Consider the following 54,639-nt stretch of genomic DNA (forward strand, 5'->3'; position numbering starts at 1 on the left):
TGCGCCGTCGCCGTGCTGCTCGACAAGCGCATGCGCCGCCAGACAGCGCTCAACGCCGACTATGTCGGCTTCGACTGCCCCGACTATTTCGTCGTCGGCTATGGCATGGATGTCGCCCACGCCTTTCGCGAACTGCCCTTCGTCGGCATCGTCAAGGGCGACGCCTAGATTTATCTTCGATGCCGTTGGCGGTTCAGGAAAAGTCAACTTTTCCCCGCCAAACATTCTTCTATGGCAAAGCTCCTGATCGTCGAGGACGATGAGTCCGTCCGCACCCTCGCCGCCCGCGCGCTCGAACGCGCCGGGCATCTGATCGACATCGCCGCCGACGGCGCGCAAGGGCTTGCCCTGATCCGCGCGGCGCAAGGCGGCTACGACCTTGTCGTCTCCGATATTCGCATGCCGGAAATGGACGGCATCGAGATGGCCAAGGCGGCGGTACGCCTTTTCCCGGCGACGAAGATATTGCTGATGACCGGCTACGCCGACCAGCGCGAGCGCGCCGAGGAATTGAACGGCGTCATTCTGGACGTCGTGCAGAAACCGTTCACGCTGGCCGAAATCCGTGCGCGCGTCGAACGGGCGCTCGCCTGTTTCGCGTGAAGAAGGCCTGACCGCGGTCAGGCGGGATCGCAGGTCGCTTGGATTGCCGGACCGCTGCTCCGGCGCCGGCTGCTGTTGAGCGCGAACAGACCGGCACCGACGATAAGAGCCGCGCCGATGACGGTGGTCGATCGCGGCACTTCGGCAAAGAACAGGAAACCCCATAGCGGCGACCAGATGATGCCGGTGTATTCGAAGGTGGCGACGCTGTTGGCGGGCGCCAGCCGATAGGCCTGCGACAACAGTACCATTCCGGCCGAAGCGACGAAGCCGCAGGCTGCCATCTTCAGGAAATCGATCGGCGTCGGCCAGATCCACGGCCTGACCAGGAACTCCAGGCTCGGATGTGTGGCGTGAGCTATTCCCGCCAGCCAGAACAGGCCGGCGACCACTGCCGCGCCGAAGAGGTAGACGCCGTTTTGATAGAACGCCATGACCGTGGACGATTCAGTGTCACCAATCTTGCGGGCCATCAATTGCGAAAAACCGTAGAGCACCGCCGAGGCCAGCGACAGCAGCGCCGCCCAGTCGAACAGCCCGGCACCAGGCCGCAGCATCACCAGCACGCCGAGCATCCCGACCATGACGGTGACCAGCGTCTGCCACGCCACCCGTTCGCCGAGATAAGGACCGGCAAGCGCCATGATGAATAGCGGCGCCATGAAATAGAGCGCCACCGCGTCGGCAAGCGGCAGGGCGGCGATCGCCAGATAGTAGACCGTGTAGGAGGTGAACAGGATGAAGGCGCGCATCGTCAGCATGCGAAATCGCCTCGAGAAGATCGCCCTGAGCCCGACATCGGCATGAACGAGCACGAGAAGAATAGGCAGGGCGACGATGGAGCGGATCGCCATCACCTCGGTCACCGGATAAGTGCCCGATACGGCCTTGATCAGCGGATCCTGGAGCGAGAACACCAGAACGCCGAGGCAAAGGCTTGCCATGCCGAGGACGATCCGGTTCTGCATGTCGTTGAACGGGCTCCCTGCGTATACGGCCCGAACCGGGTCCGCGTTTAATTTTGCTTTGTGCATGTCGTTGTCCCAAAACCGCTGCGCACTTTTGGGCGACATGCATCAAAAAGAACCCGCCACCGTTTCGGGCAGCGGGTACGAGTGAGGACTTTTGATTGGTCCGCGGCCGATTTCGCAGCCGCATATCCAATGGGTGAAGCAACTATTATCCGCCGTTTGACATGTTGCAAACGAATTGGAATGATACCAGCAATCAGATTTCCTTATGGCGGATACATGAAGCCCACGCTCGACAGCGACCTGCTGCGCACCTTCGTCGCGGTTGCCGACGCCGGCAATTTCACCAAGGCTGCGATGCAGGCCGGCCGGACCCAGTCGGCGGTTTCGATGCAAATGAAGAAGCTCGAAGATGTGGTCGGCGACAGCCTGTTCGAACGCGGCTCGCGCGGCGTGGCGCTGACGCGTCGCGGCGGCGAACTCATCGTCAACGCCCGCCGGATCGTTTCGCTGCTGGACGAGACGGCGGCATCGATGGTCGCGGCGCCGCTTGGCGGGCCGGTTCGCATCGGCATTCCGGAGGAATATGGCCATGCGATCCTGTCGCGCGCACTCGGCGCCTTCGCCAAGCGCCATCCTCAGGTCGACATCACCGTCCGCTACGCGCATTCCGGTGCACAGATCGCGGCGCTCGCTGCCGACGCGCTCGACCTGGCGGTGGTGTTCGAATGGCAGGACCTGTCCGGCGGTGAAGTGCTGATGCATGACCCGACCGTATGGGTGACGTCGGAACTGCACCACATGCATGAGGAGCGGCCGGTGCCGATCGCGCTCTACAATCGTGCCGGCTGGTGCAAGGATTTCGCGATCAAGTCGCTGGAACAGCGCGGTCTCGCCTATCGCGTCGCCTATACCAGCGACACCAATGGCGGCCTGCGGCTCGCCGTCACCTCCGGGCTGGCGATCGCGCCGATCTCGCGCAGCAACATCCCGGCTGGCTGCCGCGAACTTACGGCCGCCGACGGGTTCGGCGACATCGATTCCTCGAACGTGGTGCTGCGCCGCAATCCGAACGCTTCCGGCGAGGCCATCGACGGCATGGAAGAGGCGATCCGCGAGGCGTTCATGGTCACCAGGCAGGCCAACGCCGCGCCCGACATGTGATTGTCGACTGCGCCCAAGCATGTGCGCCATTTAAGTTCTTGTCTTATGGATGTCGTTATCCCAAAACGCCGCGCACTTTTGGGCGACATGCATCAATCCGGCGGGCCGCTTTCCATCTGCTTCAGCCAGCGTATGGCGTCATCCAGGCGGTCGTCGCCCCAGAACAGTTCGCCGTCGACGACGAAACTCGGCGAGCCGAAAATGCCCAGCGCCTTCGCCTGTTCGGTTGCTGCGGCAAGATCGGCATTCGCTGCGTCGGAATCGGCTTTCCGCAGGACGCGTCTTGGCTGCTGACCGGCCTCTTCGATGCTGGCTGAAAGATTGGGTTCGCTGCCCGCCGGCTCGCCCTGTTCGAACCATCGCCTGTAGCTTCCCCGGGCATAGGCCTCGCACCAGCCTTCGGCCGCGGCAATGACCGCTACACGATTGGCGCGTTCGAGCTCAGCCAGCGGGTAGGGCGTCGGCAGTTTCGGGACCATCTTGTACATCGCCGCGCGCCGTTCGATGTCGCGCCACATATAGGCGGCCTTCGCCGGTTTTTTGGCAAACGGGATATTGTCCATCTCGATCATGATGGCGCGAACATTGAAGGGGCGCCATCGGAAGTGCACACCGGTTTGCGCCCCGACCTCAGCCAGGCGCATCACAGAGAGATAGCTATAGGTGCTGCCGATAGAAAACCAGAAGTCGATCATGACAACGCTGCCCTCTCCGCAAAGGATATCGCAACCGTTTGACTGATCTTGGGCGATGTTTCGTCCCTTGGAGGACGAACTACTTCAGCTCCAGGAGCCGTTCCAGATAGCTGCGCTCGATTTCGGGGCTGAGCGCATTGCCGAGCCGCTTGCGGATCGCATCGAGTATCTGGCGCGCGCGCTGCACGTCGATCTCATCCGGGACCTTCACCGAACTTCCATCATCGGGACCCTCGGTGGCGCGCGGCCGGCCGAGCGGATCGCGGTCGGCGTTCTGCTGGCGGCCGCCCTGCTCGCTGCCGCCCTCGTCGCCCTGCATGGCCTGCAATTGCTTCATCATGTCCTTGGCGCCCCTGCGCAACGCCTCCAGCGCGCGACCCTGATGACCGACGGCCTGGTCGCCGTCGCTCTCACCAAGCGCCTGTTCGGCACTGCCCATGGATTTGCCGGCGTCGCCAAATCCCTCATTGGGCTCGAGCCCCATGCCTTCGAGACCTTTTCTCAACTGGTCGAGGTCGCCTTGCAGCTTGCCCTGGCCTTCCTGCAGCCGCTTCAGCGCATCGGCGAATTCCTGCGGCGTCATCGGCTTCTGCCGGCCGAGCGGATCGCGGTCTTCTCCGGGGCCGGGCTTGCCTTGCTCGTCCATTGGGCCCGGCTCGCCGTTCTCGCCGAGCTGCTCGTCGCGATTCTCTCCGCGCTGGCGCTGGCCGCGCTGCCTCTGGTCCATGCGGAAGGTTTCGTTCATCATCTCCTGCTGGCGACGCATGATTTCGCCGAGCTTGTCCATCTGCTGGCGCATCTCGCTGTTCTGCTGGCCGCCCTGCTGCTGGCGTCCGGCCTGCAGATTGTTCATCATGTCCTGCAGTTGCGAAAGCAATTGCTGCGCGCTGTCGCGATCGCCGGACTTCGCCAGATCCTCGATCTGGTCCATCATGCGTTCGATGTCGCTCTGGCGCAGTTCCTGGCCGTTCTGCTGCATCTGCGGCGCGTTCGGATTCTGCTGCGCGCGCTGGGCGAATTCCTGCAGGAACTGGTTCATCGCCTCGCGCAGTTCCTTCATCGCCTTGTCGATTTCCTCGTCGCTGGCGCCGTTCCTGATCGCGTCCTGCAGCGCCTGCTGGGCCTGGCGCAGCCGCCGCTCGGCCGCCGAAAGATTGCCTTCCTCGATGCCGAGGGCGATTTCCCACAGATAGGCGATCTCGTCGCGCAACTGGTCGTCGTTGTCGGCTATCTTCAACCGGCTGCGGGCGCTCATGATGGCGAGGTAGTGCGCCATGTTGTCGAAGGTGTCTTCGGGCCTGAGCGTGATCGCGTCCATCAGGTCGAGCACGCGGTTCTTGGCGTTGGCGTCGAGCGCCAGCACACGGCGCTGCTCGATCACGGCCCTGGCCAGCGGATTGGAGAAAGGCCGCTCCGGCATCACCAGCGTTTTGGTTTCGCTGGTTGCCGTATGTCCGGCATCGTCGGTGGCGACAAGCGTGAGCTTGATGTTGCCGCCGGCCCAGACATGTTCGGTCAGGTCCTTCGTGGTCTTGGCTGCATTCCCCTTGGCGCCGCGGCGCGGCAGCGACAGCGCCATTTCGGGCGGGCCATAGAGCGGATGCGCATCCGGCGCCGGTGGCTCGGCCAATGCGAAATCGGTCTTCGCGGCCGCCGCGCCATAGTCGTCATCGATCTGGTAGTTGAGTTCGAATGTGCCGTTGGCGGCGCGTTTCGGCTCGCCGACGAAGCGGATCTGCGGCGGCTTGTCCTGGATCACCGCGAAGGCCCATCGGCCGAGTTCGTCACCGCCCGCTTCCAGCGTCAGCGTGCCGTTGGCCGTCAGCTTTCCGGTGAACTGGCGCACCGCGGAAGGCGCTGTCGAGGTTGCCGCCGGCTTGGTCGCGCCGGCCTGCTGCCCAGTCGGCTCGATAATGCGGGCGTTGCCGCCGGCGTCCGTGTAGCTCAGCGTTTCCTCGCCCGAACCGCCGGTGACGCGCAGCGATACATCGCTGCCTTCCGGAACGGTGAAGGCGGACGCCGCCTGATTGCGATTGTTGGCGAGGGCTGGGCTGGCGACGGCCGGGGCTGTGAGGAAGACCGGCGGCCTGCCGGTGTAAGCCGGCGGCGTCACCCAGGCGTCGATACGCGGCGGCACGGCGTCACGCGCCGCTTGGGCACTGAACCCGTCTGCGATGCGGCCGCCCGACGGTCCGAAGGAGAAGGCAAAGGCGGTGATCAACAAAAGCGCCGCCACCGCGCGCAGCCCCCACGGGTCGCGCTCCGGGACCCGCGTGCGCGGCAGGTCGCCACCGAGGTTGCCGAGTTTTTCGGCCATGCGTTTCTGGTGCTCGCGCCACAGCGCTTGCGAAAAAATGCTTTCCCGGCCGCTCGGCCGGTCGGTCTGCACCAGCACCGGGCTGTGCAGCAATTGGTTGGCCGCCTCGATGCGCCGGTCGATCTCGGCGCTGGACGGCAGCCGGAAGAAACGCAGGGGATAGAGCGCGGCAAGGGCTGCGATGCCGAACACTGCCAAAAGGCCGATGCGCGCTATATCGGGCAGCAGAAGGAAGAGGCCGAGCCACGAGACGCTGAGGAACAGGCTGGCGACAATGACCAGCGGAAGCAGCAGCGGCCAGCCACGCTCGACCGTCATCGAGACCCGCGTCGCCAGCCGGCTCAGGGCAAGGCGCCCGGCCAGGCTGCGATCGCTGATGAAGGTGGGTCGTTGCGTCATCGGCCCTTCCCCGGTCGGGCGGGATAGCCCGAACCTCACGACTCGAAACATACCAACAAACACGGCGAAGGCGAGGCGGTTCCCGAAAACGTGAACAGGACTGCTCGCGTTATCGTCAGAATTTAGCCGGATTGGCGTTTGCACCGCAGACCAGCACGGCGACGCGCTCGCCCGCGGCCGGCGCGTAGCGGCCGGAAAGGATCGCAGCGAAGGCCGCGGCGCCGCCCGGCTCGGAAATGATACGCGCCCGGTCCCAAAGCGCCGCTTGTGCGGCGACGATCTCGTCGTCGCCGACCAATATGGAACGCTCGACGAAGGCCTCGGCGATCGGAAACATCAATTCACCGACGCGCTTGGGCGCCAGCGAATCGGCGGCGATGCCCTCGGCCGGCGCATCGACGGGCCGACCGGCCTCAAAGGCGCGATAGAGCGTCGGCGCACCCTCAGGCTCGACAGCGATGATCCTGATGCGGCCGGCAAACCAGGCGGCGATGCCGCCGATCAAGCCGCCGCCACCGACGGCGACCAGCAGAGTGTCGAGTTCAGGCAGGTCGGCCTCGATCTCTAGGCCAAGCGTGCCTTGCCCGACCAGCGTTTCCTCCTGGTTGAAGGCGTGGATCTGCAGCGCGCCGGACTTTTCGGCAAAGTCTTCGCTAGCAGCCAGCGCCTCGGCATAGCGCCCACCGCCGACGACCAGATCGGCGCCGTAGCCGCGGATGCGTTCCAGCTTGGCCGGCGGGCTCACTTCGGGAACGAAGATGGTCGCCTTGTGGCCGAGCCGCATGGCGGCATAGGCGACCGCGGCACCGTGATTGCCGCCCGATGCAGCGACGACTCCGGCCTTGGGAACCGGCCGTTCGAGGAGATTGGTGAAAGCGCCGCGCGCCTTGAACGAGCCGGAATGCTGCAGGCATTCGAGCTTCAGGTCGACGCCAAGAGGCGGGCGGCCGAAATCGGCCATGTCGACACGCAGCACCGGCGTGTGGCGCACGAATGGCCGGATGCGCGGCTCCATCGAAGCGATGCGCTCGCGTGTGATCATATTGCCGTTCAGCATGGCCTGCTCCCAAGGGTTGACATTACTTAGTAACTTAGCAAAATGGCTAAATGCAAGAGGTCGATGTCTTCAAGGCGATCGCCAACGAGCGCAGGCTGCAAATCCTCGACTGGCTGAAGAACCCGCGCGCGCATTTTTCGCCACAGGCGGATGGCGACCTGGTCGAGGACGGCGTCTGCGCGCTGTTGATCGCGGAAAAGCTGGGGATCACCCAGGCAACGCTCAGCGAGCATATGCGGGTGCTCACCCAGGCGGGCCTTCTGCGCAGCAAACGCATCAAGCAGTGGACGTTTTATCGCCGCGACGAAGACAGGATCGCCGAGACCCGGGCGCTTATTCAGCACCGGCTGTAGCGCTGCAGGCGGTCTATTCTTGTTTGACCATGATCGCTTCCGAAAACCGGTTCCCGCTTTTTCGCTGACGCGGACCTTCGGTTCGGTCTATTCCAGCCAATCAGGCACCGAATCCAGTCCGATCAGCTCGTCATAGGTCTGGCGTGGGCGCACGACATGGAAACGGTCGCCGTCGACCAGCACTTCGGGCACCAGCGGCCTGGTGTTGTAGGTGCCGGCCTGCACCGCGCCATAGGCGCCGGCGGTGGCGACAGCGATCAGGTCGCCGGCCTTCAGCCGCGGCAGGTCGCGGTCGAGGCCGAGATAGTCGCCGGTCTCGCAGACCGGCCCGACGACGTCGACCGTCATGCGCGGCGCCGCAGCCGGCTGCTGCACCACCGGCTTGATGTCATGGAAGGCGTCGTAGAGCGTCGGCCGGATCAGATCGTTCATCGCGGCGTCGACGACCAAGAAATTCCGGGCATCGCCCTCCTTCACGAAGATCACTTGCGAAACGAGGATGCCGGCATTGCCTGATATCAGCCGGCCCGGCTCGAACATCACCTTCAATCCAAGCTTGGCGACATGCCTCTTGACGATCTGGGCATAAGCGTCCGGCAAGGGAGGCGGGCTGTTGTCGACGCGGTAGGGAATGCCGAGGCCGCCGCCGAGATCGACATGCTCGATGGCGTGCCCGTCGGCGCGCAGCGCGCCGACCAGTTCCACCAGCAGCGCGAAGGCGTCGTCGAAGGGCTGCAACTCGGTGATCTGGCTGCCGATATGGGTGTCGATGCCGGTAACCTTGATGCCCGGCAGTTCAGCCGCGCGGGCATAGACCTGGCGCGCCTTCTGCCAGGGAATGCCGAACTTGTTCTCGGCCTTGCCGGTGGAGATCTTCTTGTGGGTCTTGGCATCCACATCCGGGTTGATGCGCAGCGAGATCGCCGCCATCTTGCCCTGCGCCATGGCGCGGGCCGACAGCATTTCCAGTTCCGGCTCGGATTCGACATTGAAACAGAGAATGCCGGCGGAGAGCGCAAAATCCATTTCGCGCGCGGTCTTGCCGACGCCCGAAAACAGGATCTTGCTGGCCGGAACGCCGGCGGCCAGCGCACGGCGCAATTCGCCTTCGGAGACAACGTCGGCGCCGGCACCGAGCTTGGCCAGGATCTTCAGCACCGCCTGATTGGAATTCGCCTTCATGGCGTAGCAGACCAGCGCGTCGAGCCCGGCAAAGGCCTGCGCAAACACGCGGAAATGCCTGGTCAGCGTCGCCGTCGAATAGCAATAGAACGGCGTGCCGACACCTGCGGCGATATCCGGTATCGCCACGTCCTCGGCATGCAGCACGCCGTCGCGGTAATCGAAATGGTTCACAAGAGTGGTTCCGGAAGTTGGAGCACAATGAGATCGGATGATCTCATCGGCTCTAGATCAGCGGGTCGAGAACGAACTTCCTGTCCTCGACCGGTTTTTCCGGCTCCGGCGGCACAGGCTGCTTGGCCTTCTCGGCGTCCTTGCGTGCCTGCACGGCCGCTTCATAGGGCGTGTCGAGCCCGGACTTCCTGCCGCAGGCCGTAACGGCCGTCATCGCCGCCAGCAGCGTCAGTGTCACCAAAATCCTGCTTGCGGTCATCCGTGCCATCCGTCCGAAACTTTCGCCCGCCGCTTTTAGCCGAGTTTTGCTGGCATTGCACCCTGGCATCACGCCTTGGCGATGCGCTTTTTCCAGTACCGGATCTGCTTCCTCACTTCCGACGGAGCGGTGCCGCCGAAGCTCGTCCGGCTCTTCACCGAATTCTGTACGGCCAGCACGGAAAACACGTCCGCCGTGATGCCGGGGTGAATGGATTGCAGATCTTCCAGCGGTAGCCTGTCGAGTCCGAGCTTCTTCTCTTCGGCCAGCGCCACCGCGCGGCCGGTGACGTGATGCGCCTCGCGGAACGGCAGGCCGAGCGTGCGCACCAGCCAGTCGGCAAGGTCGGTCGCCGTCGAATAGCCTGACCCGGCAGCCTTCTTCATGGCGGCGGCGTTCACCGTCATGTCGCGCACCATGCCGGTCATCGCCGCCAGCATCAGGTCGAGCGTCTCGGCGGCGTCGAACACGGATTCCTTGTCTTCCTGCATGTCCTTGCCGTACGTCAGCGGCATCCCCTTCATCACCGTCAGGAGGCCGACCAGATGGCCGGTGACGCGGCCGGTCTTGCCGCGCACCAGTTCGGCCGCGTCGGGGTTCTTCTTCTGCGGCATGATCGAAGAGCCGGTGGAGAATGAGTCCGATAGCCTGACGAAGCCGAATTGCGGTGTCGACCAGATGATGATCTCTTCGGCCAGCCGCGACAGGTGCGTTGCGCAGATTGCCGCCAGCCCCAGAAACTCCATCGCGAAATCGCGGTCCGAAACGCTGTCCAGGGAGTTGCGCATCGGCCCGCGGAAGCCGAGCGCCTTGGCTGTCCGGTGCCGGTCGATCGGGAAGCTGGTGCCGGCAAGGGCGGCGGCACCGAGCGGGCTTTCGTCCATCCGTTCGATGGCGTCGCGAACACGCGACAGGTCGCGCGAAAACATCTCGACATAGGCCATGCAGTGGTGGCCGAAGGTCACCGGCTGCGCTGCCTGCATGTGGGTGAAGCCAGGCATCACCGTTGCTGCGTGCTCTTCGGCGCGTTCCAGGAACGCCGTGATCAGGCCCTTCAGCGCCTCGGCGACGCGAAAGCACTCGTCCTTGACCCATAGCCTGAGATCGACCGCCACCTGGTCGTTGCGCGAGCGGGCGGTGTGCAGGCGGCCGGCGGCCGGACCGATCAACTCGGCAAGGCGAGCCTCGACATTCATGTGGATGTCTTCCAGCCTTGTCGAGAACTCGAAACTGCCGGCTTCGATCTCTGCCAGGATCGTGTTCAGCCCGTGAGCGATTTTTTCTTGATCGGCCGCCGAAATAATGCCCGTTTGCGCCAGCATCTCGCTGTGGGCGATCGAGCCTCTGATATCCTGCGCGTAGAGTTTGCGGTCGAAGGAGATCGACGCGTTGATCGCCTCCATGATCGCGGCCGGACCCGAGGCAAAACGTCCGCCCCACATCTGGTTGCTGGCCTTCTTGTCGCTCATCGCTATAACCCGTGCTCCGGAGCAGTTCTAAAAAAATGGCAGACGGCAATAAATTTTTCCCGGCCCCGCGCCTCATCCTCGCCGCCTTGGTGGCGGGCGTGCTTGCCGGCGCGGTCGCGGTATATGTCAGCGAGAGCGGTTCTGGCAACAACGCGCCCGCTGAAGTCGCGGTTGGCGACGGCAAGGACGATACCGCCTGCACCGCCAAGGCCGATCGCGCCAAGACGATCGCGGCTGCTGCCACCGGCCAGGTCGCCGCGCTTTTGCCGGCCGATCCGCCGCAATCGCTGAAAAGCCTTGCCTTCAACGACCCTGGCGGCAAGCCTATGACGCTCGCCGATCACGCCGGCAAGACGGTGCTGCTCAATCTGTGGGCGACATGGTGCGCGCCCTGCCGCGCCGAAATGCCGGCGCTCGACGCGCTGCAGAAAGAGATGGGCAGCGACGCCTTCGAGGTCGTCGCGGTCAACGTCGATGCCGGCGATGATACCAAGCCGAAGAAGTTCCTCGAGGAAACCGGCGTCGAAACGCTCGGCTACTACCGCGATTCGACGATGGCGCTGTTCAACGATCTCAAGACGAGAGGCTTGGCGCTCGGCCTGCCGGTCACCATGCTGATCGACGGTGAAGGCTGCCTGATCGCTCATATGAACGGCCCGGCCGAATGGTCGGGACCGGACGCCAGGCGGCTGATCGAGGCGGCACTCGGCGGGACGGACTGAGCGGGCGATTGTGCCGGTTTCCGTCGCCGCTGTTCGAATGGTAAGCCGGCTTGGCAAATCCTTTCCATCGGCTCCCATTTGGAGGCATGTACAACTTTGATCGGAGATCGAGTTCATCGATCCGCAATAAAACCGTTGTCCAATTGTCACGAGCGGCACATATTGCCTTTGCGAGCGTGCCCCTTTCGCCAATGACAAACGGGAGATGAAACATGAAGTTCTTCGGCTTCGCGGCCGGTGTTGCCGCCACCTTGACCCTGCTTTCCACAACCTCCGCCTTTGCAGTCACGCAGATCAGCTGGTGGCACGCCATGACCGGCGCCAACGCCGAGGTTGTCGACAAGATCTCCAAGGATTTCAATGCCAGCCAGAGCGATTATGAGCTCGTTCCGGTGTTCAAGGGCACCTATCCGGAGACGCTGAATGCCGGCATCGCTGCCTTCCGCGCCGGACAGGCGCCCGATATCCTGCAGGTGTTCGACGTCGGTACCGGCGTGATGATGGCGGCCGAGGGCGCGATCAAACCGGTAGCCGATGTGATGACCGGTGCTGGCATGACCTTCGACAAAAGCCAATACCTGCCCGGCATCGTCGGTTATTATTCGAAGCCGGACGGCACCATGCTGTCCTTCCCCTACAACTCCTCCTCGCCGATCCTCTACTACAACAAGGACATCTTCCAGAAGGCGGGGCTCGATGTAGACAACCCGCCCAAGACCTGGAACGAGGTGTGGGAAGCCGCCAAGAAGATCAAGGCGAGCGGCGCCGCCTCTTGCGGTTATACCTCTACCTGGCTGACCTGGATCCATCTGGAGAATTTCGCGGCATGGAACGATGTGTCGTGGGCCACCCAGCAGAACGGCCTGGCCGGCGGCGATGTCGAACTCAAGATCAACGCACCGATTTTCGTCAACCACTTCCAGGCGCTCGCGGACCTCGCCAAGGACGGTACCTTCAAATATGGCGGGCGCACCTCCGAAGCCAAGCAGATCTTCCTTGCCGGCGAATGCGGCATCTTCACCGAATCGTCGGGCGGCCTCGGCGACATCGTCAAGTCAGGCATGAACTACGGCATCGGCCAGCTTCCCTACGATACCGACGCCAAGGGCGCACCGCAGAACACCACGCCGGGCGGTGCCAGCCTATGGGTGTTCGGCAGCAAGTCGGACGAGCAATACAAGGGCGTCGCGGCCTTCTTCGCGTATCTGTCCAAGACCGATGTGCAGGAATATCTGCACCAGAAGTCGGGATACCTGCCAGTGACGCTCGCCGCCTACGAGGCGACCAAGAAATCGGGCTTCTATGACAAGAATCCCGGCCGCGAGACACCCATCCTGCAGATGACGGGCAAGGCGCCGACCGACAACTCGAAGGGCGTACGCCTGCCGAATCTGCCGCAGGTGCGCGATATCCAGAACGAGGAGCTCGAGAAGATGCTGGCTGGCCAGCAAACCGCGCAGCAGGCGCTCGACAATGCGGTCACGCGCGGCAACGCCGCGATCAAGGAAGCGCTAGAGAACTGACGAGGTCTATCTCGGTTGATGTCGGTTTGAATCGCCCACGCGAGCTCGCGTGGGCGGCTCCTGGATAGCGAGGGAAATCAGCCTGTCTCCACGCGTCGTCTTTCCCAACAAGATCCTGCCCTACCTTCTGGTGGCGCCACAACTCGCCATAACACTGGTTTTCTTCTACTGGCCGGCCGGTCAGGCGCTTTACCAGTCGATGCTCAGGCAAGACCCGTTCGGGTTGAGAACCAAGTTCGTCTGGTTCGCCAATTTCCGGAAGGTGCTGGCCGATCCGGCCTACCTCAATTCGATCAAGGTCACAGTGGTGTTCTCGCTTGCTACCGCGATCGTCGCCATGGGCGTGGCGCTCCTGCTTGCGGTCATGGCCGAGAAGGCGGTGCGCGGCAAAGGCCTCTACCGCACTCTGTTGATATGGCCTTATGCCGTGGCGCCGGCGATTGCCGGCATGCTGTGGCTGTTTCTGTTCAATCCTTCGATCGGCTCGTTGGCGTACTTGCTGAGAAGCCTCGGCATCGCATGGGATCCGCTTCTCAACGGCACCCACGCCATGATCCTGCTGGTGTCGGCGGCTGCCTGGAAGCAGATCAGCTACAATTTCCTGTTCTTCGTCGCCGGTCTGCAGGCGGTGCCGAAAACGCTGATCGAGGCAGCGGCCATGGACGGCGCCGGCGAGACCAAGCGCTTCTGGACCATCGTTTTCCCGCTGCTTGCCCCGACGACCTTTTTCCTGCTGGTGGTCAACACCGTCTATGCCCTGTTCGATACATTCGGGATCGTTCATGCCGTCACCGGCGGCGGGCCTGGCAAGACGACCGAGACGCTGGTCTACAAGGTCTACAATGACGGCTTCGTCAATCTGATCCTAGGCGACTCGGCGGCGCAGTCGGTCATCCTGATGGCAATCGTCATCGCGCTCACGGCCATCCAGTTCCGCTACGTGGAACGCAAAGTCCACTACGGTTGAGGGCAGTGATGATCGGCCAGTCCCCGCTCCGCACCTTCGTCGCCCATGCCGTGCTGATCCTTGGCATATTGATCGTGGCTTTTCCGATCTATTACACGTTCGTTGCCTCGACACACACGCTGCAAACGATCCTCAGGCCGCCTCTGCCGCTCCTGCCCGGCGGCCAGCTCTGGAACAATTACAGGGAGGCGCTGTTCGGCGGCATTGGTCGCATCGGCGGCGTCAGCGTCGGGCAACTACTCCTCAACACCACGATCATGGCGCTCGGCGTTGCGGTGGGAAAGATTTTCATCTCGATCCTGTCGGCTTACGCCATCGTGTTCTTCCGCTTTCCCCTGCGCATGACCTTCTTCTGGCTGATCTTCATCACCTTGATGCTTCCCGTGGAAGTGCGCATCCTGCCGACCTACAAGGTGATGGTCGATCTCGGCATGATCGACACCTATGCCGGTCTGATCATCCCGCTGATCGCCTCGGCCACCGCGACGCTGCTGTTTCGCCAGTTCTTCATGACCATACCGGGCGAATTGGTCGAGGCGGCGCGTGTCGACGGCGCCGGGCCATGGCGCTTCTTCTTCGATATCCTCTTGCCGCTGTCACGCACCAACATCGCGGCGCTGTTCGTGATCCTCTTCATCTATGGCTGGACGCAGTATCTTTGGCCGCTGCTCGTCACCAACAGCAACGATATGAACACCATCGTCATCGCGCTGAGAAAGATGGTCTCTTTCGCCGATGCCGACACCGAATGGCACCTGGTCATGGTCACAGCGATGCTGGCCATCGTGCCGCCGATCCTGGTGGTCGTGCTGATGCAACGCTGGTTCGTGCGTGGCCTGGTCGAATCCGAAAAGTGAGAAGCCGATGGCGACTGTCGATCTGAAGGACGTGAAGAAGGTCTATCCCGGTGGCGTCGAAGCCGTGAAGGGGGTTTCCATCGCCATTCCCGACAAGGAGCTTTGCGTGCTGGTCGGCCCTTCCGGCTGCGGCAAGTCCACGCTGCTGAGGATGATCGCCGGGTTGGAGACCATTTCTGCCGGTACTGTCGCCATCGACGGCAAGGTGGTCAACGCCATCGGCCCGACCGAGCGCGACATCGCCATGGTGTTCCAGAACTATGCACTTTACCCGCATATGAAGGTCTATGACAACATGGCCTATGGCCTGCGCAATCGCGGCGCGCCGAAGGACGAGATTGACAGCAGGGTGCGCTCGACCGCCAAGGTGCTGGAGCTTTCGGCGCTGCTCGACCGGCGCCCGCGCGAGCTTTCCGGCGGCCAGCGCCAGCGCGTCGCCATGGGCCGCGCCATCGTGCGCAACCCGAAAGTCTTCCTGTTCGACGAGCCGCTCAGCAATCTCGATGCCAAACTGCGCGGCCAGATGCGGGTCGAGATCAAGAATTTGCAGCGCACGCTTGGCGTCACCTCGGTCTATGTCACCCATGACCAGCTCGAGGCGATGACGCTGGCCGACATCCTCGTCGTCATGAACGCCGGACTGGTCGAGCAAACGGGCGCGCCGCTCGACATCTACGAGAAGCCGGCCTCGATCTTCGTCGCCTCCTTCATCGGCGCGCCGCCGATGAACCTTTTGGCGCTGACCGGAAGTTCCTCAGGCATGGCACTGGCCGATGGCACGGCGATCGGCTTCGCACCTCCCGAAACACAAGCCGCGACACTCGGGTTTCGCCCGGAAGATGCCGACGTCACCTTCAACACGGAGGCGCCGCCCAGAGCGCTCGTGCTGCCGGCGACGGTCGAGGCGGTCGAACCGGTCGGTGCCGAAAGCTTTCTTCACTGCGCGGCAGGCGGCAGCCGCATCGTCGTGCGCATCTCAGGTCGCGCCACCGCCAAGCCCGGCGACCGGTTGCGCGTCGTGGCCAAGTCCGAAAAACTGCATTGGTTCGATCAGGCCGGTAATCGGGCCGATTGAAGCCAGCCTGTCGTCCTGACCAGCGAGCATCGAGAGACGCAAGTGCGTTCAGGCAAACACATGCGCCTTGCCGGAAACGGTCAGTCGGACAATCTCGCCGACCACCGGTGTGTCTATGCCCGGCTTGCGCAGGATCAATGGCGTGTTGCCGATCGCTGCTGCATCAGGCGGATCGGGACTGTTCAAGAGCCGCACCGCGATGGTGCACATCGATCCGGCGAATTCGGATTCCGTCACCTCGCCGAACAGCATCTCCGGCGTGCCCGACATGCCTTCACGCGACGTCCGTTTCAGCAGCACCTGTTCCGGCCGCAGCATGATGCGGGCGACATCGCGCCGCTCGGTGCTGTCGACGGCGATGCGGCCGAGCGGCGAGCTAGCGAAGCCGTCCGCGATCTTGGCCGGCAGGATGATGGCATCGCCGAGGAATTCGGCGACCATCCTGTCCTTCGGCTTGAGATAGAGCTCGCGCGGCGTGCCGATCTGCGAGAACTTGCCGTCGCGCATCACCGCGACCTGACCGGCAAAGGACAGCGCCTCGGCCTGGTCGTGCGTGACCAGGATCGTGGTGATGCCGGCGGCCTCCAGAAGCTCGGCCACCGCCTTGCGCATTGACGCGCGCAGGCCCGTGTCGAGCGCCGAGAACGGCTCGTCGAGCAGCATCAGGCGCGGCTTCATGGCCATGGCGCGGGCCAGCGCCACACGCTGCTGCTGGCCGCCGGAGAGCTCGTGCGGCCGCCGTTTCAGGATCGCCTTGTCCAGCCCGACGATATAGGCGAGCTCGACGATGCGCTCGGTGGGCCTGTCCTCGCCGCGCGCCATGCCGAAGCCGATATTGTCGGCGATGCTCAGATGCGGGAACAGGGCGCCGTCCTGCGCCACCACGCCGATGCCGCGCTGATATGCTGGCACGGCACTGCCGCCATTGGCCAGCACCTTGCCGTCGAGCACGATGCGGCCCTGGTCCGGCGCCTCGAAGCCAGCGATCAGCCGCAGCAAGGTCGTCTTGCCGCAGCCGGACGGCCCGACGATCGCGGTGCGGCTGCCGCTGGCCACGCTGAGGTCGATCCCGGCCAGTGCGGCCACCGGACCGTAATGCTTGTGCACATCGGTGAGTTCGAGGAAGCTCATCGCCCGGCCATCCGCTTCGACTGGACGTAGAGCAGCCAGGTCAGCGGCAGCGACATCGCCACCATGATCAGGGCGTAGGGTGCGGCGGATGCATAGTCGATCTCGCCGCTGTGAGACCAGAACGCCATCGCCAGCGTGCGGGTGCCGTTGGGAGCCAGCATCTGCGTGGCGGTCAATTCGTTCATGATGCCGAGCGCCACCAGCGCCATTCCCGCCGCGGCCCCCGGCGCCGACAGGCGGATCGTCGTCGACCACAGCGCCTTGAGCGGTGACCGGCCTAGGCTGGCGGCGGCGCGTTCGAGTTCGACCGGCGCCTGCGCGATCGACGCCCGCAGGCTGATCAGGGCGCGCGGCAGGAACATCAACGCATAGGCAACGAGGATCGTAAACAGGGTCTGGTAGAGCGGCAGAGCGATGCGCACGGTGATGGTGACCAGCGCCAGCGCCACGACGACGCCGGGCAGCGAGCCGGCGATGTAGTTGCAGCCTTCCAGAACGCGCTGCAGCGGTCCCGGCGCGCGGATCGAGATCCAGGCCATCGGCATGGCGGCGACGGTGGCGAGCAGGGCGCCGGCGAGCGCCAGGAACAGGGTCTGGCCGAGCGCCAGGCCGATCTCGGCGAACCGCCAGACATCGGCGCCGCCGGCCACAAGCCAGCGGCTGATGGTGACGAATGGCACGCCAAGCGCCAGCAGCGCGGTGATGGCCGGCAGCAGCAGGCAAGGGATCGTGGCGCGGCCGAGGCATGTGCGCTGCTGCTGGCGCGCCGCGCCCGAGCCGACGCGGGCATAGCGCTCCTCGCCGCGCACGAGCACTTCGATCCCAAGCAGCACGAAGCAGCATGTCACCAGCACGGCAGCCAGCATGTTGGCGGCCGGTCCGTTGAAGGTCGACTGGAACTGGTCGACGATCGCCGTGGTGAAGGTGTCGAAGCGGATGAACACGTAGAGCCCGTACTCGGCCAGGAGATGCAGGCCGACCAGCAGCGAACCGCCGCAGATGGCGAGCCTGAGCTGCGGCAGAACCACCCGCCGGAAAACGCGCCACGGTCCGAGGCCCAGCGCTGCCGCGGCGTCTTCGAGAGCGGGATCGAGCCGGCGCAAAGCTGCCGCCACCGGCAGATAGAGGAACGGGAAATAGGCGACGACGGAAATCAGAACGCCGGCCCACAGGCCGTGCAGCCCCGGCACCAGGCTGATCCAGGCGTAGCTGTGCACGAAGGCGGGGATGGCGAGCGGCGCTACTGACAGCCAGGCCCACAGGCGGGCACCAGGGAGATCGCTGCGTTCGGTCAGCCAGGCCAGCGCCACCGAGAGCACGATGCAGGCCGGTACGGCCAGCACCACCAGAAGGAGGGTGTTGGTCAGCAGCTCGCCGACACGCGGCCGGAAGACCAGTGCCGATACGGTTTCCCAGCCGGTCTGCACGGCAATCCAGAGGATGAAGGCAAGCGGCAGCAGGGAAAAAAGCGAGATGAGGATGGCGGCGAGCGAAATCCAGGATATCGGCCGCCGGCGCGTCCATTGCCCAGCCGGCATGCCGGCCGGCAAGCCTGAACGCGCAAGATCGGCCGCAGATTGCATCGGCTCAGACGCCCCGCCGCTGCGGCTCGGTGGCGGAGATGATCGAAGGGCCGACAAAGTGGCCAAAAACGCAGCTTGTCGTCATGGACGAATGCCACCTCAAAAAACAGAGCGCTCCCACGGAAAGCGAATTCCCGCAGGAGCGCAGTCGGTTGCCCTTTTAGGACGAACGCGGACTAAAGCAAGCCGGCTGCCGTCATCAGATCGGTCACCTTCTTGGAGTTCAACGTCGTCGCGTCGACTTTCGGCGCCTGCAGATCGGCCAGCGGTACGAGCGCCGGATTGGACTCCGCGCCCTTGCCGACCGCGTATTCGAAGGAATCACCGGTCTTCAGCACGTCCTGACCACCTTTGCCGGTCACCCATTTCAGGAAAGCCTGCGCTTCCTTCGGGTGCTTGCTGGAAGCCAGCACGCCGCCGCCGGAGACCGAGACGAACGCGCCCGGGTCCTGGTTCCTGAAATAGTGGAGCCCGATGTTCTTGCTGTTCTCACCGGTCTTGGCCTGGTCGCCATAGTAGTAATAGTGATAGATCACGCCGCCCTCGATTTCGCCGGCGTTGACCGCCTTCATCACCGTGCTGTTGCCCTTGTAGGCGGTGAAGTTCTCCTTCATCGCCTTCAGCCAGCCGGCCGTTGCGGCCTCACCCTTGAGCTGCAAAAGCGCGCTGACGATCGCCTGGAAATCGGCGCCGGAGGGCGACGCGGCCCAGCGTCCCTTCCAGCTCGGATCGGCGAGATCGAGCAGCGACTTGGGCAATTGCTCGGCGGTCAGCTTGGTCTTGTCGTAGACAAAGACGGTGCTGCGCGCGGCGATGCCCACCCATTTGCCGCTGGCCGGCTGGTAATCCTGCGGAACCTGCGCCTGCGTGTCGGCGTCGACCGGCGCGAACAGCCCGGCGGATTCGACCAGCACCATGGCGGGTGAGTTTTCAGTCAGGAACACGTCGGCCGGCGAGGCGGCGCCTTCGGCGACGATCTGGTTGGAGAAATCGCTGTCGCCGCCGTGGCGAACGGTGACCTTGATGCCGGTTTCCTTGGTGAAACCTTCCACCCAGGCATTGGTCAGGCTTTCATGCTGGGCATTGTAGACGACGATGCCGCCGTCCTGGGCCATCGCCGGGCCGACGATCAGGCTGACGGCCAGTGCGGTGGCACCGGCAAGGGCGGAAAGAGCATATTTCATAGACGTCATTCCCTCTCGATCTTGATGGCTTTTTGATTTGGCAAGGCGCACCTATCAATACCTGATCGGTGTAGTCAACATTGGAGAGAAGCGTAAATCGGGCGCTGGAGGTGAAACCTTCGTGATATTCGCATATTTTGGCTTGGACATTATTTCGTCGGCCACGTAACAAACCACCGCCGAGTGCGAATATCGGGGAGTGAACTCTTGTGACCGGCAATGACGAGGCCGAGCTTTCCCGGCTGATGCGGGCCGCGATCGCTGGAGATGAAAGGGCTTACGCCGACTTTCTGCGCCGGACGGCTGCTCTCGTTCGCGGCTTCGCCAGGCGCAAAATCGTGCAGGGCGGAGTCGACCCCGAGGATGTCGTGCAGGAAACCTTGCTGGCCATTCATGTGAAACGGCATACCTGGCGCCAGGATTTGGCAGTGCTGCCCTGGGTCTACGCCATAGCGCGCTTCAAGCTGATCGACGCCTTCCGGCGGCGTGGGCGGCGCATCGAGATCGAAATCGACGACATCGCCGAGACTTTCGCCGAACCGGAAGCGGAGACCGTCAGCGAGCGCGACATCAACCGGGCCCTGGATGGCCTGCCGCCGGCGCAGCGTTCCGTTGTATCGGCCATATCGGTCGAAGGCCGCTCCATCGGCGAGACGGCGGCGAAATTCGGCATCAGCGAGACGGCGGTGCGCGTGTCGCTGCATCGCGGGCTCGCCGCCATTGCCAAACGGTTCGGGGCCAAGCGATTCGGGCAGGAATGACATGAGGACCGACGATCTCATCAAGGCGCTTGACGCCGATGCCCGCAGCAGGACGATGCCGCTGGGTTCGGCCTGGTGGGTAGCCGCCGGGGCGGCTATCGTGATCGCGGCGGTGGTTTTCTGGCTGGCGATCGGCCCACGCACCGACATCGCGACCGCCATGCATACGATGCGCTTCCTCGCCAAATTCGTCTTCACGGCAGCCCTGGCCGTCAGCGCCTTCGCCTTGATCCGCGCCCTGTCGACACCCGGTGCATCGACGAGCAGGGCGGCGGCCTGGATGATCGCCGCACCGCTGATGGTGGTCATTGCGGTGGTTCTGGAGCTCTTTTCCGTGCCCGCGGCGGACTGGGGCAGGCGACTGGTCGGCAGCAACATAGTCATCTGCCTGACGTTCATTCCGCTGATCGGCATCGGGCCGCTTGCCGTCTTTCTCGCGGTGCTGCGCTATGGCGCGCCAACGCGGCCGGTGCTTGCCGGAACGGTGGCGGGCCTGCTCGCCGGCGGGCTGGCGGCAACCTTCTATGCCGCACACTGCTTCGACGACTCGCCGCTTTTCGTCGCTACCTGGTACACGATCGCGATTGCCATCCTCGCCGCGTTCGGCGCGCTCGGCGGGCGGCTTTTCGTGCGCTGGTAGCGACGGTCCGCGATCGGGAATAGCAGACGCACGATTAACGGCATCGGTCCAAAATTGGATTCGATTTTGGAAAGATGCTCGGATATCGGATATCAGTATACCTGGATACAAAGAGTTGCGCGTGAAAGTGGACGCGCAACGTTCTAGCGCGTCGGAACGGGATGCTCGCCGCGATAATCGTAGAAGCCGCGCCCGGTCTTGCGGCCGAGCCAGCCGGCCTCGACATATTTCACCAGCAGCGGGCAGGGGCGGTATTTCGAGTCCGAGAGGCCGTCATGCAGCACCTGCATGATCGACAGGCAGGTGTCCAGCCCGATGAAATCGGCAAGCTGCAGCGGTCCCATCGGATGGTTGGCGCCGAGCCTCATGGCGGTGTCGATCGCGTCGACCGAGCCGACACCTTCATACAGCGTGTAGATCGCCTCGTTGATCATCGGCAGCAGGATGCGGTTGACGATGAAGGCCGGAAAATCCTCCGAGACCGTAATCGTCTTGTCGAGATGGTTCACATAGGCCTTTGCCGCTTCGAAGGTCTGGTCCTCGGTGGCGATGCCGCGTACCAGTTCGACCAGCTTCATCACTGGAACCGGATTCATGAAGTGGATGCCGATGAAACGCTCCGGCCTGTCGGTCTGCGCGGCGAGACGTGTGATCGAGATCGACGAGGTATTCGTCGCCAGGATGGCTTCGGGATTGAGCTGCGGGCAGAGCTGGGCGTAGATCTTGCGCTTGACCGTCTCGTCCTCGGTCGCTGCTTCGATCACCAGATCGGCACCAGCGAGGTCGGCCATGGTGGGCGCCGCCGAAATGCGCGCCATCGCCTCGTTGCGCAGCTTTTCCTCGAGTTTGCCGGAGCCGACCTGGCGGGCCATGTTGCCGCTGATGGTTGCGATGCCCTTTTCGAGGCGGTCGGGCGATATATCGTAGACCAGCACCTTGTAGCCTGAAAGCGCGGAAACATGGGCGATACCGCCACCCATCTGGCCCGCGCCGATGATGCCGATCGTCTCGATCTTGCTCATTACACCGATCCCGTCAAATGGCCTTTTTGCGGCCTGCTTTTTGTGCGGTGCAAACTAAAAGGGCGGGGCGACTTCGTCTACCCACCCTTCACAATTTAATACGCTTCAGCAGAAGGCGTCAAAGCACCTTTTGCAGTTCCGGCAGAATGACGAAAAGGTCGCCGACGAGCCCGTAATCGGCAACCTGGAAGATCGGCGCTTCCTCGTCCTTGTTGATGGCGACGATGACCTTCGAATCCTTCATGCCGGCGAGGTGCTGGATGGCGCCTGAGATACCGACGGCGATGTAGAGATCGGGCGCCACCACCTTGCCTGTCTGGCCGACCTGCCAGTCGTTCGGCGCATAGCCGGCATCGACGGCTGCGCGAGAGGCGCCGACGGCTGCGCCGAGCTTGTCTGCGATCGGCAGGATGACTTCCTGGAATTTCTCCGAAGAGCCCAGCGCGCGCCCGCCCGAGATGATGATCTTGGCCGAAGTCAGCTCCGGACGGTCGGTCTCGGAAAGCTTGTTCTCGACGAAGCTCGACAGGCCGGGATTGGCCGCCGCCTGAACCGTCTCGACTGGAGCGGAACCGCCCTCGGGCGCCGCCTGGAAGGAGGCGGTGCGCACGGTGATGACCTTCTTGGCGTCGCTCGACTGCACGGTCTGGATGGCGTTGCCGGCATAGATCGGCCGCTTGAAGGTGTCGGGCGACACAATTTCGATGATCTCGGACACCTGCGCGACGTCGAGCAGCGCCGCCACGCGCGGCGCGACATTCTTGCCCGATGAGGTCGCCGGCGCGATGATCGTGTCATAGGCGCCAGCTATGCTGACGACGAGTGCGGCCAGCGGCTCGGCGAGCCGCTCGGTGAGTTCGTCGGCTTCGGCGAGCAGCACCTTGCTTACGCCCTTGAGCTTGGCGGCGGCATCTGCCGCGCCCTTGGCGCCTTTGCCGGCAACCAGCACATGCACGTCCGAACCGATCTGCAGCGCCGCCGAAAGCGCCTTTGCGGTCTGGTCGGAAAGGGTGGCGTTGTCGTGTTCTGCGATGAGGAGAATTGCCATTTTCTTGTTCCTTTTCCGATCGCTTACAAAACGCCGGCTTCGTTCTTGAGCTTGTCGACCAGTTCGGCGACGCTCTTGACCTTGACGCCTGCCTTGCGGCCACCCGGCTCCTCGGTCTTGATCACCTTCAGCCGCGGCGTGACGTCGGCGCCGTAGTCGGCCGGGCTTTTCTCATCGAGCGGCTTCTTCTTGGCTTTCATGATGTTGGGCAGCGAGGCATAGCGCGGCTGATTGAGGCGAAGATCCGCCGTCACGATCGCCGGCATCTTCAGCTCCACCGTCTGCAGGCCGCCATCGACCTCGCGCGTCACCTTGGCCTTGTCGCCGTCGATAACCACCTTGGAAGCAAAAGTGCCTTGCGCCCAGCCCAGAAGTGCGGCCAGCATCTGGCCGGTCTGGTTGGAATCGTCGTCGATCGCCTGCTTGCCGAGGATGACGAGGCCGGGCTGTTCCGCCTCGACCACACCCTTCAGCACCTTGGCGACGCCGAGCGGCTCGGTCTGCTCGTCGGTCTTGACCAGGATGGCGCGGTCGGCGCCCATGGCGAGCGCGGTGCGCAAGGTCTCCTGCGCCTGCTGCGGCCCGATCGAGACGACGATGATCTCCTCAGCCTTGCCGGCCTCCTTCAGCCGGATCGCCTCTTCGACCGCGATCTCGTCGAACGGGTTCATCGCCATCTTGACGTTGGCGAGCTCCACCGCCGAACCGTCAGCCTTCACACGAACCTTGACGTTCGCATCCACAACCCGCTTCACGGGCACAAGGATCTTCATTTGCCTGTCACCTCTTTCACGAAAGCCACCTCTTTCAAGATAATTGGGCGCGCTATAGCAGTGTGCGCCTCTTCGGAATTGTCGAAAGCCGACATTCCGGACGGAATTCTAGTCTCCGACCGCCCAATGTGGTGGAAAGCTTCCGTAGTTGCGGTAACCCTGCACGTCAATATCCGGAAAGCACTCAAATCGGTTCAGTCCGGACTGGACGCAATTCCCCGTCCCCAGCGCGGTGCCGGCTGCGCCGGTGGTTCATTGCTCTCAACAGGGCCGGCAGGAACCGGCGTCTGGCCGGCTGCAACCGCGGGCTCCCCGTCAGCGCCGGCGAGCAGTGGTACGCCGCGGTTGCGCAAGATGAGCACCAGCACGGCGCCGGCGATGATGCCGCCGACATGGCAGGCCCAGGAAATCTGGTCCTCGCCACCAGCGGCGAACATCACGATTTGAAACAGGATCCACAGGATGAGCGGGATGAAGGCCGGGATGCGCAGCGGAATGCGGGCAAAGGCCAGCACCCATACCTTCACCCGCGGATAGAGCATCAGATAGGCGGCGACCACGCCGGCAATGGCGCCCGAGGCGCCGATCAGCGGAACCTGCGAATCCCACGCGACCAGCCCCTGGAAGAAGGCACCGGCGATGGCGCAAAGCAGGTAGAAGACGAGAAAGCGGACATGGCCGAGCGCATCCTCGACATTGTCCCCAAACACCCAGAGGAACAGCATGTTGCCGCCGAGGTGGAAGATATCCGCATGCAGGAAGGAATAGGTGACGTAGCTCAGACTCTCCGGGATCACGACAAACTGCGGAGCCAGCTCCACGCTGTCGTGCACGACAGACGGAATGAAGCCGAGGCTCAGCACAGCGGCGTTGGAGAACTGCTCGCCGCCAAGCGCGGTGGCGAAATAGATGAGCGTGTTGAACGCGATCAGGCCGATCGTCACATATTGCAGTTTGATGTGACGCAGCCGGTTGGTGTCGTAAAGCGGGATGAACATCGGACCCCCTCCCGCCTCGGCAGATTCAGCGGTTCTTGCCGGGAACCCATAGCACGTCGGCGTTTCCGTTGTCATTGACGGCGCGTGCGGCGACGAACAGAAAGTCCGATACGCGGTTGATGTATCTTATCGCCTCGCGGTTGACATGCTCGTCTGGGTCTTGTGCCAGCGCCACCACGACGCGCTCGGCCCGCCGCGCCACCGTGCGGGCGAGGTGAAGGGCGGCGGCTGCCGGCGTGCCGCCGTTGAGCACGAAGGATTTGAGCGGCTGCAGATCCCTATTGAGCAGGTCGATGTCCCTCTCGACGCGGTCGGTCTGCACAGCGGCGATGCGCAGCGGCTCATAGCCGAGCGGCTTGCCGTCGTCCGGCACGGCCAGATCGGCGCCGAGGTCGAAAAGATCGTTCTGGATCCGGCTAAGCATCGCGTCGATCGCCCGATGTGTCGCTGCGGTGTGGATGCGGGCCATGCCGATGCAGGCATTGGCCTCGTCGACCGTGCCATAGGCGTCGACACGCAAATCGGATTTCAGCCGCCGTTCGCCGGTGCCAAGGCCGGTGGTGCCGTCGTCGCCGGTGCGAGTGTAGATCTTGTTGAGCTTGACCACGCTTCAGCCTCCCAAAATCGCCACCCTCGTCATTTGCGGGTGACATACACCGCCAGGATGATCAGCACCAATGCCACGAACTGCAGCAGCACACGTGTCTGCATCAGCTTGTTGGAAGTCATGCCGGAGCCGCCGCGCATCATGTTGACGAGGCCGCGGATCAGCACGATCACCACGGCGACCATGACGAGGACAGCGAGGACGTTGAAGACGGTTGCCATGGTTGTGTTTCCAGTGCGTTGCGTTCAGGCGCGTTTGGCGAGCAGGCGGTAGAGCATCGATGCCGGCAGGATGCGTTTGAGGATCACGCCGATCCTGGCCGGCACCGTTACCACATAGTGCGGGCGCGGGCGCCGCGACAGAAGCGCATGACGCAAGGCCGCATGAACCACCTCCGGCCCGGGCTTCAGCCGTGATGTGCTGCCGCCGGCCCGCAGCCGTTCCAGCTGCGCCTCGTAGGCGAGGTGATGGACGGAATTCTCATGGTCGATATTCCTAAGGAACCATGCAAGGCCGTTGCTGGCGATCTTCGACCTCACCGGCCCCGGCTCGATCAGCGAGACATGGATGCCGCTGCCTTCGAGCTCCTGATGCATGCACAGCATCAGCCCTTCGATCGCGTGCTTCGACGCCGAATAGGCACCGCGAAAGCGCAGCGGTGCCAGGCCGAGGATCGAGGAGCAATGGACGAGGCGGCCATGGCCCTGACGGCGCATCACCGGCACGATACGGCGGGTGAGGTCATGCCAGCCGAAGACGTTCGCCTCGAACTGCTCCCTGAGTGCCGCGACCGGCAGATCCTCGACAGCGCCGGGCTGTGCGTAGGCGCCGTTGTTGAACAGGGCATCGAGCCGTCCGCCCGTCCGTTCCAGCACCGACGCCACCAGCGTCTCGATGGATCCGGCCTCGCGATAATCCAGATAGAAGGCCTCGATGCCATCGGCTTCGAGGGCAGCGATATCGGCGGGCTGGCGCGCCGTTGCGAAGACCCGCCAGCCTTCCGCCTTCAGCGCCCGGGCGCAATAGGCGCCTATCCCGGAAGAGGCACCCGTGACGATGATGGTGCGCAATTCCTTCGCCGGAGCAGAAGCGGTTTGACTTAGGCTTGTCATTTACCGCAATCCCTTCCCATATTCGCGGCGTCGAGACAATCGAAGGGAACGCGGCTCTTGTTGCGGACGATCGTAGCCGTCAAACGCGTGCTCTATGATGCGCTCGGCCATTTCAACGCGGACGATGGCTGGGCGATGGCCAGTCATCTGGCGATCACAGCGCTGATGGCGCTTTTCCCCTTTCTGATATTTGCCACGACACTGGCCAGCTTCCTTGGCGCACGGGCTTTCGCCGACACCGCCGTGCACCTTGTCTTCGACACCTGGCCCGAGCAGATCGCCAAGCCGATCGCGCGCGAAGTGCTCAACGTGCTCACCGTTCAGCGCACCGACCTGTTGACCTATGGCGTGCTGCTCGCCGCTTTCTTCGCCTCCAACGGGATAGAGGCGCTGCGCACCTCGCTCAACCGCGCCTACCGCGTCTCCGAAACGCGCGGCATCATCTATCGCCGGGTGCAGAGCATCGCCTTCGTGCTGATCGCCACCGCAGGTTTCCTGGTGATCAGCGTACTTTTGGTCTTCGCGCCATTGCTGGGCCGGCTAGCCGTAGCCAATTTCGAATGGATAGAACCCTACATGGGCACGATCACGCTGTGGCGGTACATCATCGCCTCAGTCGTCATCGTCGGTGGGCTGTTCGCGGTGCATTTCTGGCTGCCGGCGGGCCACCGCCGCTTCGTCTCGATCATACCGGGCATCATTTTTACGCTGATTGCCTGGCTCATCGGGTCGACCATCTTCGCCGCCTATCTCGACCGTTTCTCGTCCTATGTGACGACCTATGCCGGCCTTGCCTCGATCATGGTTGCGGTCGTCTTCCTCTACATCGTCTCGGCGATCTTCATCCTCGGCGGTGAGCTCAACGCCGCGATCAGCCGCTATCTGGAGGCTCGCGCCCGGGTTGGCTGATTCCGCTTTTAGGGATCATGCCTTGGCCGGCCGAGCGGTTGCGAGCCCGACGCCGAGCGTGGCGATCGCCATGCCGACGATCTGGACCAGATTCAACTGTTCGCCGAACAATAGCCAGGCGATGACCGCGGTGACGGCGGGGACCAGATAGAACAGCGACGCGACCTTCGACATCTCGCCGTCACGGATCATCACCATCAAGAGGAAGATGGCGCCGATCGACAGCACCAGCACCAGCCATGCCATGGCAAAGATCAGCTCGCCGTTGACGACGACCGTTCGCGTCTCGAAAGCGAGCGAGGCCAGGACCATCAGCGACGCGCCGCCGACATATTGCCACATGGTGGCCGCCACGAGATCGCCGCCGGAGGCAAAGCGCTTCTGCCAAATCGTGCCGGCGCTCATGCCAAGCACCGAGACAAGCGAGGCGGCCAGCGTCTCGACAGTTACGCCGCCGCCAATCGCTCCGAGCTTCGGCCAAAGTACGATGACCACGCCGGCGAGTCCGACAGTGAGGCCGGCCCAATGGCGCGGCAGGATGGCCTCGCCGAGAAACCTGCCGGCCATCACCGCCGTGATCAGCGGCTGCAGGCCGACGATCAAGGCAGAAAGCCCGGCTGGCATGCCCCCGTGGATGGCCCAGAACACGCCGCCGAGATAGACGCCATGCATGAGGATGCCGGCGCCGGTCGCGTGGAGGGCCTCCGTGCGCGTCGCCCGCTTGGAGCCAAGCGCCATCATCAAGACGGCCAACAGGACGGCCGCCATAACGAAGCGCACGGCCAGGAAGGTGAAAGGCTCGGCCCATGGCATGGCATAGCGCGCGCCAATGAAGCCGGTCGCCCACAGGACGACAAAGGAGGCGGGGATGAACCGCTTGACGCTGTGCATTTTCTGGAGGCTGCTCGTGAATCCGGTGAAGGTCGACTGTCGCGCCTGCTGTAATGGGGTTCAACTTGGCAAGCAAAACGAAACGGTTGATCCATGGGCTCATCCGAATTGAAGAGGCGCGCTGGATCAGGGAGGTTTCAAGGCCGAAAGGTGATCTAGAACCCGATCAACCGCCTGATATCGTCGGGTAATGCGCCGGCCTCGCGCAAGGCGGCAAGGCCGGTATCCCCAAGGCTCTTCGACAGTTTTCGTCCGTCGGGGCCGAGGATGAGACGATGGTGGAAGTAGCTTGGCTGCGGCAGGCCAAGCACCGCCTGAAGCAGGCGCTGCACGCCGGTGGCGGAATAGAGGTCCTGGCCGCGCACCACGTGGCTGATGTCTTGCAGCGCGTCGTCGACGACGACGACGAGGTGATAGCTAGTCGGGATATCGCGGCGCGCGACGATCACGTCGCCCCAGTCCTGCGGGCGGGCTTCTACGGTGTGTGTCGCGGAAAGCCTCTCATCCGAAAATTCCACCCATGACAGCTCCGTGCCGATGCGCGCCATTGCGGCATCGACGTCCAGCCGCCAGGCGAACGGCGCATTCTCGGCGATCCGTCGATTGCGTTCCCTGGTCGGCAACGCCTTGTCGGCGGCGGGATAGAGCGGCACGCCGTCGGGGTCGCGCGGCCAGTCGCGCCCGCGTTGTTCGCCGTCGGCAATGAAGGCGCGGATCTGGCCACGGCTCATGAAGGCCGGGTAGACGAGCTCTTCCCTGATCAGCCGGTCGAGCGCCGCCTGATAGTCCGCGAAATGCTCGGACTGACGGCGCACCGGTTCTTCCCAGCCAAGCCCGAGCCATTTCAGGTCGCGAAAGATGCCGGCTTCGAATTCCGGCGTGCAGCGCGTCGTGTCGATGTCCTCGATGCGCAGCAACAGGCGTCCGCCCGTTGCCTTCGCCAATTTCTGATTGAGCAGCGCCGAATAGGCATGGCCGAGATGCAGTTCGCCATTCGGGCTTGGCGCGAAGCGGAATGTCAGGAGTGTCATCCTTCGGCGGCAATCGGGTTGTGCGGAACTTTCGTCAATTGCTACTTTGCACCTGCAGCGCCGCGCGTCCATCGGCACGCACAAAGGGCGTTGTGGAACTTGATTTTGCGCGGTTTAGGGAACAAGCAGACATGCAACGCATCGCCACGCTCGACGACATCTCGCAAGGGCTCGACGCGCTTTGCCTGCTCGACCCGCGCCTCGCAAAGGTGCGCGGCATGGCCGGCGAGGTGCCGCTCAGGCTGTCGGAGCCGGGGTTCGGAAGCCTCGCCTCGATCGTCGTCTCGCAGCAGGTTTCCCGCGCCAGCGCCGACGCCATCTTCGGGCGGCTGACAAAACTCGTCGATCCGCTGACGCCGCAAGCCATCCTTGCCGCCGACGAAGCCATCTTTCGCGAGGCCGGACTGTCGCGGCCGAAGCAGCGCGGACTGATCGCCGTGGCCCAGGCGGTGGTCGACGGCCTCGACCTCGATCATCTCTGCCTTCTCGACGCCGCCGAGGCGATCACGGCCATGACCAAGGTGGCGGGCATCGGCCCGTGGACGGCGGAAGTCTATCTTTTGTTCGCCGCCGGCCACCCCGATGTCTTCCCCGCGCGTGATATCGCGCTACAAACGGCGGTCGGCCATGCGCTCGGCATCGATCCGCGTCCGCCCGAGAAAATACTGATCCAGCTCGCCGAATCATGGAGCCCATGGCGAGGTGTCGCATCGCGGCTTTTCTGGGCGTATTATCGCGAATTGAAGGGCAGGGACGCCGCGCCTCCAGCCTGAATTCGCAAAAAAGCATTGAAATCAGGCGCTTTTGGCGCGTCGTGTGGCCGACAAGCCGCTTCACATCCCTGTCATGTCGGGCTTACAGTATCCGCGCCGATCGCTTCGAGAACCAAGGAGGTCAATGACGTGACGGTTGCCGTGTCTCCGGATGGGCTTCCAGCGCTGGTGCTGAACGCGGACTACCGTCCGCTCAGCTATTACCCCCTGTCGCTCTGGTCGTGGCAGGACGCCATCAAGGCGGTGTTCCTCGAGCGGGTTAACATCGTCGCCGAATACGAGCACGCCGTGTCGTCGCCGACCTTCTCGATGAAGCTGCCGAGCGTCGTCAGCCTGAAGGCCTATGTGAAACCGTCGCGGCATCCGGTCTTCACCCGTTTCAACGTCTTCCTGCGCGACCGTTTCCAGTGCCAGTATTGCGGCACGCCGGAGGATCTGACCTTCGACCACGTCATTCCCCGCCATCGCGGCGGCGCCACGACATGGGAGAATGTCGTCGCCGCCTGCTCGCCCTGCAATCTGAGAAAGGGCGGCATGATGCCGGCGCACGCCAAGATGTGGCCGCTGCAGAAGCCCTTCCAGCCGACGGTGCATGACCTGCACAACAATGGCCGCCTGTTCCCGCCCAACCACCTGCATGAGAGCTGGATGGATTATCTGTACTGGGATGTCGAACTGGAACCATAGAGTTCGGCAGAAATCCGCCATGCCGGTCGCCTGACGCAGCTTTCTGCGCTTCCGGCCTTCGCCGGCCGAAGCACTCATGAGCGGTCGTGGTGTGGTAGTCAATGGTACGGCCGGCGTAGGCCGGTGCTCACGGACCCAATGTCCGCTGCGCTTCGATTCTCGACAATCACTCCCTACGACTCAGCCTGCCGAATTCTGGGATGATCTCGCGCTGTGCCGATCAATCGCGGGAAAAGGCGCCGCGGAACGCGATGACCGCCAGGACAAAGCTGGCGATGGCGTTCCAGCCGGCCAGCGACAGGCCGAGGATGCGCAGCGCCGCCTTGTCGCAGGAGGGCGGCACGAATTTGTCGAGCGCATCGAGCACGCCCTTGCCGCCGGTGTCCACCGGTCCTGCCGCCGCGGCGCAATCGGTCGGTCCCGCCCACCACGCCCATTCGACGCCGGAGTGATAGACGCCGAGATAGAGGCCGTACACCATCAGCAGGCCGCCGACGGCCAGCAGGCCGCGTGTTAGCCAGGCCGGCCAGCGCAGCGCCGACGACAGCGCGGCCAGCAGCATCAGCGGCACGCCGATATAGTAGGGTGTGCGTTGCTCGAAGCAGAGCTTGCAGGGGATGTAGCCGCCAAGGTGCTGGAAGGCCAATGCCGAGCCGACGGTCGCGGCCATCGCGACGGCCAGAAACAAGGCCGTTTGCGTGCGCTGGCGTCCAGTGTCGGCATTTACGGTCGCAGTCATCGATCTACCGTCCGTTCCGTTCGACCTTGAGCATGACTTTCGAAAACCGGACCTTCGGTTCGGGACCAGCTCTAGAGGGCGTATTTGGCTGTTATATAGAGCAAAATCAGGGCGGCTGCGGCGGTTCCCGCGATCAGGCCAAGGCGCTTTTCGATGAATTCGCGGATCGGTTCGCCATAGCGGCGCAGCAGCCAGGCCAGGAACAGGAAGCGGGCGCCGCGCGCCACGATCGCCAGCACGATGAACAACAGGAGATTGACGCCGATGACGCCGGACAGGATCGTCACCACCTTGATCGGCGGCAGATGGGCGAGGCCGGAGGTGACCAGCATCAGGATGATGAAGCCGATGCCCGACGAGACGCGCAGCGCCTCGAAGTCGTCATACTTGCCATAGAATTCGAGGATCGGCCTGGCTACCGCGTCATAGGCATAGTGGCCGATGTACCAGCCGGCGATGCCGCCCAGCACCGAAGCGAGGGTGGCGATCAGCGCGTAACGATAGGCGCGATCCGGCCGCGACAGCGCCATCGGCAGATAGAGCACGTCGGCCGGCACCAGGAACACCGAGCTTTCGACGAAAGCGATGATCGCCAGCCACCATTCGGCGGATTTCCTTGCCGCCAGCGACAAGGTCCAGTCGTAAAGTCCGCGAAGCATCGACACCCCTAATGTATGTCGCCCAAAAATGCCGGTTTTGGATCACGACATGCACGAACAAAGACCAAAAGCGCGCTACATGAATGTCTCCAGCCGCGACGCGCTTCAATGCGCAGCTTGTCTAGAAAGATTTTCCGCGCCGCACAATGGCCGTAGCTTCACGAAATCGAAGGGGTGGGCACGAAATCGAAGGCTGGGGTCGAGCGAAGGTCGGATGTCGGGAATTGGCCAGTTGACGAACAGCCCTCCAACCGTATAGTCCGCGCCCATCCAGGCCGCCCGGCCTGAGCCCCTATGGCGGAATTGGTAGACGCGCTCGACTCAAAATCGAGTTCCGCAAGGAGTGCTGGTTCGATCCCGGCTAGGGGCACCATTTTCCTCACAATTGCGCTGACTGCGGCCGAGTCGCCTGACGGGAGAGCCGCCTGTGACCACGGTGATGTCAAGGTGGGTAGGGAGGTGGGTAGCTACGGCGAATTCGGTATCCCTTGCCTCCTGTGTCGAGGCTGCAAACAGGGATAGTATGCCCCATAAAATATGATCGACCTCTTCCAATCTTGGAACTGCGGTTAAATCGTCGAGGCGTTGTAATTTGAGCCTATGAACCTTTTGTCAGGACGGTCGAGACGTAACTATGGCAAAAAAAAAATCGCGTACCAAGCCCAGTAGCGACCTCCTGAAGCTGCTTGCCACCAGGCCGAAAGCGGTTGCGCTTGCCGCGCTGCACGTGAGTGAATCCGTACTGCTGGAACTCGAAGCATCCGAACTGCTGTCGGCAGCAGAGATCAGGGGATTGCTCAAGGACGCATCCATGACGTTACGGAATGCCGCCGAGCAAACAGACAACCGGAGTTGTCTCATTGCCAGCGAAATAGTCGATTCCATGCGGGAAAACTTCAGGAGGAACAAAAGCTGACCGGTGCCATCCCATAGCGATTTCAAATCGTGGCTTCGGCACGCCAGTGGAGCCTGTACAGTCAGCGAACAGTGCCGTTGCGATATCGTCCGATAGTGGCCATTGAACGGATACTCATTGCATCAATTTTGATGTACGTTCTATCCGATCGAGGAAGGGGCGTGCTGGCAGATGGCGTATACGTCACATCTTTTTTTGCGCGGAAATGAAAATCGTCCATCGTATGTCGGACTTAACGACGACGATGCGGCGCTTATCAAGACGCTGGGGTTCACGCCGAAGAGCTATCCGGCGGAGACGGTCATCGTCAGCCAGGGCGACGACAACGATCGCATATTCATAGTCGAGTCGGGATGGGGTTGCATTTCTCATGAACTCGCGGGCGGGCAGCGCCAAATATTGGATTTTGCCCTGAGAGGCGATACCGTCCTGCCTCAGGCATATTCGGGCAACGCTCTCGAAACGTTTGTGGCCCAAACCGAACTTTCGGTGCTGGTGGCTTCGACCAAGACCTTCACCCTTGCCGCCATGAAGTCGCCCCATCTCTTCTCGCTTATTATCGAGACCCTTGTGCATCGAGGAGCGCTTGTCGCTCAACATCTCACCAATGTCGGACGACGCAGCGCCTTGGCGCGGACGTCGCATCTGTTCCTCGAACTGAGGGCTCGTCTGGAGCGAGTCGGCGCTGTCACCCGCGACAGCTATGAGTGCCCTCTCACCCAGTACGATCTCGCGGACGCCCTCGGCATCACTCCGCTTCATGTCAATCGGGTGCTGCGGAACCTGCGCGAGCGCAAGTTACTCGAATTCCGCCAGGGCCATGTTCGCGTGGTCGATCAACCGGGCCTGGCGAAGCTTGCCGGATTCGAGCCCGGATATATCGAAAGTTAAGGCGTATCGGCGCACGACGCGCCGCGACAGCGGGCGCGTTAACGCGCGCTCAGCCAGTTCCCGCATTTGTGGTGGTCAGCCGGCCACCATTTTCCGCAAACGTGCGTTACCGCCGTCCCAGCAGGGTCTTCATCCGGTTGCCCAGGATGCGCGCCATGTTGCGGGTTTCGCGATAGAGGTGAAGCTGCGACGCCGCCTGGCGGGCGAGGCGGTCGGCGTCCGGCGAAAGCCCGATGACCAGTGTGCCGATCGGCCTGCGCTCCATCCATAGCCGGCTCATCACCGGATGGTCGGGTACGGCGCAGGAATCGGTCATCATGATGTTGGGATCGTCGAGATGCTGCCTGGTCACTTCGATCATCAGGAGCGTGCCCGGCGAATAGGCGGCGAGCGTCTCGTCATAGGCCGTCTTCCAGGTGTAGGCGACGCCGGCCTCGACGAAGACGATCAGGCAAGCAATGGTGCGGCCGTCGAGCGTCAGCGAATGGATGCGGCACAGATCCTGTTCGGCCAGCCGGTGCACGGCTTCGCGGGCAAAGGCAGCGCGGTAGCGGTCGACGGCCATGGCGGTGCGCTCGCGGCCTTTCCAGCCGGCGGCCTCGAGCGTCAGGAAACGTTCGATGGCGTGGCGGATCTCGTCCGGTCCGCGCGCCACGAGGTGCTCCAGCCGGCCGAGATCGGCGAGGCGGCGCTTCAGGCGGCGGAATTCACGATAGTGGTGCGAGCGCAGCGAGGCCTTCAGGTAGTCCTCGCCGTCGAGCTCGCTTTCGAGCACCGGGCGTTCGGCCTTGCCGGTGGCGACCAGCGTCAGGCCACGCGTCTCGGCGACGGTGGCCAAGAGGCTCGCCACCGGGCCGTCGAGCCGGATGTCGGGCAGGACAAAGACCTTCGGCAGCTTGAGATGCGGCCGCGACAGCATCGAGAAGAAATCCTCGAGCACGCCGACGGGATCGTCACGGTCGACCAGCGGCGTGCCGATCGGGCCGAACGGGCTCGACCATGTGCGCATGACCCGCGCGCCGAGCGGCGGCCTTTCCACCGAGAACGGCACCAGCAGGCGCAGCCGGTTGCGGTATTCGTCGCCGTCGCGGATGACCGCCAGCCGCACCTCGCGGTCTTCCAGCCTCGGCATGGCGGGCGCCAGGAAGCGCGGGTTGAAGAAGACGTTCGGCTCGATCGTGCGGGTGCAGAGATAGTCCAGTTCCTCGACCAGGTCGAAGCCGGCCGAGGCCGGGTAGATCGCCAGCTTGCGCTCGGGCCGGTCGTTGGCCAGCAGCTCGATATGGGCGGGATCGGCGTCGCGGGCGAACCCGGCGAGGCCGGACACCATGGCGCCGGCCGGGCCGCCGCTGGTTTCCTCGAGCAACGGGACGGCGGCCACTACGCGGCTCCTTTCAGGGGCACGAAAATGGCCATGGCGATGCCGAGCTTGCGCCAGACCGTGAAGGACAGCGCGCCGGCCTCGAAGATCATGGCGAAGGCGGTGGCCATCGCCGCGCCCCACAGGCCGAAAAGCGGGATCAGCACCACGTTCAGGCCGATGTTGAAGGCCAGCGTCATGGCGTAGACGGCGGCGCAGATGTTCTGGTTGCCGCTCATGGTGAGCAGGCTTTCGCAAGGGCCGACGGCGGCCCGCGCCACGACGCCGAAGACCAGCAGGAACAACAGCGGATAGCCGGCGACGAATTCGGCGCCGAACAGGGCCAGCATCGGCTGGCCCAGCACCAGCACCAGCAGCGCCATGGCCAGCGACGGCCAGAAGGTCCACGACACCGTTTCACGGGCGAAGGCGGCGAGCTTTTCCGGCTCGCCATGGGTGAATTGCGCGTAGCGCTGGGCGACGCCTGCCTTGACCGCGAAATAGACGAAATGCACCAGCGCCAGCGTCTTGACCGTGGCGAAATAGATGGCGACGTCGTTGGGCTCCATATAGGCGCCGACCATCAGCACGTCGGCATTGGTGAGCAGGAAGAAGAAGCCTTCGACCAGGAAGATCGGCAGCGACACAAAGAACCACCGCGCGAAATGCACTGTCTTCGGCCCGGCCGGGATATGCCTGTCCAGGCGCGCCGTGACGCCGATGAGCTGGCCGATCGTGGTGGCATAGGTCGCGGCGATCGAGGCGAAGATCGCGGTCCTGGCGTCGGGCGCAAAGCTGACCAGAAGCATCAGCGCCATCAACGCCAGGATAAGCACCGGCCGCACCAGATAGGTCGGCGCCAGCGCAAACAGCGCCCATGAGTTCGCCCGCGACATCCCCTGCAGCAGGTCGGACATGGCGATCATCGGCATGCAGATGACGCCGAGGATGAACGGCACGACATAGTAGTTTTCGATGAAGGGCGAGAGCAACCAGACGCCGAGCGCGCCCAGCCCGGCGATCGCGGTCGAGGCAACCAGCACGAACAGGCGGCTGGCCAGCACGATGCCGCGCAGTTCGGCAAGCATGTTGCGCTCGCGATATTCGGGAATGAAGCGGATGACCGAAGTATGGAAGCCGAGGCAGGCGAGGTTGCCGACGATGACCATCGTCACCCAGACCAGGACGAAGATGCCGTATTCGAACGAGCCCATCCAGCGCGCCATCAGCACCTGGCTGACGAAGGCGATGACGGCGCTGACGATGCGGATGGAAAAAGCAATCAGCGACATGCGGCCGGCCTCGCCGCGCTCGTCGGCGGTGAACAGCACGGCATCGATGCGGCCAAGCAGCGGTTTTACGCGCAGCGCAAGGCGCTGCGGCAGGAACCGGCCGGCTGTCGTCGCCGCGGAAAAGCGCACCAAATACTCTCCGTTTTCCGCCTCTTTTCTGGGTCTGCGTGTAGCGAAGACAGATTAAGAAACGGTTGGGTGGGCTTTCCGTCTCACCGCATAGCGACGGGAGACGGAAAGGTGGTGCTTCCTTGCGGCGGCTGCCATATGGGTGTCGCTTCACGATCGAACAAGGGTCACCCGGTCTGCCGCCATTGTCGCGAAGGGCAAGGCGAGACGCATCGCTCCGGGGGATCATCGATAAAAGTAGGGGTCAAGGATACGCACCTCCGTGATCTTGTCGACCGGTAACGAATTCTTTTGAGCCGTGCTGCGGATCGCTTCCGGGGAAGGTGCGTCATAGATGCAGAAGCTGCGCTTCTTGTCCGGTGAGACGAAGGACTGGACCCAGGTCACACCCTTTTCGGCATTGCGCATAATGACGCCGCCGAGTGCGTCGGCGCCAGCGTCGTTCATGGGCACGTGGAGCCCGTCGGGAAATGTCCGTTCGATCAGGAGATATCCGGCAGGGCAGGGGGGCGCTTTGCCGCCGACTGATCAATAGTCGAAAATTCAGGTTGATCGTCGAGATTTACGCAAACGCCCCGTGGCAGTGCTTGTATTTCTTGCCTGACCCGCACGGGCAGGCCTCGTTGCGGCCGATCTTGCCCCAGGTGGCGGGGTTTTTCGGGTCGCGGTTTTCGGGGGCGACGATGGCGTTGGTTTCCTGGCGGACCAGAAGTCCGGTCTCGCCGCCGTTGAAATCGTCCTCGCCGGTGGTGCCGTCGAGATGGCTGCCGAACATGTCGGGCGCTTCGGGCGGCGGGGCTTCGGCGGCCTGGCGGACCAGCTCGACGCGCATCAGCTGCGCGGTGACGGCCTGGCGCAGATTGCCCAGCATCGCCTGGAACAGCTCGAACGCCTCGCCCTTGTATTCCTGCAGCGGGTCGCGCTGGGCGTAGCCGCGGAAGCCGACGACCGAGCGCAGATGGTCCAGGTTGACGATGTGCTCGCGCCACAGATGGTCGAGCGTCTGCAGCACCACGGAGCGCTCGACATAGGTCATCACGTCGGTGCCGAAACGCTCGGCGCGGTCCTTGGCGGCAGCGTCGGCAGCCTCGGTGATGCGCTCGCGGATGTCGTCCTCGGCGATGCCCTCTTCCTTGGCCCAGTCCTCGATGGGCAGGTCGAGATTGAGGAATTCGGCGACCTCGGCCTTGAGGCCGGCGACGTTCCACTGCTCGGCATAGGCGTTTTCGGGAATGGCCTTGGCGACGATCTCCTCGATGACGCCCTCGCGCATCTCGGCAACGGTTTCCGAAAGCCCTTCGCCGTCCATCAATTCGATGCGCTGCTCGAACACCACCTTGCGCTGGTCGTTCGAGACGTCGTCATATTTCAAGAGGTTCTTGCGGATGTCGAAATTGCGCGCCTCGACCTTCTTCTGCGCCTTTTCCAGCGCCTTGTTGATCCATGGATGGATGATCGCCTCGTCTTCCTTGAGGCCGAGCTTCTGCAGCATGCCGTCCATGCGCTCGGAGCCGAAGATGCGCATCAAATCGTCCTGCAGTGACAGGAAGAATTTCGAGCGCCCGGGGTCGCCTTGGCGGCCTGAGCGGCCGCGCAACTGGTTGTCGATGCGGCGCGACTCGTGGCGTTCGGTTGCCAGCACGTAGAGGCCGCCGGCGGCCAGCGCCTTTTCCTTCAGCCGGGCGACATCGTCGCGGATTGCCTTTTCCTTCGCTTCGCGCTCGGGACCGGCCGGCATGTCGCCAAGCTCCTCGGCGATGCGCATGTCGGCATTGCCGCCGAGTTGGATGTCGGTGCCGCGGCCGGCCATGTTGGTGGCGATGGTGATGGCGCCGGGTTTTCCCGCCTGGGCGACGATCGCCGCCTCGCGCTCATGGTGGCGGGCGTTCAGCACCTCGAAGTCCCTAAAACCTTCCTTGCGCAGGCGTTCGGCCAGTTGCTCGGATTTTTCGATGGAGGTCGTGCCGACCAGCGTCGGCTGGCCCTTGGCGCGGGCTTCCTTGATCTCCTTGACGATCGCCTTGTATTTCTCCTCGACGGTTCGGTAGACCTCGTCGTCCTCGTCGACACGCACCACCGGCAGATTGGTCGGGATCTCGGTGACCTCGAGGCCATAGATGTTGCCGAATTCCTCGGCCTCGGTCAGCGCCGTGCCGGTCATGCCGGCGAGCTTCTTGTAGAGGCGGAAATAGTTCTGGAAGGTGACGGAGGCGAGCGTCTGGTTCTCCGGCTGGATCGTCACATGCTCCTTGGCCTCGAGCGCCTGGTGCAGGCCTTCCGAATAGCGGCGGCCCGGCATCATGCGGCCGGTGAATTCGTCAATGATGACGATCTCGCCGTTGCGCACGATATAGTCCTTATCCTTCTGAAACAGCTGGTGCGCCTTCAGCGCATTGTTGACGTGGTGGACGATGGCGACGTTCTCGACGTCGTAGAGCGACTCGCCCTTGAGCAGGCCGGCGTCGCGCAGAAGGTTTTCCAGCTTCTCGGTGCCTTCCTCGGTGAAGATCGAGGTCTTCTGCTTCTCGTCGATCTCGTAGTCGGCCGGCTCGAGCTTCAGCATGAAGGCATCGATGGTGTTGTACATTTCCGAACGGTCCTCGAGCGGGCCGGAAATGATCAGCGGCGTGCGCGCCTCGTCGACCAGGATCGAATCGACCTCGTCGACGATCGCGTAGCTGTGGCCGCGCTGCACCATCTGGTTGCGCTCGTATTTCATGTTGTCGCGCAGATAGTCGAAGCCGAGCTCGTTGTTGGTGGCGTAGGTGACGTCGGCGGCGTAGGCGACGCGGCGTTCCTCGTCGGACAGGCCGTGGACGATGACGCCGACGGTGAGGCCGAGGAATTTGTAGACGCGGCCCATCCACTCGGAGTCGCGCGTGGCAAGATAGTCGTTGACGGTGACGACATGGACGCCTTTGCCGGCGAGCGCGTTGAGATAGACGGGCAGCGTGGCGACCAGCGTCTTGCCCTCGCCGGTGCGCATCTCGGCGATGCCGCCATTGTGCAGCACCATGCCGCCGATCAGCTGCACGTCGAACGGACGCATGCCGAGCACGCGGCGCGCCGCCTCGCGCACGGTGGCGAAGGCCGGCACCAGCAGATCGTCGAGGCTGGCGCCGTTGGCGGCGTCCTGACGGAATTTTTCCGTGCGGGCCGCCAGCTCGGCGTCGGAGAGGGCCCGCATCTCGTTTTCCATGGCGTTGATCGCCTCGACGCGCGGCCGGGTCGACTTGACCCGACGATCGTTGGAGGAGCCGAAAACCTTACGGGCGAGACCGCCAAGACTGACCATTCAATGGTCCTTTCGATAGCATTCCGTTGCGACGGCCGCCGGTTGGCCCCATCAAATCCACGTGAAACGCGGACAAACGCAAATAGCGCCCGGAAAACGGTTCTGGACGCAAAGTCGTTGGACAGATAAGAGGGGGCTCAATCGATGTCAACGCCGCGCTCGCCCTGTCGACCGCGCCAAATTCCGCCACAATCCGGCTGGTCTGGAAGTCATCCCGCTCTAGCTTGTTCCCATTGGAGTTAATCGTATGTCCTTATTGTTCCGCCGCGCGTCGCTCGCCAGCTTCGGCCTGGCATTCGGGTTGTCGGCTCTGTCGCTGTCGCCACTGATGGCGCAGGACACCGCCCCCGCCCAACCGGCGGCGCCCGCCCAGCCGGCCCAGCCGGCCGCGCCGGTCGATCCGAACGCCGTGGTCGCCACGATCAACGGGCAGAAGCTGACCGAGGCGGACCTTGCGCTTGCCGAAGGCGAGCTGTCGCAGCAGTTCGCGCAGATGCCGCCCGAACAGCGACGTGCCGCGGCGCTTTCGGCGGCGATCGAAATCAAGGTCATGGCAGCCCAGGCGGTCACCACCGGCCTCGACAAGGATCCCGACTTCCAGCGCCGCATGGCGTTCCTGCAGCAGCGCGCCCTGCATGGTGAAATGGTCGAGAAGGATGTCGTCGACAAGGTCACGGATGCCGAGGTGCGCGCCCGCTACGACCAGGAAATCGCCAACACGCCGCCGACCAACGAGGTGCATGCCCGTCACATCCTCGTGAAGACGAAGGAAGAGGCCGACGCGATCATCAAGCAGCTCGACGGCGGCGGCGATTTCCAGAAGCTAGCCAACGAGCACACCAGCGATCCGAGCGGCAAGACCAGCGGCGGCGATCTCGGCTGGTTCGGACCCGGCCAGATGGTGCCGGAATTCGACAAGGCGGTCTTCACGCTGGCGGTCGGCAAATACACCGAGCAGCCGGTGCAGTCGCAGTTCGGCTGGCACGTCATCCAGGTCGAGGACAAGCGCGCCAAGCAGCCGCCGGCCTTCGAGCAGGTCAGGGATCAGGCCCGTCAGGCGGTCATCCGCGACAAGTACATCGCGCTGGTCAAGACGCTGCGCGCCGACGCCAAGGTCGAGATCCCGGACGAGAAGCTGAAGAAGACGGTCGACGCGATGGAGAACGCGAAGTAGGCCTGCCGTCGGCGAAGCTGCTGATCTCCCCCCCTTGCGGGCAGGGGAATCGCATATGGGATTTTTCTGTTGCGTTGAAGGCGGGGAAGGATTCTTGAGAATGGCAGTTTAGCAAAGGAGCGACTGCCATTTCCTGTCTGGATAGTTGTTTTGAGGCGCTGCCTGACCCGCGGGCTGGTAATGCCTCGCATCGGCTTGGCGACATCATGGTGATGATGGTGGCTGCGAGCCTGTGTGGAGCGACGACGGCGACCGAGTTTGCCTTGTTTGCCGAGAACCGCAAGGCGGTGCTTTCGCGGCTGATCGACTATGATAGTGCGCCTAGCCACGACACCTTCTCGCGGTTGCTGCGGCTGATGGACCGGCAGGCGTTCGAACGCGCTTTCGCCGTCTTTGCCGCCGGTTTCGCTCAGGCCGTTGCCGAGACCGATGGTGAAGTCGTGGCACTCGATGGTAAAGCCCTGCGGCGCGCCTACGAGAAAGGGCAGGCTGCCAGCCCGCCACTGACGGTCTCGGCCTTCGCCACCACGACCCGGTTGTGTCTGGCAGCTTCGTCGCCGGGGCTTGGCGAGAACGAGGTCGAGGCGGCGCTGAAAGTTGTCGAACTGATTGATTTGACGGACAAAATCGTTACCGCTGATGCCCTCCACTGCCACCGTCGCATGGCCAAGGCTATCATCGATCGCGGTGCCAATTACGTGCTGGCTTTGAAGGGCAACCGCCGTTATTGGCGACGCCAGGCCGTAGAGCAGTTCGTCCGCTCTATCCCGCAAAGCGCACAAAAGGCCGAGTTCAGCCATGGCCGTGAAGAGTGGCGCCAAGCCGAAGTCATTCCCGCCGAAAAACCTCTCATGCCGGGTCATACCACCTATCTCCGCATCACCACGCGCCGCGGCCAAGACAAGCCGAAAAGCCGTCTGTTCATGGGCTCCAGCCTCCTCACGCCCGAACAGGCGCTCGATATCACAAGGTCCCACTGGCAGATCGAAAACGGCCTCCACTGGATGCTCGATGTTCACTTCGATGAAGACCTTAGCCGTGCCCGAAAAGACAATGCTCCCGCCAACACCGCTATCCTCAACAGGATCGCAAAAAACATCCTGCAGAGCGCCGATCTGCAGAAAGTTCCCATCAGTCACCGTATCAAGAAATGCGCATGGAACGACGACTACCTCATCAACGCTCTGAGCCATATGCGATAGCCCTGCCCTTGCGGGGGAGATGCCCGGCAGGGCAGAGGGGGGTGCTGTCCCTCCGACCTGTCAAACCGTCACAGCCAAGTGCACAGGCCGGTTTCCGGTTGGGAATGGGTTAAGTCGAAAGTTGGTGATCCTTCCCACCCCCCTCTGTCCTGCCGGACATCTCCCCCGCAAGGGGGGAGATTGGATGCTGCGTCGGCTATTGCCAACCACCAACGCTGGAGAGCAGCCAAGGGGCGCGCAAACTTCGACAAACGGACGGTTCTGCTTCTCACCCTATCCCACAATGCGTCGACGCCTTGAACGCCGCAGGATCGTCGGCGGCGCCGGTGAAGCGATGCCTTTTATCACGTAGCGGACCGCATTGCGTACGATCGCTTCTCCACATCGAGGCGATTGGTCAAAAGATGCGTCCAGGCGAAGGAGGCGATCAGGTCGGCGACGAGCATCGGATCGACGTCGGCCGCCACTTCGCCTCTTGCCTTGGCGTTCGATCATCCGGCCGGTATGGGCATGGCGTCCTTCCGTGTATTCGGCAAGGACGGCGGCCACGGTCGCATCCGATTGCGCCTCGGCGATCAGCGATCTGAAGACACTGCCCGACGATGTCTCGCGCCAGTGCGAGAACAGGTTCTTCAGGAAGCCGACGAGATCATCCTCGAGGTTCCCGGTGTCGGGATTGTCGACGCGCTTGCCCTGCTGATAGACGTCGAAGAGCGGAGCGGCCTTGCTCGGCCACCAGCGATAGATCGTCGGCTTTCCCGCACGCGCCCGCCGCGCCACCGCCTCGATCGAAAAGCCGGAATAGCTGGTCTCTACCAGAACAGCCTCGGCGGCGTCGAGAATGGCGTCGGCGCTGTCGGGGTTGCGCCGCGCGCCAGTTGATCTGCGGGCCCGATCCGCGTCCTCACCCATCTGCATTCTTCCTTTGCCGGCGAGTTTCCCCGCATTCAGTGGGAGATCTGGCAGCGCACGCTGGTCATCGCCCCGTTGATGGTCTCGGTCATAATCTGGGGGCTCATTCCAGTCGTGCAGAGGACGTTCCGGAGGTTCCTCCATCCGGCCCAGTGAAGGATGCGCGCTGCTGGCGGTTCCCGTAGCCGCCCGCAACCGTCGGGAAAACGCCCTTGCGCCGGCGCCCGCTATCGGGCAAACGGGCGTTCCCCTTGCGTTTTCCCGCCCGAGGTCTTCATGTCAGCCACGATTTCGCCGCTCGCGCCGAAGAAATATCCCAAAATGCCTGCTATCGAGGGTGTCCGCATCGCCACCGCCGAGGCCGGGATAAAGTACAAGAACCGCACCGACCTGCTGGCCATGGTCTTCGACGCCGGCACCACGGTCGCTGGCGTGTTCACCAAGTCGAAATGCCCGTCGGCCCCGGTCGATTTCTGCCGGCAGAATCTCGGGCAGGGCAAGGCGCGCGTGCTGGTCGTCAACTCCGGCAACGCCAATGCCTTTACCGGCCAGAAGGGCCGGACGTCGACGGCAATGACCGGCGAAGCCGCGGCCAAGGCCGCGGGCTGCACGCCGGACGAGGTGTTTCTGGCCTCGACGGGCGTCATCGGCGAGCCGCTGGACGCCGGCAGGTTCAGCCATTTGCTGGCCGGACTGGTCAAGGACGGCAGGCCGGACCTGTGGACCGAGGCCGCCAAGGCGATCATGACCACGGACACCTATCCGAAACTGGCGACCGCGACGGTGAAGCTCGGCGACGCCGACGTCACCATCAACGGCATCGCCAAGGGTGCCGGGATGATCGCGCCCGACATGGCGACGATGCTCTCCTTCATCGCCACCGACGCGCCGATCGCGACGACCGTACTGCAGGATCTCTTGTCGCGCGGCACCGCCAAGACCTTCAACGCGGTCACCGTCGACAGCGACACCTCGACCAGCGACACGCTGCTGATCTTCGCCACCGGCACGGCCGCCGGGCGTGGTGCGCCTGACATCACCGATGCCGGGGATGCGCGCCTCGGCGCCTTCCGCCGCGCGCTCGGCAAGGTGCTGAAATCGCTGGCGCTGCAAGTGGTGCGCGACGGCGAGGGCGCCCGCAAGCAGGTCGAGGTCACCGTCACCGGCGCGAAATCGGCCCGCTCGGCCAAGCGCATCGCGCTGTCGATCGCCAATTCGCCGCTGGTCAAGACGGCGGTCGCCGGCGAGGACGCCAATTGGGGCCGCGTCGTCATGGCCGTCGGCAAGGCCGGCGAACCGGCCGACCGCGACCTCCTGTCGATCTGGTTCGGCGATATCAGGCTGGCGCATGAGGGCGAGCGCGATGCAAGCTATTCCGAAGAGGCCACGTCGGCCTATATGAAGCGCGACGAGATTCGCATCCGTGCCGATATCGGCATCGGCCGCGGCAAGGCGACGGTGTGGACTTGCGACCTCACCAAGGAGTATGTCGCCATCAACGGTGATTATCGGAGCTGATGGCGTTGGTTTCCAGACATCCGGCAAGCGTGCTTGCCATCGTGCGCCGCTACGAGGCGGCCGGTTTTCGCGCCTGGCCGGCGGCGGCCGTCCATTACGACGGCACCTGGGTGGTGCGGCTGACGGCAGGTCATCCGGCCAAGCGGCTGAATTCGGTCAACCCGCTCGATCCTGGCGACATCCAGCACATTGCCGAGCGCATCGGCCGCGCCAGCCGCCGTTTCGATGCCTATGGCCGGCCGCTGACCTTCCGCATATCGCCGCTGTCGGGCTCCGTGCTTTCGAAGCATCTCGACAGCGAGGGCTGGAGCAGCTTCGCGGAATCGCTGGTCATGCGGCTGCCGCTGGCGGACGCGCAGCTCGATGCGGCCATGGACCAGATTCCGCTGAAGGATATCAGCCGCTTTATCGGCGCGGCGCTCAAGGTGAGCGGCTCGGACGTGTCGCTGCGGCCGGGCCTGTCGGAGATTATCGGCGCCATCCAGCCGGAAGCCGGGCTGTTCGCGCTCGAAGAGGGTACCGAGCCGTTGGCGACGCTGATCTGCGTCCATGATGGCGATCTCGCAGGGCTGTTCGAGATCGCCACCGACAAATCGGTACGCAACCAGGGCCATGGCCGCCACCTCATCCTGTCGGCGCTAAAATGGGCGCGACTGCGCGGCGCCCGGGAAGCCTGGCTGCAGGTCGAGGCCGACAATGCACCGGCGCTGGCGCTTTATCGCTCGCTCGGGTTCGACGAAGTCTATCGTTACCACTATCGCCGGCCGCCCGGCGCATGACCGGCGCGAACCCTGGCGGCAAGCGCCTGCTCCTGGTCGCGGCCTGCGCGTTGGTCGATACCGATGGCCGCGTGCTTCTGGCGCAGCGGCCCGAAGGCAAGCAACTCGCCGGCCTGTGGGAGTTTCCGGGCGGCAAGGTCGAGCCCGGCGAGACGCCGGAAGAATGCCTCATCCGGGAATTGTACGAGGAGATCGGCATCGAAACCGATATTCCCTGCCTGGCGCCGTTCACCTTCGCCAGCCACTCCTACGATGATTTTCACCTGCTGATGCCGCTGTTCGTCTGCCGTCGCTTCCGCGGGATCGCGCAGCCGAAGGAGGGCCAGGTGTTGAAATGGGTGCGGCCGCGCCAGATGCGCGATTTTCCGATGCCGCCGGCCGACGCGCCGCTGATCCAGTTCCTCATCGATCTTCTGTGATTGTGGCGTCACTGCCCGGTCCAGACAGCGTTAATGGAAGATTTATCTTGCCGTGAAAAATTAACGGCATGGAAATCGAGGGAAGGCCATGGTCAGGCCTTTGCCGGGGAGCGGTTGCATGAGCCTCGACAGGGACTGGGATTCGATCCGACCCGATCGCAGTTATAGCGCCGCCAATGCCGGTATGGGCATATTGCGGATCACGCTGCTGTTCGGGTCGGCCGCGGTGGCGCTGGCCTTGATCGCGACGCCTTTTCTTGACAGCCGGATGCGATCGCAGCCCGCCCGTGCCGGCCTTGCCGACCTCGATACGATAAGCACGGGCTCGATCGGCCGCCGCGACACCTACACGCTGCGCAGGAGCGTGCTGCAGCCGCTGCCGAGTTCGGTCTGCGTGATACGCGACAATGGCAAGCGCAGCGGCGACTGCTGACATGATTTGAAGCCGTTGTTTCATTGCCTGTTAAGCCTGTGCCATTAACCTTTCTTAACAGGTCGGCGCTAGGGTTGCGGCAAGCGGGATCGACGGCCATGAAGACATTGCTGCAAGGATTTCTGGAAGATGATACCGGCGCGACGGCCATCGAATACGGGCTGATCGTGGCCGTGCTGTCGCTTACCATCATAGGCGGCGCCAGCCAGGCGTTCGATGCCATCAAGTGGCTGTTCAGCGACACCAACAGCAGGCTGGTGGACGCTTTCGCGACCACCCCCCAACCTTAAGAATCCGGTCAACGCCCGGGATTTTCCAGTATTGTCTTCAGCGATATCTTAGCCGAGCCCGGTTTCAACGGCTTTTGCTGCGAGGCGTCGGGCGCCCAGCCCGACATCCAGACGATCGGAAAACTCGCCCTGACGCGACCGTCGGCGTCCGAAAACCGCTCGGCGTAGATTTCGGCGGCGCGGGCAAACAGCCTGCGTGTGCCCGGTCGCCTGCTGCGGTCGACGAGCGCGCTGGTCTCGCCCATTGCCCGCAGGTCCGCCATCAGGCCGAACAGGGTTTCGTAGCGCACCGCCACCGTCTCGACATCGGCGACCGGCAGGGCCAGGCCGGCCCGCTGCAAAAGCGCGCCGGCGTCGCGCACGTCGGTGAACGGGATGACGCGCGGGCTGGCGCCGCCATAAAGCTCGGTCTCGGCGGCGAGCAGGCTTTCGCGCAACTCGGAAAGCGTACCCGCGCCGGCAAAAGCGCCAAGGAAAAGACCATCGGGCTTCAGCGCGCGGCGGATCTGCACCAGCATGCCGGGAATGTCGTTCATTGTCTGAAGGGACAAAAGAGACACGACGAGGTCGAGGCTTTCCGGTTCGAACGGCACGGTTTCCAGCGGCGCCACCAATCCCGAGGCACCGCCCCCCGCTCCATCGTCCAGGAACGCGGCGTCCGCCTCCACGCGCACGACGTCCGCCACCTTGCCGCTTGTCGCGAGCACGTCGGTCGCCGCCGGCGTCTGGCAAAACAGCACGGCCGCTCTGCCGAATTTGCGCTCGACGGTGCCCAGCCGCTCGGCAAGATCCTCGGCCGTCCGCCGCATCAGGAAATCCGCGCCGGCGGTCGGGTAGGCAAGAGCCCGGCGCTTGTGCGCGAGCCAGAGGGATGTATCGACTATAGGCTGCAACGGCTGGTTCCTGGTTACCGCTCTCTGATATAGGGTGGCGGAGGACCAACCACGTGGCCGATCCAATGCCAGATATCAAGAGTATCGCTCGAACGGCATTGGGCTGGACCGGCGCGCCTCCTGTTTCCGCCGGTTTGCGCCGGCTGCCGGCGGCATGTCTCGCAGCCCGGCGTGCTGTGCGGCGCCTGCTGGCCGAAGCTCAGGCTTCTGGAACGGCCATGGTGCCCGGTGATGGGCACGCCGTTCATCCACCACATGGGCGAGGGGTTCCTGTCGGGCGAGGCGATCGCCGACCCGCCGCCCTTCTAGCGCGCGCGGGCCGCGGTCGCCTACTCCGGCGTCGCCCGCCAGATGGTGCAAGGGCTGAAATACCAGGATCGCACCGATCTGGCGCCGTGGATGGCGCGCTGGATGCTGCGCGCCGGCGCCGAACTGGTCGCGGAAGCCGATGTGGTCGTGCCGGTGCCGCTGCACTGGCGGCGTTTTTTCAGGCGCCAGTTCAACCAGTCTGCCGAGCTGGCAAGGGCGGTTTCGCAGCTTGGCGACCTGCCTTTCGCGCCCTCCGCGGTCAGGCGCATCAAACTCACCCGTCAGCAGGTCGGGCTGGAGCGGCGGGAACGCGAGGACAATGTGCGTGCCGCGTTCAGAGTGCCCGAGGAGGCCGAGATCGAGGTCGCCGGGTTCTCTTGATCGACGATGTCTATACCACCGGACCACCGGCGCCACTGTCCGCGCGGTCGCCAAGGCGCTAAAGAGGGGTGGCGCCGGGGCGGTCGACGTGCTGACCTTTGCGCGCGTGCTGCCGGGGGACTTTCGGGCCGACGAGTCCGCGACTATATAGGTTGAAGAAAGGCAGGATTGCTGACCGATGGTCGACGTGACGATCTATACACGGATGATGTGCGGCTATTGCACGGCGGCTAAGCGGCTGCTCGAGCGCAAGGGTGTCGCCTACACCGAGCACGACGCCTCCTTCTCGCCGGAACTGCGCCGGGAAATGATTTCCCGCGCGAACGGCCGCTCGACCTTTCCGCAGATATTCATCGGCGATACGCATGTCGGCGGCTGTGACGATCTGCACGAACTGGAGGCGGAGGGCCGGCTGGACCGTCTGCTCGCCAATCGCTCGACGAACTGAGGACATGACGATGGGTGCTTTCAAGGCGGCAGCGATCCAGATGCGTTCGAGTACCAGCCCCGAGCGCAACGCGGTCGATCTGGAGCGGCTGGTGCGCGAGGCGGCCGGCCAGGGCGCGGCCTATATCCAGACCCCGGAAATGACCGGTGCTCTGGTCCGCGACAGCCGAGCGCGGGCCGCCGCCTTCACGTCCGAGGACAAGGATATTATCGTCTCGACGTCGCGGAAGCTGGCGAAGGAACTTGGCATCTTCCTGCATATCGGTTCGACCGCGATTCTGCGCGGCGACGGCAAGCTCGCCAACCGCGCGCTTCTGTTCGGGCCGGATGGCGCCACGATCGCCACCTACGACAAGATCCACATGTTCGACGTCGATCTCGACAATGGCGAGAGTTGGCGCGAATCCGCCGCCTACGAGCCAGGCACCGCGGCCGTCGTCACCGAGATCGGTGGCCCCGGGATCGACGGTGCGAGGCTGGGTTTCGCCGTCTGCTACGATCTGCGCTTTCCGCAGCTCTTCCGCGCCGAGGCGCTGGCCGGTGCCGACCTGCTTTCGGTGCCCGCCGCCTTCACCCGCCAGACCGGCGAGGCGCACTGGCATGTGCTGCTCAGGGCGCGCGCCATCGAGAACGGCGCCTATGTCGTGGCCGCGGCGCAAGGCGGACTGCACGAGGATGGCCGCGAGACCTATGGCCATTCACTGATCGTCGACCCTTGGGGCCGCATCGTCGCCGAGGCGGCGCATGACGAGCCCGCGGTGATCGTCGCCGAGATCGACCCGGCGCAGTCGACTGCGGCGCGCAAGAAGATCCCGAACCTGAAAAATGCGCGGGATTTCGCCGTGAACGCCGGATCGGCCGAGGCATTGCCTCTCAGGGGTGCGGCGTCTTGATCCGCTTTTCCCTGATCTGCGAGCACGAGCACGAATTCGAAGGGTGGTTTCGCAGCAACGACGATTTCGACACCCAGAAAAAGCGTGGCTTCGTCGATTGCCCGACTTGCGGCTCGCACAGGATAGAGAAGGCATTGATGGCACCGGCGGTCTCCACCGGGCGCAGCCAGGAAAAGATCGCGCTCGCCATGGGCGAGGCCCAGAAGCAGGCGCTGGCGCAATTGAAGGCGATGGCCGAGAAGGTGCGCAAGAACGCCGACTATGTCGGCGACAAGTTTGCCGAGGAGGCGCGCAAGATCCATTTTGGCGAGAGCGATCCGCGCGGCATCTATGGCGAGGCGACGCTGGAGGAGGCCAAGAGCCTGGCCGAGGACGGCGTCGAATTCATGCCGGTGCCGGTGTTCCCGGAGGACCGGAACTGAGTCTCAATCGAGATTTGCGCCGACCGGAAAGGACCAAGCCGCAGCGTGATATACGGTCACTTATTGGCCGCTTGGCGCGCCTAGGTGTAATCAAGTTTAGTGGCAACCTAACAATCGACGGCTTGCTGATCGTCAGCGATAAGGGCACTGACAAGATAGTCGAAGCGCTTGGCCTTATTCGTGATTTTGACCCCGTCCGGTATAAACGGCTGCTCCGCGACGTCAGGCAGATTCTCGTCACAACTCTTCCGTCTTCGGTCGCTCAATGGGCAGATTCTTCACGGGCTTGCGAACTGGATGAGCGCTACGTCATCCACCAAGAAACGACTCCCGAACTCGTCGCTTCGTGTATCGTCCATGAGGCCACGCATGCCCGGCTGATGCGATGCGGTATCGGCTACGAAGAGGAGATGCGGGATCGCGTGGAGCGGGTCTGTCTGCGTCGGGAGATCGCCTTTGCGGCCAAATTGCCTGCCGGAACGGAGCGGCTTGAACAAGTTGAGGCGACACTTGCCGCCATGCCGGATTTCTCCGACGAGGCAATGAACGAGCGCTATCTCGACGGCTTGCGAGATGCTCTTCTCTACCTCAGCATGCCGGCTTGGCTCGTCGATCTCACCGTATCGTACCGGCGGCGGCGACACCGGCGACGTTTCGCGCGGCAGCCAGCAAGCTGATCGGCTAGACTACACTTTCGATCAGTTTGCCAAGCAGATGGGCGAGCATCTCCCGCTCGGCTTGGGTGAGGCCAGCGAGAATCTGGTGCTCGTTGGCGACGTGGGCGGCAAGCGCCTCGTCGATCAAGGCGAGCCCTTTCGCGGTCAGTTGCACGACAATTCCGCGCCGATCTCTGGGGTGTGGCCCGCGCATGATCAATCCGGATTGTTCGAGCCGATCGAGCCGGTTGGTCATGGCGCCCGACGTCACCATCGTCGCCTCATAGAGGGCGGTTGGCGTCAGCGCGTAAGGTGATCCGGAACGGCGCAGCGTCGCCAGCACGTCGAATTCCCCGGATTGCAGTCCGAAACGCGCAAACAGCGGCGCGAGGCGTTCTCGTGCTATCAGCGACGAGGCCTCGTTCAACCGTCCCAGCACGGCCATCGGAGAAACGTCCAGATCCGGCCGTTCCCTTTTCCACTGCTCGATGGCCTTCGCTGCGCGGTCCATCTATCTCACCGTTAAATATCTTGACGCTAAGAATCTTTGCATTATCTTATCTCAAGTTACAGTACCGGCCAAGAGCCGCACATAGGCAGCAGGGCTACGAAATGAAATTTCTCTGGGATTCGGCGCTGGGCCTTCTGGTCGTCACAGGCGGCCTGCTCGGCCTGACGCTGCCTTTCGGCAAGATCGCCACTGCGGCCGGCGTTCCCGCCATGGTCTGGGCCCTCGTCATCTCGCTCGGCGCCGGCGGCGTGCTTTTCTGTGCCTTGCTGCTGCGCGGGCAGCGCATCCGAGTGACCCCGCACAGGCTGCGCTATTTCTTCGTCACCGCGGCAGTGTCCTACGCCTTCCCCAATCTTCTGATGTTCTCGGCCATTCCGCACCTTGGCGCCGGCTACACCGGCATCATGTTCACGTTGTCGCCGGTGATCACTCTGGTGTTTTCGATCCTGCTCGGCGTCCGGCGCCCCAATCTGCTTGGCGTGGTCGGCATTGCCGTCGGCTTCGCCGGCGCGGTGATGGTGGCGGCGACGCGCGGCGAGGCCGGCCAGCCGGCCGAATTCTTCTGGGTGGCGGTAGGGCTGCTCATCCCGGTCAGCCTTGCCGCCGGCAATATCTACCGCACGGTCGACTGGCCCGAAGGGACTGGACCGATCGAGCTTGCCGTCGGCAGCCATCTAGCAGCGGCCGCGCTGCTTCTTTGCGGCATCCTCACGCTGCAGGGCGGCGGCTCGCTCGCTTTGCTCGGCGGCGTGCCGATGGTGGTCGTCGGGCAGGTCGCGTCAGCCGCGGCAATGTTCGCCTTCTTCTTCCGGCTGCAGGCAGTTGGCGGCCCGGTCTATCTCAGCCAGATCGGTTATGTCGCGGCTGCGGTCGGGCTGTTTGCCGGAACGATCTTTCTCGGCGAGCACTATCAATTGCTGACCTGGGCGGGTGCCGTCATCATCACCGCCGGCGTCTTCATCACCACGAAAGCGCAAAGCCGGATCACTACAAAGGCCCAAAGCCAGACGGCGTGAGAAGGCTCAGACGGGTGCCTTCTCCGCCAGCACCATGTAGTTGACGTCCATGTCCTTCGACCGCTGCCAGCGGTCGGCGAGCGGATTGTAGGTGACGCCGGTGCGGTCGATGATGGCCAGGCCGGCGCCGGCCAGCGCCTTTTCCAGCTCGTCCGGCCGCACCAGCTTACCGAACTGGTGGGTGCCGCGCGGCAACCAGCGCAGCACATATTCGGCGCCGATGATGGCCAGGCCCAGCGCCTTCAGCGTCCGGTTGATGGTGGCGACGAACATGATGCCGCCCGGCTTGAGCATCTCGCCGCATTTGGCCACGAACAGGTCGATGTCGGCGACATGCTCGACCACTTCCATGTTGAGGATGACGTCGAATTTCTCGCCGGCGTCGGCCAGATCCTCCGCAGTCGTGGCACGGTAATCCACCGTCACGCCGACCTCCGCTGCATGCAGCCTGGCCACTTCGATGTTGGTGGCCGATGCGTCGGCGCCGACCACTTCGGCGCCAAGCCGCGCCATCGGCTCGCACAACAGCCCGCCGCCGCAGCCGATATCGAGGAAGCGCAGGCCTTCGAACGGCCGCGCCGCACGCGGGTCGCGGCCGAAGCGCGCCGCAACCTGGTCGCGTATATAGGCAAGCCGGATCGGATTGAACTTGTGCAGCGGGCGGAACTTGCCGTTCGGATTCCACCATTCGGCGGCAAGGGCGGAAAAGCGCTCCACTTCTCCGGCATCGATCGTCGATCGTCGGGGTTCTGGCATGGTGTCTCTCCCGCAGACTCAAAAGTTCAGAGCGCGATCGGGCACAAAACCGGATACCACTTTTGCTGATCGCGCTCTGGTGACGTTAGGAAGTCGGGCGCGAGGCAGCGAATGTCAAGACAGCATTTTTTGCTGCTGACAGGGCGGCGCTCACAATGCCCACGAATGTTGGGTGTTGCCGCTTGCGTTCCGTCAGCACATGTCAGCTTGTTAGCCCCGCCAGGAAACAAATTGCTCCGAGCGAACGAAGGAAAGGCATCGTTTCAAAGGGAGTGGACCAGAATGCGAATCGTGGCTTCGATCCTTTGGCGCCGGCTTGACCTGGAGGGCCACGACGCGTGCCTATTGTCTGAATCTGGCCTGCCGTCCGAATCCGGCCGGCTCTCGCAACCGGATGTTGAGCGCAGCCTCAAGGGGCAGGCCCTCTTCGTCCATGACGACAAACCGTGCAGCCTTGCCTACGAGGTGACCTGCGATGCCGGCTGGCGTGCGCGATCGGCACGCGTCGACGGCTTTCTCGGCACGCAAGACCTGCACTATGCGATTGAACGACATGCCGACGGCGGATGGACGCTGAACGGCGAACGCCAAGGAGACGTCGCTGGCCTCATCGATGTCGATCTCGGCTTCACGCCCGCCACCAACCTGCTTGCGATCCGCCGTTTCGACCTGGAGGTCAGCAAGGCGACACAAGCTCCGGCCGCGTATCTGACATTCCCCGAACTGAGGCTCGTGCGCCTCGAACAGACCTACCGGCGTCTCGACGAGACCCGTTACGCCTATGCCGCGCCGATGTTCGGCTACGACGAGGTCTTGGAAGTCTCGCCGGCCGGCTTCGCTGTCGATTATCCGGGCCTGTGGAGAGACGCGGCGCGCCTGGGCTGAAGCCACCACCATCCCCGGCAGGCGTTGCGGGCACGCGCTGCTCCGCTCGCGTGATGCCTTCTTCGTCAGCCGCAACCGGCGGCACGCCTTGCGAAACCCGGAGCATTTGGCTAAGGAGGCCGCGCATTCAGCGGCCGGCCCAGCCGGACGCTCTCTTTTCCGTTTTTCGGCCGTCGGCACGGCACCCAGTCAAAGGCATTTCGCTTCCATGGCGCGCATCGTGATGAAATTCGGCGGAACCTCCGTCGCCGACATCGCCCGCATCCGCAATGTGGCGCGCCATGTCAAACGCGAGGTCGATGCCGGCCATGAGGTCGCGGTGGTCGTCTCGGCGATGGCCGGCAAGACCAACGAACTCGTGCAATGGACGCGCGAAGCCTCGCCGATGCACGATGCGCGCGAATATGACGCCGTCGTCGCCTCCGGCGAGCAGGTCACTGCCGGCCTGCTGGCGATCGCGCTGCAGAACATGGGCGTCCATGCTCGTTCCTGGCAAGGCTGGCAAATCCCGATCAAGACCGACAA

General features: G+C 63.6%; 58 protein-coding genes, 1 tRNA gene and 2 pseudogenes (2 of these 61 only partly in view). 32 read left to right on the forward strand and 29 right to left on the reverse strand.

The window, feature by feature from the left end:
* Both hpt and AC0NID_RS09790 read left to right on the forward strand, forming a co-directional pair.
* Positions 1-168 carry the 3' portion of a hypoxanthine phosphoribosyltransferase gene (hpt, locus tag AC0NID_RS09785; protein ID WP_473457664.1) on the forward strand. Its footprint begins 375 nt before the window's first position, so 168 of the gene's 543 nt are visible here — the last part of the coding sequence; the start codon falls outside the window, past its left edge; it ends in the stop codon at positions 166-168.
* 63 nt (positions 169-231) lie between these two features.
* On the forward strand, positions 232-603 hold the full coding sequence (locus AC0NID_RS09790) for a response regulator (protein WP_145720100.1): 372 nt from the start codon (positions 232-234) through the stop codon (positions 601-603).
* Between the two features lie 17 nt (positions 604-620).
* On the opposite strand, the gene AC0NID_RS09795 is transcribed toward AC0NID_RS09790, so the two are convergent.
* Positions 621-1,571: a DMT family transporter gene (locus tag AC0NID_RS09795; RefSeq protein WP_473457662.1), complete on the reverse strand. Its 951-nt coding sequence runs from the start codon at positions 1,569-1,571 to the stop codon at positions 621-623.
* A gap of 282 nt (positions 1,572-1,853) precedes the next feature.
* Between AC0NID_RS09795 and AC0NID_RS09800 the strand changes: the two genes are divergently transcribed.
* Positions 1,854-2,738 (forward strand): LysR substrate-binding domain-containing protein, encoded by an 885-nt coding sequence (locus AC0NID_RS09800; RefSeq protein WP_473457661.1) that lies wholly within the window; start codon positions 1,854-1,856, stop codon positions 2,736-2,738.
* A 92-nt stretch (positions 2,739-2,830) separates the two neighbouring features.
* Here the strand turns inward: AC0NID_RS09800 and AC0NID_RS09805 are convergent, their stop codons facing one another.
* The 3 genes from AC0NID_RS09805 to AC0NID_RS09815 all read right to left on the reverse strand — a co-directional run bounded on the left by AC0NID_RS09805 (position 2,831) and on the right by AC0NID_RS09815 (position 7,206).
* Entirely contained in the window at positions 2,831-3,433 is a 603-nt protein-coding gene (locus AC0NID_RS09805) for a DsbA family protein (protein ID WP_473457659.1), read from the reverse strand.
* Positions 3,434-3,512: 79 nt separating this feature from the next.
* Complete coding sequence (locus AC0NID_RS09810; RefSeq protein WP_473457657.1) at positions 3,513-6,149, reverse strand: TIGR02302 family protein; 2,637 nt, start codon at positions 6,147-6,149, stop codon at positions 3,513-3,515.
* Between the two features lie 115 nt (positions 6,150-6,264).
* The gene (locus AC0NID_RS09815; RefSeq protein WP_473457655.1) at positions 6,265-7,206 is read right to left on the reverse strand and encodes a threonine/serine dehydratase; all 942 of its coding nucleotides are present in this window, start codon (positions 7,204-7,206) and stop codon (positions 6,265-6,267) included.
* A gap of 50 nt (positions 7,207-7,256) precedes the next feature.
* Here AC0NID_RS09815 and AC0NID_RS09820 point away from each other — a divergent pair, with 50 nt between their 5' ends.
* The gene (locus AC0NID_RS09820) at positions 7,257-7,559 is read left to right on the forward strand and encodes an ArsR/SmtB family transcription factor (protein ID WP_473457653.1); all 303 of its coding nucleotides are present in this window, start codon (positions 7,257-7,259) and stop codon (positions 7,557-7,559) included.
* A gap of 87 nt (positions 7,560-7,646) precedes the next feature.
* Here the strand turns inward: AC0NID_RS09820 and lysA are convergent, their stop codons facing one another.
* The 3 genes from lysA to argH all read right to left on the reverse strand — a co-directional run bounded on the left by lysA (position 7,647) and on the right by argH (position 10,643).
* Complete coding sequence (gene lysA / locus AC0NID_RS09825) at positions 7,647-8,915, reverse strand: diaminopimelate decarboxylase (RefSeq protein ID WP_473457652.1); 1,269 nt, start codon at positions 8,913-8,915, stop codon at positions 7,647-7,649.
* A gap of 52 nt (positions 8,916-8,967) precedes the next feature.
* Entirely contained in the window at positions 8,968-9,174 is a 207-nt protein-coding gene (locus tag AC0NID_RS09830) for a hypothetical protein (protein WP_473457650.1), read from the reverse strand.
* Between the two features lie 68 nt (positions 9,175-9,242).
* Positions 9,243-10,643, reverse strand: a complete 1,401-nt coding sequence (argH, locus tag AC0NID_RS09835; RefSeq protein WP_473457648.1) for an argininosuccinate lyase — start codon at positions 10,641-10,643, stop codon at positions 9,243-9,245.
* Positions 10,644-10,678: 35 nt separating this feature from the next.
* On the opposite strand from argH, the gene tlpA reads away from it, so the two are divergent.
* The 5 genes from tlpA (at position 10,679) to AC0NID_RS09860 (ending at position 15,787) form a co-directional block, all read left to right on the forward strand.
* Entirely contained in the window at positions 10,679-11,365 is a 687-nt protein-coding gene (tlpA, locus tag AC0NID_RS09840) for a thiol:disulfide interchange protein TlpA (protein ID WP_473457647.1), read from the forward strand.
* A gap of 212 nt (positions 11,366-11,577) precedes the next feature.
* Complete coding sequence (ugpB, locus tag AC0NID_RS09845; protein WP_473457646.1) at positions 11,578-12,888, forward strand: sn-glycerol-3-phosphate ABC transporter substrate-binding protein UgpB; 1,311 nt, start codon at positions 11,578-11,580, stop codon at positions 12,886-12,888.
* Between the two features lie 82 nt (positions 12,889-12,970).
* Positions 12,971-13,855, forward strand: a complete 885-nt coding sequence (ugpA, locus tag AC0NID_RS09850; protein ID WP_145720088.1) for a sn-glycerol-3-phosphate ABC transporter permease UgpA — start codon at positions 12,971-12,973, stop codon at positions 13,853-13,855.
* An 8-nt stretch (positions 13,856-13,863) separates the two neighbouring features.
* Positions 13,864-14,712 (forward strand): sn-glycerol-3-phosphate ABC transporter permease UgpE, encoded by an 849-nt coding sequence (ugpE, locus tag AC0NID_RS09855; RefSeq protein ID WP_473457645.1) that lies wholly within the window; start codon positions 13,864-13,866, stop codon positions 14,710-14,712.
* 7 nt (positions 14,713-14,719) lie between these two features.
* Positions 14,720-15,787 carry a sn-glycerol-3-phosphate import ATP-binding protein UgpC gene (locus AC0NID_RS09860; RefSeq protein ID WP_473457643.1) on the forward strand — a complete coding sequence of 356 codons (1,068 nt, stop codon included), beginning with the start codon at positions 14,720-14,722 and terminating at the stop codon, positions 15,785-15,787.
* Between the two features lie 48 nt (positions 15,788-15,835).
* On the opposite strand, the gene AC0NID_RS09865 is transcribed toward AC0NID_RS09860, so the two are convergent.
* From AC0NID_RS09865 to AC0NID_RS09875, 3 genes are all read right to left on the reverse strand, one after another.
* Positions 15,836-16,918, reverse strand: a complete 1,083-nt coding sequence (locus AC0NID_RS09865; protein ID WP_473457641.1) for an ABC transporter ATP-binding protein — start codon at positions 16,916-16,918, stop codon at positions 15,836-15,838.
* Positions 16,915-18,501: an ABC transporter permease gene (locus AC0NID_RS09870; protein ID WP_473457640.1), complete on the reverse strand. Its 1,587-nt coding sequence runs from the start codon at positions 18,499-18,501 to the stop codon at positions 16,915-16,917. Before AC0NID_RS09870 ends, AC0NID_RS09865 begins: the two co-directional genes overlap by 4 nt.
* Positions 18,502-18,677: 176 nt before the next feature.
* Positions 18,678-19,685, reverse strand: a complete 1,008-nt coding sequence (locus AC0NID_RS09875) for an iron ABC transporter substrate-binding protein (RefSeq protein WP_473457638.1) — start codon at positions 19,683-19,685, stop codon at positions 18,678-18,680.
* A 209-nt stretch (positions 19,686-19,894) separates the two neighbouring features.
* Between AC0NID_RS09875 and AC0NID_RS09880 the strand changes: the two genes are divergently transcribed.
* Both AC0NID_RS09880 and AC0NID_RS09885 read left to right on the forward strand, forming a co-directional pair.
* A complete protein-coding gene (locus tag AC0NID_RS09880) occupies positions 19,895-20,446 on the forward strand; it encodes a sigma-70 family RNA polymerase sigma factor (protein WP_473457636.1) in 552 nt (183 codons plus the stop codon).
* A 1-nt stretch (position 20,447) separates the two neighbouring features.
* The gene (locus AC0NID_RS09885; protein WP_473457635.1) at positions 20,448-21,086 is read left to right on the forward strand and encodes an NrsF family protein; all 639 of its coding nucleotides are present in this window, start codon (positions 20,448-20,450) and stop codon (positions 21,084-21,086) included.
* A gap of 143 nt (positions 21,087-21,229) precedes the next feature.
* Here the strand turns inward: AC0NID_RS09885 and AC0NID_RS09890 are convergent, their stop codons facing one another.
* From AC0NID_RS09890 to AC0NID_RS09920, 7 genes are all read right to left on the reverse strand, one after another.
* Positions 21,230-22,108, reverse strand: a complete 879-nt coding sequence (locus tag AC0NID_RS09890) for a 3-hydroxybutyryl-CoA dehydrogenase (RefSeq protein WP_473457633.1) — start codon at positions 22,106-22,108, stop codon at positions 21,230-21,232.
* 118 nt (positions 22,109-22,226) lie between these two features.
* Positions 22,227-23,156, reverse strand: a complete 930-nt coding sequence (locus tag AC0NID_RS09895; RefSeq protein WP_473457631.1) for an electron transfer flavoprotein subunit alpha/FixB family protein — start codon at positions 23,154-23,156, stop codon at positions 22,227-22,229.
* A gap of 23 nt (positions 23,157-23,179) precedes the next feature.
* A complete protein-coding gene (locus AC0NID_RS09900; RefSeq protein WP_473457629.1) occupies positions 23,180-23,929 on the reverse strand; it encodes an electron transfer flavoprotein subunit beta/FixA family protein in 750 nt (249 codons plus the stop codon).
* 194 nt (positions 23,930-24,123) lie between these two features.
* The gene (locus AC0NID_RS09905; RefSeq protein ID WP_473457627.1) at positions 24,124-24,927 is read right to left on the reverse strand and encodes a rhomboid family intramembrane serine protease; all 804 of its coding nucleotides are present in this window, start codon (positions 24,925-24,927) and stop codon (positions 24,124-24,126) included.
* A gap of 25 nt (positions 24,928-24,952) precedes the next feature.
* Positions 24,953-25,534: a cob(I)yrinic acid a,c-diamide adenosyltransferase gene (locus tag AC0NID_RS09910; protein WP_473457626.1), complete on the reverse strand. Its 582-nt coding sequence runs from the start codon at positions 25,532-25,534 to the stop codon at positions 24,953-24,955.
* 29 nt (positions 25,535-25,563) lie between these two features.
* Positions 25,564-25,755 (reverse strand): twin transmembrane helix small protein, encoded by a 192-nt coding sequence (locus tag AC0NID_RS09915; protein ID WP_473457625.1) that lies wholly within the window; start codon positions 25,753-25,755, stop codon positions 25,564-25,566.
* 24 nt (positions 25,756-25,779) lie between these two features.
* Complete coding sequence (locus AC0NID_RS09920) at positions 25,780-26,646, reverse strand: SDR family oxidoreductase (RefSeq protein WP_473457623.1); 867 nt, start codon at positions 26,644-26,646, stop codon at positions 25,780-25,782.
* A 57-nt stretch (positions 26,647-26,703) separates the two neighbouring features.
* On the opposite strand from AC0NID_RS09920, the gene AC0NID_RS09925 reads away from it, so the two are divergent.
* Complete coding sequence (locus tag AC0NID_RS09925; protein ID WP_473457622.1) at positions 26,704-27,555, forward strand: YihY/virulence factor BrkB family protein; 852 nt, start codon at positions 26,704-26,706, stop codon at positions 27,553-27,555.
* Positions 27,556-27,570: 15 nt separating this feature from the next.
* On the opposite strand, the gene AC0NID_RS09930 is transcribed toward AC0NID_RS09925, so the two are convergent.
* Together AC0NID_RS09930 and gluQRS are read right to left on the reverse strand one after the other, a co-directional pair.
* Entirely contained in the window at positions 27,571-28,446 is an 876-nt protein-coding gene (locus tag AC0NID_RS09930; RefSeq protein WP_473457620.1) for a DMT family transporter, read from the reverse strand.
* 155 nt (positions 28,447-28,601) lie between these two features.
* A complete protein-coding gene (gluQRS, locus tag AC0NID_RS09935) occupies positions 28,602-29,477 on the reverse strand; it encodes a tRNA glutamyl-Q(34) synthetase GluQRS (RefSeq protein ID WP_473457619.1) in 876 nt (291 codons plus the stop codon).
* A gap of 131 nt (positions 29,478-29,608) precedes the next feature.
* Between gluQRS and AC0NID_RS09940 the strand changes: the two genes are divergently transcribed.
* Both AC0NID_RS09940 and AC0NID_RS09945 read left to right on the forward strand, forming a co-directional pair.
* A complete protein-coding gene (locus AC0NID_RS09940) occupies positions 29,609-30,250 on the forward strand; it encodes a DNA-3-methyladenine glycosylase family protein (RefSeq protein ID WP_473457617.1) in 642 nt (213 codons plus the stop codon).
* A gap of 129 nt (positions 30,251-30,379) precedes the next feature.
* Positions 30,380-30,937 (forward strand): HNH endonuclease, encoded by a 558-nt coding sequence (locus AC0NID_RS09945; RefSeq protein ID WP_473457615.1) that lies wholly within the window; start codon positions 30,380-30,382, stop codon positions 30,935-30,937.
* A gap of 220 nt (positions 30,938-31,157) precedes the next feature.
* Here AC0NID_RS09945 and AC0NID_RS09950 read toward each other — a convergent pair whose 3' ends face one another.
* Positions 31,158-31,676: a disulfide bond formation protein B gene (locus AC0NID_RS09950; RefSeq protein WP_473457613.1), complete on the reverse strand. Its 519-nt coding sequence runs from the start codon at positions 31,674-31,676 to the stop codon at positions 31,158-31,160.
* Positions 31,677-31,747: 71 nt separating this feature from the next.
* Entirely contained in the window at positions 31,748-32,335 is a 588-nt protein-coding gene (locus tag AC0NID_RS09955) for a YqaA family protein (protein WP_473457612.1), read from the reverse strand.
* A gap of 288 nt (positions 32,336-32,623) precedes the next feature.
* Here AC0NID_RS09955 and AC0NID_RS09960 point away from each other — a divergent pair.
* The 3 genes from AC0NID_RS09960 to AC0NID_RS09970 all read left to right on the forward strand — a co-directional run bounded on the left by AC0NID_RS09960 (position 32,624) and on the right by AC0NID_RS09970 (position 34,142).
* Positions 32,624-32,708: transfer RNA gene (locus tag AC0NID_RS09960), tRNA-Leu, on the forward strand.
* Positions 32,709-32,969: 261 nt separating this feature from the next.
* Positions 32,970-33,251 carry a hypothetical protein gene (locus tag AC0NID_RS09965; RefSeq protein WP_473457611.1) on the forward strand — a complete coding sequence of 94 codons (282 nt, stop codon included), beginning with the start codon at positions 32,970-32,972 and terminating at the stop codon, positions 33,249-33,251.
* A gap of 171 nt (positions 33,252-33,422) precedes the next feature.
* Positions 33,423-34,142: a Crp/Fnr family transcriptional regulator gene (locus AC0NID_RS09970; RefSeq protein WP_473457610.1), complete on the forward strand. Its 720-nt coding sequence runs from the start codon at positions 33,423-33,425 to the stop codon at positions 34,140-34,142.
* A gap of 106 nt (positions 34,143-34,248) precedes the next feature.
* Here AC0NID_RS09970 and AC0NID_RS09975 read toward each other — a convergent pair whose 3' ends face one another.
* The 4 genes from AC0NID_RS09975 to secA form a co-directional block, all read right to left on the reverse strand.
* Positions 34,249-35,523, reverse strand: a complete 1,275-nt coding sequence (locus AC0NID_RS09975; protein ID WP_473457609.1) for a GNAT family N-acetyltransferase — start codon at positions 35,521-35,523, stop codon at positions 34,249-34,251.
* Positions 35,523-36,923, reverse strand: coding sequence for a lipopolysaccharide biosynthesis protein (locus AC0NID_RS09980; protein WP_473457608.1), 1,401 nt, complete (start codon positions 36,921-36,923; stop codon positions 35,523-35,525). Before AC0NID_RS09980 ends, AC0NID_RS09975 begins: the two co-directional genes overlap by 1 nt.
* 225 nt (positions 36,924-37,148) lie before the next feature.
* Entirely contained in the window at positions 37,149-37,370 is a 222-nt protein-coding gene (locus AC0NID_RS09985) for a DUF4242 domain-containing protein (protein WP_474033431.1), read from the reverse strand.
* A 115-nt stretch (positions 37,371-37,485) separates the two neighbouring features.
* Entirely contained in the window at positions 37,486-40,218 is a 2,733-nt protein-coding gene (secA, locus tag AC0NID_RS09990; protein ID WP_473457606.1) for a preprotein translocase subunit SecA, read from the reverse strand.
* A gap of 247 nt (positions 40,219-40,465) precedes the next feature.
* On the opposite strand from secA, the gene AC0NID_RS09995 reads away from it, so the two are divergent.
* Together AC0NID_RS09995 and AC0NID_RS10000 are read left to right on the forward strand one after the other, a co-directional pair.
* A complete protein-coding gene (locus AC0NID_RS09995) occupies positions 40,466-41,392 on the forward strand; it encodes a peptidylprolyl isomerase (RefSeq protein WP_473457604.1) in 927 nt (308 codons plus the stop codon).
* A 206-nt stretch (positions 41,393-41,598) separates the two neighbouring features.
* Complete coding sequence (locus AC0NID_RS10000) at positions 41,599-42,594, forward strand: ISAs1 family transposase (protein ID WP_474033414.1); 996 nt, start codon at positions 41,599-41,601, stop codon at positions 42,592-42,594.
* A 273-nt stretch (positions 42,595-42,867) separates the two neighbouring features.
* Here AC0NID_RS10000 and AC0NID_RS10005 read toward each other — a convergent pair.
* Positions 42,868-43,506: pseudogene (locus AC0NID_RS10005) on the reverse strand (TetR/AcrR family transcriptional regulator).
* 276 nt (positions 43,507-43,782) lie between these two features.
* Here AC0NID_RS10005 and argJ point away from each other — a divergent pair.
* The 5 genes from argJ (at position 43,783) to AC0NID_RS10030 (ending at position 46,945) form a co-directional block, all read left to right on the forward strand.
* Positions 43,783-45,024 carry a bifunctional glutamate N-acetyltransferase/amino-acid acetyltransferase ArgJ gene (gene argJ / locus AC0NID_RS10010; protein ID WP_473455515.1) on the forward strand — a complete coding sequence of 414 codons (1,242 nt, stop codon included), beginning with the start codon at positions 43,783-43,785 and terminating at the stop codon, positions 45,022-45,024.
* The gene (locus tag AC0NID_RS10015) at positions 45,024-45,803 is read left to right on the forward strand and encodes a GNAT family N-acetyltransferase (protein WP_473455514.1); all 780 of its coding nucleotides are present in this window, start codon (positions 45,024-45,026) and stop codon (positions 45,801-45,803) included. The genes argJ and AC0NID_RS10015 overlap by 1 nt, the downstream gene beginning before the upstream one ends.
* Positions 45,800-46,222, forward strand: a complete 423-nt coding sequence (locus AC0NID_RS10020) for a (deoxy)nucleoside triphosphate pyrophosphohydrolase (RefSeq protein WP_473455512.1) — start codon at positions 45,800-45,802, stop codon at positions 46,220-46,222. Before AC0NID_RS10015 ends, AC0NID_RS10020 begins: the two co-directional genes overlap by 4 nt.
* Positions 46,223-46,340: 118 nt before the next feature.
* Positions 46,341-46,655, forward strand: a complete 315-nt coding sequence (locus AC0NID_RS10025) for a hypothetical protein (protein ID WP_473455511.1) — start codon at positions 46,341-46,343, stop codon at positions 46,653-46,655.
* Positions 46,656-46,753: 98 nt separating this feature from the next.
* A complete protein-coding gene (locus tag AC0NID_RS10030) occupies positions 46,754-46,945 on the forward strand; it encodes a Flp family type IVb pilin (RefSeq protein ID WP_473455510.1) in 192 nt (63 codons plus the stop codon).
* An 8-nt stretch (positions 46,946-46,953) separates the two neighbouring features.
* Here the strand turns inward: AC0NID_RS10030 and AC0NID_RS10035 are convergent, their stop codons facing one another.
* Positions 46,954-47,838 carry a methyltransferase domain-containing protein gene (locus tag AC0NID_RS10035; RefSeq protein WP_473455508.1) on the reverse strand — a complete coding sequence of 295 codons (885 nt, stop codon included), beginning with the start codon at positions 47,836-47,838 and terminating at the stop codon, positions 46,954-46,956.
* Positions 47,839-47,891: 53 nt separating this feature from the next.
* On the opposite strand from AC0NID_RS10035, the pseudogene AC0NID_RS10040 reads away from it, so the two are divergent.
* The 5 genes and pseudogenes from AC0NID_RS10040 (at position 47,892) to AC0NID_RS10060 (ending at position 50,967) form a co-directional block, all read left to right on the forward strand.
* A pseudogene (locus tag AC0NID_RS10040) lies at positions 47,892-48,679 on the forward strand (ComF family protein).
* 27 nt (positions 48,680-48,706) lie between these two features.
* Positions 48,707-48,976 (forward strand): glutaredoxin 3, encoded by a 270-nt coding sequence (gene grxC / locus AC0NID_RS10045; protein ID WP_473455506.1) that lies wholly within the window; start codon positions 48,707-48,709, stop codon positions 48,974-48,976.
* 10 nt (positions 48,977-48,986) lie between these two features.
* Positions 48,987-49,868 carry a carbon-nitrogen hydrolase family protein gene (locus AC0NID_RS10050; RefSeq protein WP_473455505.1) on the forward strand — a complete coding sequence of 294 codons (882 nt, stop codon included), beginning with the start codon at positions 48,987-48,989 and terminating at the stop codon, positions 49,866-49,868.
* Positions 49,865-50,290 (forward strand): DUF1178 family protein, encoded by a 426-nt coding sequence (locus AC0NID_RS10055; protein WP_473455504.1) that lies wholly within the window; start codon positions 49,865-49,867, stop codon positions 50,288-50,290. Before AC0NID_RS10050 ends, AC0NID_RS10055 begins: the two co-directional genes overlap by 4 nt.
* A gap of 122 nt (positions 50,291-50,412) precedes the next feature.
* The gene (locus AC0NID_RS10060) at positions 50,413-50,967 is read left to right on the forward strand and encodes a hypothetical protein (RefSeq protein ID WP_473455503.1); all 555 of its coding nucleotides are present in this window, start codon (positions 50,413-50,415) and stop codon (positions 50,965-50,967) included.
* Between the two features lie 4 nt (positions 50,968-50,971).
* On the opposite strand, the gene AC0NID_RS10065 is transcribed toward AC0NID_RS10060, so the two are convergent.
* Positions 50,972-51,457, reverse strand: a complete 486-nt coding sequence (locus AC0NID_RS10065; RefSeq protein WP_473455502.1) for a MarR family winged helix-turn-helix transcriptional regulator — start codon at positions 51,455-51,457, stop codon at positions 50,972-50,974.
* Positions 51,458-51,558: 101 nt separating this feature from the next.
* Between AC0NID_RS10065 and AC0NID_RS10070 the strand changes: the two genes are divergently transcribed.
* A complete protein-coding gene (locus AC0NID_RS10070; RefSeq protein ID WP_473455501.1) occupies positions 51,559-52,473 on the forward strand; it encodes a DMT family transporter in 915 nt (304 codons plus the stop codon).
* 6 nt (positions 52,474-52,479) lie between these two features.
* On the opposite strand, the gene ubiG is transcribed toward AC0NID_RS10070, so the two are convergent.
* Positions 52,480-53,229 (reverse strand): bifunctional 2-polyprenyl-6-hydroxyphenol methylase/3-demethylubiquinol 3-O-methyltransferase UbiG, encoded by a 750-nt coding sequence (ubiG, locus tag AC0NID_RS10075; RefSeq protein WP_473455500.1) that lies wholly within the window; start codon positions 53,227-53,229, stop codon positions 52,480-52,482.
* 282 nt (positions 53,230-53,511) lie between these two features.
* On the opposite strand from ubiG, the gene AC0NID_RS10080 reads away from it, so the two are divergent.
* Complete coding sequence (locus AC0NID_RS10080) at positions 53,512-54,114, forward strand: putative glycolipid-binding domain-containing protein (RefSeq protein WP_473455499.1); 603 nt, start codon at positions 53,512-53,514, stop codon at positions 54,112-54,114.
* 208 nt (positions 54,115-54,322) lie between these two features.
* Positions 54,323-54,639 carry the 5' end (the start) of an aspartate kinase gene (locus AC0NID_RS10085; RefSeq protein WP_095486022.1) on the forward strand. The gene runs 937 nt beyond the window's last position, so only the first 317 of its 1,254 coding nucleotides appear in the window; it begins with the start codon at positions 54,323-54,325; its stop codon lies beyond the right edge, outside the window.

It is taken from the genome of Mesorhizobium sp. WSM4821 (assembly GCF_055901555.1).

Excerpts from the sequence above, each read along its gene's own strand:
- AC0NID_RS09895 (WP_473457631.1), bottom strand. The coding sequence starts at position 23,156 with ATGGCAATTCTCCTCATCGCAGAACACGACAACGCCACCCTTTCCGAC.
- AC0NID_RS09955 (WP_473457612.1), bottom strand. The coding sequence starts at position 32,335 with ATGCTTCGCGGACTTTACGACTGGACCTTGTCGCTGGCGGCAAGGAAA.
- AC0NID_RS10070 (WP_473455501.1), top strand. The coding sequence starts at position 51,559 with ATGAAATTTCTCTGGGATTCGGCGCTGGGCCTTCTGGTCGTCACAGGC.
- AC0NID_RS09890 (WP_473457633.1), bottom strand. The coding sequence starts at position 22,108 with ATGAGCAAGATCGAGACGATCGGCATCATCGGCGCGGGCCAGATGGGT.
- AC0NID_RS10015 (WP_473455514.1), top strand. The coding sequence starts at position 45,024 with ATGGCGTTGGTTTCCAGACATCCGGCAAGCGTGCTTGCCATCGTGCGC.
- argJ (WP_473455515.1), top strand. The coding sequence starts at position 43,783 with ATGTCAGCCACGATTTCGCCGCTCGCGCCGAAGAAATATCCCAAAATG.
- AC0NID_RS09860 (WP_473457643.1), top strand. The coding sequence starts at position 14,720 with ATGGCGACTGTCGATCTGAAGGACGTGAAGAAGGTCTATCCCGGTGGC.
- AC0NID_RS09870 (WP_473457640.1), bottom strand. The coding sequence starts at position 18,501 with ATGCAATCTGCGGCCGATCTTGCGCGTTCAGGCTTGCCGGCCGGCATG.
- AC0NID_RS10030 (WP_473455510.1), top strand. The coding sequence starts at position 46,754 with ATGAAGACATTGCTGCAAGGATTTCTGGAAGATGATACCGGCGCGACG.
- ubiG (WP_473455500.1), bottom strand. The coding sequence starts at position 53,229 with ATGCCAGAACCCCGACGATCGACGATCGATGCCGGAGAAGTGGAGCGC.
- tlpA (WP_473457647.1), top strand. The coding sequence starts at position 10,679 with ATGGCAGACGGCAATAAATTTTTCCCGGCCCCGCGCCTCATCCTCGCC.
- secA (WP_473457606.1), bottom strand. The coding sequence starts at position 40,218 with ATGGTCAGTCTTGGCGGTCTCGCCCGTAAGGTTTTCGGCTCCTCCAAC.
- AC0NID_RS09795 (WP_473457662.1), bottom strand. The coding sequence starts at position 1,571 with ATGCAGAACCGGATCGTCCTCGGCATGGCAAGCCTTTGCCTCGGCGTT.
- grxC (WP_473455506.1), top strand. The coding sequence starts at position 48,707 with ATGGTCGACGTGACGATCTATACACGGATGATGTGCGGCTATTGCACG.
- AC0NID_RS10080 (WP_473455499.1), top strand. The coding sequence starts at position 53,512 with ATGCGAATCGTGGCTTCGATCCTTTGGCGCCGGCTTGACCTGGAGGGC.
- AC0NID_RS09815 (WP_473457655.1), bottom strand. The coding sequence starts at position 7,206 with ATGCTGAACGGCAATATGATCACACGCGAGCGCATCGCTTCGATGGAG.
- AC0NID_RS10065 (WP_473455502.1), bottom strand. The coding sequence starts at position 51,457 with ATGGACCGCGCAGCGAAGGCCATCGAGCAGTGGAAAAGGGAACGGCCG.
- AC0NID_RS09905 (WP_473457627.1), bottom strand. The coding sequence starts at position 24,927 with ATGTTCATCCCGCTTTACGACACCAACCGGCTGCGTCACATCAAACTG.
- AC0NID_RS09820 (WP_473457653.1), top strand. The coding sequence starts at position 7,257 with ATGCAAGAGGTCGATGTCTTCAAGGCGATCGCCAACGAGCGCAGGCTG.
- AC0NID_RS09900 (WP_473457629.1), bottom strand. The coding sequence starts at position 23,929 with ATGAAGATCCTTGTGCCCGTGAAGCGGGTTGTGGATGCGAACGTCAAG.
- AC0NID_RS09915 (WP_473457625.1), bottom strand. The coding sequence starts at position 25,755 with ATGGCAACCGTCTTCAACGTCCTCGCTGTCCTCGTCATGGTCGCCGTG.
- AC0NID_RS09940 (WP_473457617.1), top strand. The coding sequence starts at position 29,609 with ATGCAACGCATCGCCACGCTCGACGACATCTCGCAAGGGCTCGACGCG.
- AC0NID_RS09800 (WP_473457661.1), top strand. The coding sequence starts at position 1,854 with ATGAAGCCCACGCTCGACAGCGACCTGCTGCGCACCTTCGTCGCGGTT.
- AC0NID_RS10050 (WP_473455505.1), top strand. The coding sequence starts at position 48,987 with ATGGGTGCTTTCAAGGCGGCAGCGATCCAGATGCGTTCGAGTACCAGC.
- AC0NID_RS09865 (WP_473457641.1), bottom strand. The coding sequence starts at position 16,918 with ATGAGCTTCCTCGAACTCACCGATGTGCACAAGCATTACGGTCCGGTG.
- ugpE (WP_473457645.1), top strand. The coding sequence starts at position 13,864 with ATGATCGGCCAGTCCCCGCTCCGCACCTTCGTCGCCCATGCCGTGCTG.
- AC0NID_RS09970 (WP_473457610.1), top strand. The coding sequence starts at position 33,423 with ATGGCGTATACGTCACATCTTTTTTTGCGCGGAAATGAAAATCGTCCA.
- AC0NID_RS09805 (WP_473457659.1), bottom strand. The coding sequence starts at position 3,433 with ATGATCGACTTCTGGTTTTCTATCGGCAGCACCTATAGCTATCTCTCT.
- AC0NID_RS09995 (WP_473457604.1), top strand. The coding sequence starts at position 40,466 with ATGTCCTTATTGTTCCGCCGCGCGTCGCTCGCCAGCTTCGGCCTGGCA.
- AC0NID_RS10000 (WP_474033414.1), top strand. The coding sequence starts at position 41,599 with ATGGTGATGATGGTGGCTGCGAGCCTGTGTGGAGCGACGACGGCGACC.
- argH (WP_473457648.1), bottom strand. The coding sequence starts at position 10,643 with ATGAGCGACAAGAAGGCCAGCAACCAGATGTGGGGCGGACGTTTTGCC.
- AC0NID_RS09810 (WP_473457657.1), bottom strand. The coding sequence starts at position 6,149 with ATGACGCAACGACCCACCTTCATCAGCGATCGCAGCCTGGCCGGGCGC.
- AC0NID_RS10020 (WP_473455512.1), top strand. The coding sequence starts at position 45,800 with ATGACCGGCGCGAACCCTGGCGGCAAGCGCCTGCTCCTGGTCGCGGCC.
- AC0NID_RS09875 (WP_473457638.1), bottom strand. The coding sequence starts at position 19,685 with ATGAAATATGCTCTTTCCGCCCTTGCCGGTGCCACCGCACTGGCCGTC.
- AC0NID_RS09790 (WP_145720100.1), top strand. The coding sequence starts at position 232 with ATGGCAAAGCTCCTGATCGTCGAGGACGATGAGTCCGTCCGCACCCTC.
- AC0NID_RS09930 (WP_473457620.1), bottom strand. The coding sequence starts at position 28,446 with ATGCACAGCGTCAAGCGGTTCATCCCCGCCTCCTTTGTCGTCCTGTGG.
- AC0NID_RS09965 (WP_473457611.1), top strand. The coding sequence starts at position 32,970 with ATGGCAAAAAAAAAATCGCGTACCAAGCCCAGTAGCGACCTCCTGAAG.
- AC0NID_RS10025 (WP_473455511.1), top strand. The coding sequence starts at position 46,341 with ATGAGCCTCGACAGGGACTGGGATTCGATCCGACCCGATCGCAGTTAT.
- gluQRS (WP_473457619.1), bottom strand. The coding sequence starts at position 29,477 with ATGACACTCCTGACATTCCGCTTCGCGCCAAGCCCGAATGGCGAACTG.
- AC0NID_RS09885 (WP_473457635.1), top strand. The coding sequence starts at position 20,448 with ATGAGGACCGACGATCTCATCAAGGCGCTTGACGCCGATGCCCGCAGC.
- AC0NID_RS09830 (WP_473457650.1), bottom strand. The coding sequence starts at position 9,174 with ATGACCGCAAGCAGGATTTTGGTGACACTGACGCTGCTGGCGGCGATG.
- AC0NID_RS09950 (WP_473457613.1), bottom strand. The coding sequence starts at position 31,676 with ATGACTGCGACCGTAAATGCCGACACTGGACGCCAGCGCACGCAAACG.
- ugpB (WP_473457646.1), top strand. The coding sequence starts at position 11,578 with ATGAAGTTCTTCGGCTTCGCGGCCGGTGTTGCCGCCACCTTGACCCTG.
- AC0NID_RS09920 (WP_473457623.1), bottom strand. The coding sequence starts at position 26,646 with ATGACAAGCCTAAGTCAAACCGCTTCTGCTCCGGCGAAGGAATTGCGC.
- AC0NID_RS09985 (WP_474033431.1), bottom strand. The coding sequence starts at position 37,370 with ATGAACGACGCTGGCGCCGACGCACTCGGCGGCGTCATTATGCGCAAT.